The organism is Patulibacter sp., from assembly GCF_030655195.1.
Taxonomy (GTDB): domain Bacteria; phylum Actinomycetota; class Thermoleophilia; order Solirubrobacterales; family Solirubrobacteraceae; genus Patulibacter.
Genome location: NZ_JAURWA010000047.1, coordinates 1 through 44,094, shown reverse-complemented (window position 1 = coordinate 44,094; position 44,094 = coordinate 1). Strand labels below are relative to the sequence as shown.

Genomic DNA, 44,094 nt, shown 5'->3' with positions numbered 1-44,094 from the left:
CCGCCGTCGCCGCCGCGCACGGCGCGCCCGAGACCCACCTGCACGGCCGGAGCCCTCGCGGCCGGCCGACCGCCGACCACGTGCGCGCCGGCGTCGCGCTCGCCCTCGTCTCCGCCGCGCTGACGGCGGTCGTCTTCCTGCTCGTCCTGCTGCTCGTGACCGGCTGGGACGTCCGGCCGCTGAAGGCCGCCGTCGGCGTGTCGCTGCTCCCCGTCGCCGCGGTGGCCGGCTGGCGGATCCCCGGCGACCCGTGGCTGCGCGCCTCCGCCGGGTGCGCCTTCGTCGGCGCGGGGATCCTCGCGCTGGCGCAGCTGCCGACGGTCGGCTGGGGCTGGGTCGTCCTGCCGCAGCTCCTGGCCGGCATCGGCATGGGGATGGCCCTGCCCGCGCTGGCCGGCGAGCTCCTGCCCGAACGCACCCCCGGGCAGGCCGCGGGCCTCCTGTCGCTCCGGCACGTCGGCATCACCGTCGCGCTCCTGGCCCTCGCCCCGGTCATCGCCACCCAGCTGGACCGCACGATCGACGACACCCGCGAGCAGGTCGCCGCCCTGGTCCTCGACGCCCGCCTGCCGCCGCAGGAGAAGCTGACGTCCGTCGGGGCCGCGCTGGGCAAGGTGACCGAGGAGGATCCGCGCGGCTCGCTCCGCACGGCCCTGGTCAGCCAGGCACCGAAGTTCGCCGGGAGCGCCGACGACGCCGCGGTCTACGCCCGGCTGACCGTCCGCGCCGACGAGACCCTGATCACCGCGGTCAACGGCGCGTTCCGCACCGCGTTCCTCATCACGGGCGGCCTGGCGCTGCTGGCCGCGCTGCTCGTCCTGCCGCCCCTGGGCCGCCACCCGGCGCTGGCGATCGCGCTCGCCGCCGCGGCCCTCGCGCTCGCCGGCGGCCAGGTGCTCATGGCCCGCGGGGAGCGTCCCGCCCCGGTCGTCATCGCCGACCCGTGCCAGGACCGCAGCCTGCCCAACATCGGCGGGCTCGACGGCTTCGTGCAGGACGCCGCCCTCGGCCTGCTGGACCGCGCCGCCTGCCGCTTCGGCTCCTCGCGCGAGGAGCTGGCCCTCGCGTTCGGCGACGCGAAGCTCGCTGCCGCGTACCAGCGCGAGCACGGCGTGGACCCCCGGAAGGAGATCCCGGCGCTGCTCGGCGGCGCGGTCGGCGGCGGCGACGGCGAGCCCGGGACGCTGGAGAAGCTGATCCGCCGGCTGATCCCCGGGGGCTGAGCCGCGGCCGAGGGGCGCCGGCCGGCCGTCGGCGGCCGCCGACTCCGACGAGCCCGGTCCGCCGCCGTCCCGCGGCTCGGCGGGACCGGCTCAGAGCGGCACGGCCCCGATCGCCGCCGGCGGCTCCGGACCGCGCTCTCGGGCCCGCCCCCACCGGCGGCGCAGCGCCGCCGCCCCGACCGCGAGGACGACCGCGCACCCCGCGGCGACGAGGAAGATCGCCGAGAACCGCCCGTCGTCGGCGAGGGGCGCCGCGAGCGCGCTGGCCACCGCCGCGCCGGAGAAGATCGATCCCGAGAACAGCGACACCGTGAGCGCGCGGGCGCCGGGGTTCACCTGCGTCGCCCACAGCTGCATCGTCGAGTGCATCAGTCCGAACCCGGCGCCGAGGCAGACGGTCGCCGTCAGCGTGCTGACCACGGTCGTCGCGAGCCCGGCGGCGAGCAGCCCCGCCGCCGCCAGGGCCGCTCCCAGGCGGATCCGCGTCTGCGGCGAGAACACCCGGATCGCCCGGGTCACCAGCGGCGTGCAGAGCACGTTGGCCAGGCCGAACCCCGCGGCCGCCGACCCCGCGACGGCCGCGGAGACGCCGTCCTGCTGCAGCGCCGCGGCGACGAACGTCAGGGCGCCGAAGATCACGAGCCCCTCGACGAACCCGATCCCCAGCACGATCCCCGCCCAGGGCCGGCGGAGCGTCTCGCGGGCCTGCGCCCGCAACGGCAGCCGCCCGGGCTCCCGACGCGGCTCGGGCAGGGACGTCAGCACGACCGTCAGGGCGGCCGCGAGCACCGCGGACGTCGCGAAGGCGAGGCGCCAGCTCGCGAACTCGGCGAGCAGGCCGGCGAGCACGGTCGCGCAGGCGATGCCCGCCGAGGAGGACGCCATGAGGACCGCGAGCGCGTGCTGCTGCCGCGGGCCCCGCACCGCGTCGGCGACGTAGACGATGGAGGTCGGGATGAGGGCCGCGAAGCACAGCCCGGCGACCGCGCGGGACGCGACGAGCAGCGCGAAGTCCGACGTGCTCGCCGCGACCGCGCAGGCGACGGCGCCGCCGATGGCCGCACCCCGGAGCACCGTGACGCGGCCGACCCGGTCGGACAGGACGCCCCAGAACGGCTGGCTGACGCCGTAGGCGACGAAGTAGGCGGTCGCGATCAGCGCGACGTCGCCGAGCGACAGCCCGAGGTCGCCGGCGATCGGGACCAGGAGCGGCGGGATGCAGAAGCGGTCGAACGACGAGAGGCCCGACGCGAGACGCAGCCGGACCTCGGCGCCGCCCGTCCCGCTCACCCGGCGGTGGGCAGCTCGGCGACGGCCTCGATCTCCGCCACCCACGCCTCGTCGTAGATGCCGCAGATGACCACGGTGATCCCCGGACGCAGGTCGCCCATCGCCTCGGTGCGAGCGACCTTCAGGGCCTTCTGGTGCTGCCGGTCGGCGAGGAACACGCGCAGGTGCACGACGTCGTCGAAGCCCGCGCCGGCCGTCTTCAGGACGTTCTCGATGTTCGCGAAGACCTGGCGGATCTGGTCCGTGGGGTCCTCGGCGACCGGGCCGCCGTCGGGCCGCTTCGGGGTCTGGCCGCTGACGAACAGCAGCGGCCCGTCCGTCTGCACGCCGTGGGTGTACCCGACGGCCTCGGGGTGGTCGGTGGGGGTGTGGAGCTTCATGGGGTCCTCGATGCGGTCGGAGGGGGACGGCGGCGTCGGGACGCCGCCGTCAGTGGGCGATCTGCCACGGGCGCGACGGCCCGTGGTCGTGCCCGTGTCCGTGTCCGCCGGAGCCGTGCCCGGGGACCCCGACCACGCGGGCCGGGTCGTGCCGGCTGCGGTCGTCCACGGCGTCGGCCAGCCCGGTCGCCGAGCGCTGTCCGCCGATGGCCGGGCTGCGGTAGACGCGCACGGCGTCCGCCCCGCACGCGACGCAGGTCGCCGTCCCGGAGGACTCGGCGATCGAGCGTCGCTCCTCGAACGGCCCGCAGGTCGCACAGCGGAAGTCGTACAGCGGCATGCGTCGGCATACTAACGAACGATCGCTATTTGATCGAGAAAGCGTGTAAGACCATGAGCTCCACCGTCCGACGCAGCGATACGCTGTCCGCTGTGAGTCCCGCATCCTCCGCCGCGTCCGCGGCCTACGAAGCCATCGTGCTGACGGCGGGCGAGCCCTCGTCCGCCGACGGTCCCGGGCGCTGGCCCGACGTCCGAGAGGCGGCGCTCTCCCTGTTCTCCGCGCGGGGCTACCACGGCACGACGATGAAGGACGTGGCCAAGGTCCTCGGCGTCCGCGCGCCCAGCCTCTACAACCACGTCGAGTCCAAGCAGGAGATCCTGCAGCGGATCATGGTCAGCGGCATGCACCGGCTCCTGGCCTTCCAGGACGCGGCGCTGGCGTCGACGGACGACACGGCCGAGCAGCTGCGCCGGATGACCGGCGCCCACGTGCTGGTCCACATCCGCCACCGGCACTCCGCGATGGTGGGCGACCGCGAGCTCTCCAACCTCGAGGGCGAGGCGCTGGACCTCGTGCGCTCCGAGCGGGCGCGCTACGAGCAGCGCTACCGGGCGCTCATCCAGCGCGGCGTCGACGACGGCCTGTTCCACGTCGACCAGCCGAAGGTCGCGACGTTCGCGATCATCCAGATGGCCAGCTCGGTCTCCGTGTGGTTCAACGAGGACGGCCCCCTCAGCGACCACGAGGTCGCCGACGAGTACGGCGCGCTCGCGCTGCGCATCGTGGGCGCCGACCCGGCGCGCGTCGACATCTCCGCCTAGCGCGCCGGGGGGCCTCACCCGCCGGCCCCGGCGTCCAGCGCCCGCTCGGCGCGGAGCAGCATCGCGTCGATCATCGCCGCGCGCCCGGGCGTCTCGATCCCCGCGTCGACCTCGCGGCGGAGCACGCCCTCCAGGATGATCGCGACCTTCCAGCAGGCCAGCGACTCCCAGAACGCCAACTCGTCGAGCACGCGGCCCGACGCCGCGGCGTAGGCGTCCGCCATCGCCGCGCGGTCCGGGAAGCCGTCCACGAGGGCCGTCGGGTTGGGCTGCGGCCCGTCGTCGCCGGGCTGCGGCCAGTAGGCCAGGAGCGCCCCGACGTCCGCCATCGGGTCGCCGAGGGTGCAGAGCTCCCAGTCCAGGACCGTCGCGACCCGGCCGTCCTCCGCGGCGAACAGGACGTTGCGCAGGTGGTAGTCGCCATGGACCAGGACGGGCTCGACGAACGCCGGGATCCGTGCTTCGAGCCGGTCGGCCAGCGCCTCCACCCGTGGGAGCTCGCGGGTCCGCGTGGCCGCCCACTGCCGACGCCACCGGCGCAGCTGGCGCTCGCCGTACGAGGTCCGCGCCGCGAGCTCCCGCAGGCCGGCGACCTCGAGGTCCACCGCGTGCACGGCGGCGAGGGTCGCGGCGAGCGCCGTCGCGGCGGCGCCCCGCCAGGCCGGCGGCTGCGCCTCGGCGGCATCCGGCCCGTCGATGGCCACGCCGTCGACGTGCTCGAGCAGCAGCAGCGGGACGGGCGCGACCGCCTCGTCCGTGCAGAGCCCGAGCGGGGCCGGCGCGGGGAACCCCACCGCCGCGAGACCGGAGAGGATCCGGTGCTCGCGGACCACGTCGTGCGCCGACGCGAGCAGCTCACCCTCGGGCGGGCGGCGCAACACCCATCGGCGCCCGTCGGCGTCGGTGACGAGGAACAGCATGTTCGACCGTCCCCCGGCCATGCGGTCGTACCGCACCGGCGGGGCGACCCCCAGGCCGAGGCCGAGCAGCCACGCCGTGACCTCGCCGCCCGGCTCCCAGCTCATGCGGCGGGCCGACCGGTGCGGCGGAGCTCGAACTGCGCGACCGTGCGGCGGTGGACCTCGTCGGGACCGTCGGCGAGGCGCAACGTCCGCAGGTGCGCGTACATCGAGGCGAGCGGGAAGTCGTCCGAGACGCCCGCGCCACCGTGGATCTGGATCGCCCGGTCGACCACCCGACATGCCACGTCGGCGGCGGCGACCTTGATCGCCGCGATCTGCGCGCGGGCCTCGCGGCTGCCGACCGTGTCGATCAGCCACGCCGTGTGCAGCACGAGCAGCCGGGCCATGTCGATCTCGATCCGCGACTGCGCGATCCAGTCCTGCACGTTGGCGCGCTCCGCGAGCGCCGAGCCGAACACGTGGCGGTCCTTCGCCCGGGCGCAGAGCAGCTCGAGCGCGCGCTCGGCGGCCCCGATCGCCCGCATGCAGTGGTGCACGCGTCCGGGTCCCAGGCGGGCCTGACCGATGCGGAAGCCGTCGCCCTCCTCGGCGAGGATGTTGGACCGCGGCACCCGCACGTCGGTGAAGCGGATCTCGCCGTGTCCGCCCGGGTCGTGGTAGCCGAAGACGGGCAGTCCACGGACGAGCTCCACGCCGGGGGTGTCCATCGGGACGAGCACCATGCTCTGCCGCCGGTGCGGGTCGCCGTCGGGGTCGGTGCGCCCCATCACGATGAGGATCCGGCAGGTGCCGTGCATGGCGCCCGTCGTCCACCACTTGCGGCCGTTGAGGACGTACTCGTCGCCGTCCGTGTCGATGCGCAGCTGGATGTTCGTGGCGTCGGAGCTGGCGACGTCGGGCTCGGTCATCGCGAAGCCCGAGCGGATCTCGCCGCGCAGGAGCGGGACGAGCCACTGCTCCTGCTGCTCCGGGGTGCCGAAGTGCGCGAGGACCTCCATGTTGCCGGTGTCCGGCGCGTTGCAGTTGCAGGCCTCCGGCGCCAGGCGGCTGCGCCCCATGACCTCGGCCAGCGAGGCGTACTCGACGTTGCTGAGGCCGGGACCGCAGAGGTCGGGAGCGACGTCGAGCGGTGCGGGGAGGAACAGGTTGGTCAGGCCGCGGCGGCGGGCCTCCGCCTTCAGCTCCTCCATCACCGGGGGCTGACCACCCTCCAGCGCCTGGGCCCGGAAGGTCGCCTCCGCGGGGATCACGTGGTGCTCGACGAAGTCGGAGAGCTCCTCCCGGAGCGCGAGGACCCGGGGGGTCAGCGAGAAGTCCACGACGCCTCCCGGGGCTCGGCGACGTCGGCGCTCGTCATCGGGATGCCGAGGTCGTCCCGGTCCTCCGGGGGCGCCAGGGGCGGGAAGTCCGGGGCGCGGCGCTCCATGTAGCTCGCCACCCCCTCCTTGACGTCGGGGCGCTCGAACGACTCGAGCATGAGCTGGTCGGACTCGGCGACCGCCTGCGCGAAGTCCGTCTCGGCGTGCCGCAGGACCTGGCGCTTCATGATCGCCATCGACGCCGGCGAGCACTTCGTGGCCAGGTCCGTCGCGTAGGCGACCGCCGCGTCGAGGAGCTCGTCGGCCGGGACGACCCGGTCCACCAGGCCCATCGCGAGGGCCTCCTCACCCTTGACGACCCGGCCCGACAGCAGCAGGTCGAGCGCGCGGCTCGTCCCGATCAGGCGGGGCAGGATCCAGGAGAGCCCGTACTCCGCGATCAGGCCGCGCGGGGCGAACGACGTGGTCAGCTTCGCCTCGGGCGTCGTGAACCGCAGGTCGCAGAACAGCGCCTCGACGAGGCCCAGGCCGGCCGCGGGGCCGTTGATCGCGGCGATCAGCGGCGTGTCGATGGACCGCGGGAAGGACCGGGTGCGCGGGCGCTCCGAGCGCTCCGCCGCGCGGTCGATGCGCTGCAGGTTCGCCATGTCGGCACCGGCGCAGAAGCCGCGCCCGGCGCCGGTCAGGACGATCGCGCGGACGTCGCCGTCGCGCTCCGCCTCGTCGAGGAGGGCGAAGTACTCGTCCTCCAGGTCGTTGTTCCAGGCGTTGAGGCGCTCGGGGCGGTTCAGCGTGAGCACGAGCACCGGCCCACGGCGCTCGCTGAGCACCAGCGGCCCTTCGGATTCGTCGGTCATGGATCTCCTCGGTGGACGGACCCGAGGAGACTAGCTAACGTTAGCTAGTACGCACAAGCCCGATCTCGCACCCATCCCGGAGCCCCGCATGACCGTCCAGTTCGAGAACACCGCCCCCGTCGCCACGATCACGATCGACCGGCCCGAGAAGCTCAACGCGATGGACCGCGAGACCTACGCGGCACTGGACGCGGCATTCGCCGCGATCGACGAGGACGAGGGGATCGCCGCGGCGATCGTCACCGGTGCGGGCGGCCGGGCGTTCTCCGCGGGCGCCGACCTCAAGCGGATGCACGCCCCGGACGCCAAGCGCAAGGGCTGGGGACCATGGCGCACCGACGGCTGGTCGTTCGGGCGCACGCCGGCGACCCCGCTGATCGCCGCGATCGACGGCTACGCGCTGGCCGGCGGCCTGGAGCTCGCGCTGACCTGCGACATCCGCATCGCCACGCCGGAGTCCACGTTCGGTTGCCCCGAGGTCCGCTGGGCGCTGCTGCACGGCCTCGGCGCCGTCCGGCTGCCCGCCGTCGTCGGCCTGACCAACGCGATGTCGATGCTGCTGACGGGCGACTCGATCGACGCGGAGGAGGCCCTGCGGATCGGGCTGATCAGCAGGATCGTGCCGCAGGAGGGCCTGATGGACGAGGCCCGCCGCCTGGCCGCGAGCATCGCGGAGAACCACGCCGGCGCGGTCCAGATGACGAAGGAGCTGGCCAACCGGGCGGCCTACAGCGGCCAGGAGGACGTCCTCCGGCTCTACCGCTCGTACTTCGCGGTGCTCGAGTCCAACCCGGAGCAGCCCGAGGCGATCGGGCGGTTCGGGGCGAAGCAGGCCGCCGCGGACTGACCGCCCGGCCGGACGGCGTGGCTCGGCGGGCCTCCCGGGATCCGGGGTTGCGCCGCCGGGGCACAGCGGTCAGTATGAACGAGCATTAGTTCATACGCCGGTCTCGGCCGGCGTCGACCGAAGGACCCCCATGGGACAGCCCTCCCCGGCCATCCAAGGCGACACGTTCCTGCGCTCCCCGCGCGCCACCGCCGCCGACCTCGGCCCCGGTGACGTCGGCGTCATCGGCATCGGTCACGAGCTGACCAAGATCTCGCGGCCGGGGGTCGCCTACGGTCCGGCGGCGATCCGCGCGGCGACCCACCAGGTCGACTGGGGCGGCAGCGAGTACGCCGCCCCCGACCACGGCAACGGGTTCGTCGACATCACGACGGGCCGCTCGTTCGTCTACCACCGCGAGGGCGTCTACGACCTCGGCGACGTGCTGGTCGGCCCCGACCTGAACGTCAACCGCGAGCGGATCCGCGAGGCCGTCGGCGCGATCGCCAAGGCCGGCGCGATGCCGATGATCCTCGGAGGCGACCACTACCTGACCCACCCGGCCACCACCGGCGTCGTCGACGCGGACCCGGGCAAGCTCGCCTTCCTGTCGCTCGACATGCACATGGACCTGGGCAACAAGGTCCCCGAGTTCGGCACCCACAACGGCGGCACGTACCTGCGCCGGCTGATCGAGGACGGCTCCATCGACCCCGCCCGCGTCGTCATCTTCGGCACCGAGCCGACGGTCTTCCGCGAGGAGTGGGAGTTCGTGCAGAAGCACGGCATCCAGGTCATCCCCGCCAAGTACGTCGCGACGCATGGCGTCGAGGCGACCCTGAAGCCGGCGCTCGACAAGGCGCTCGACGGGGCCGACGGCCTCTACGCCACGCTCGACATCGACGTCGGTGCGCGCTCCCTCGTACCCGGCACGGGCAACCAGAACGGCGTGATCGGCCTGACCCCGCAGCAGATGGTCGAGGTCGCCGAGCACGTCGCGACCCGACCGCTGAAGGGCGTCGACATCGTCGAGCTCTCGCCGCCGCTGGACCAGTCCGGCGCGACCTCCGGCCTGTGCGCCGTGATGCTCCTGCGGATCCTGCGCCCCCGCCTCTACGGGCCGCACCCGACGCTGTTCTCCGGCACCGCCGCCCCGAACCCGGCCGATGGCTGACCTGCTGGAGGACCTGCGCGGCCGCGTCGTCCTCGTCACCGGTGCGGGCAGCGGGATCGGCCTGGCGATCGCCACCCGGTTCCTCGACGCCGGCGCGATCGTCGGCGCCAACCACCTGCCGGGCGACGAGACCGCCGTGGCCACCCTCGAGGGGCTCGACCACGACGGACGCCTGCACCTCGTGCCGGCCGACGTGAGCGACACCGCGGAGACGGAGGCCGCGATCGCCGCCTTCGTCGCCGCGGCGGGGACGGTCGACGTCCTGGTCTCGAACGCGGGGATCGGGCAGAACCGACCGTTCGTCGACCTGACGAACGAGGACTGGGACCGCATGCTCGGCGTGCACGTGCGCGGCGCGGTCAACACCGCCCGGGCGTGCCTGCCGGGCATGATCGCCCAGGGCCGCGGCCGGGTCCTGTTCACGGCGTCCGAACTGGTCGGCATCGGCATGGCCGGGCTGACGCACTACACCGCTGCCAAGGGCGCGCTCGTCGCGATGACCCGCTCGCTCGCCCGCGAGGTCGGCCCGAACGGCGTCACGGTCAACTGCGTCGCCCCCGGCCCGACCGAGACCCGGATGCTCATGGGCTCGGAGGCCGAGTACAACGACACGTACCGGAAGACGATCCCGATGCAGGAGTTCGGGACGCCGGCCAACGTCGCGTGGACCTGGCTGTTCCTCGCCAGCGACGCCGGCCGCTGGTACACGGGGCAGGTCGTGTCGCCCAACGGCGGCGTGACGATGTGAGCGGCGGGGCCGGCGGGCGACCGTCGGCCCCCGGCGGCGCAGCCCGGCCGCGGCACAGTTGCTGCTGATCCAGCAGCAACGCTGCTACATTGGCACCATGCCTGCAGTGACCGTCCGCGATCTGCCCGACGAGGTGCGCGACGAGCTCGCCGCGCGGGCGGCGAGGTCCGGCCAGTCGCTCCAGGAGTACCTCCGGGTGATGTTGGTCGCGAGCGTCGCCCGGCCGACCGTCGACGACGTCCTCTCCCGTGCTCGAGCGCGAGTCGACGCAACCGGGTCCCGGGTCGGCCCGCAGGCCATCCTGGACGCGCGCGACGCAGACCGCCGATGACGCCAGTGGTGGTCTGTGACGCCTCGGCGATCGTCGCGGCCCTCCTGGACGGCGGACCATCGGGGTCCTGGGCCGCTCGGCGTCTGCGCCAGAGTCGACTGGCCGCGCCGCACCTGATGCCGTTCGAGGCGGCCAACATCGTTCGCCGACAGGAGCTGGCCGGGACGATCGGACGGGCCGAGAGCGAGCAGGCCCACGCCGACCTGCTGGACCTCGACGTCGAGCTGTGGCCGCACGAGGCCGTCGCACGTGCAGCGTGGGGTCACCGGCACAACCTGTCGATCTACGACGCGTCCTACGTCGGCCTCGCGGACGCGCTCGGCGCCCCTCTCGTGACCCTCGACGCCCGGATCGCCCGGTCCCCCGGCATCCGGTGTGCCGTCGAGACGCCCCCGACCTGAGACCCGAGACGACGGCGCGCCCGTCGCGATGACCCGCTCGCCGGCCGCGAGGACGGTCGCGCCGGCTCCGTCGCGCTGAACGGACTGGCGGTCCTCGGGTGCGGAGTGATCTCGCCGCGGATCACACCACACGCGTGGGGTCGGTCTCAGGCGTGCTCCCGGGTCCCTGACGTCGTCCCGACGACGGGTCGGCGATCGCGGGGGTCCGCCCGGCGTCAGGCGACCGTCCTCCCAGCGGTAGGCGTGCGTCGTCAACGCCACCCGGTCGGGGCGTCGTCGTCGGCTCGGCGCCCGTCGTTCCGCTCCCGGTCCGACGCGGATGCCGGCCCGGTCGGGCGAGCGGGCGTTCGTCCCTGGTCTCCTGGTAGGCGCTCGGGTGCGCCCCTATGCTGGCCGGGTGTCGGCAGCAGTGTGGGCGTTGTGGGTGCGCGGTCGGGTTCGCACCCGGATCCAGATCGCCGACGGCGGAGACGATGCGGTCGCCGACCTCACCTTGAGGCGGAAGCGCCGACAGGGCGGCGGCCTCGCGATCGGCCGAGACGGGGTGCGGTGGGACGTCGAGACGACCTGGGACACCGTCGAGGTGCGCCGCGATGGTGTCGTCTGGTTCCGAGCCGACGGTCGCGACGCATCGTTCGGGGACCAGCGACTGACGTGGGACCGGAGCGGCGATTCGGCGCGGCGCGCGACGATCGGGCGCGACGACGGATCCGCCGTGGTGAGCATCCGTCCCGGCCAGGGCCGACGTGCACCGTTCGTGACGATCGACGTGGACCCGCGTGGCCAGGACGTCCTGCCGATCGTCCTCGGCGTGAGCTTCGTCCTTCTCGAGGCCGACGCGATCTACGGGGCGTACACCAGCGGGGCCGGTGGGGCCTCCGGGGGCCCGTGACGAGTTCGTCTCGGAACGGACCTCGCAGAGGTCTCCCGCGGCTCACGGGTCCGCGCTCCGTGGTCCCGACAGGTCGACCGCCCCCGCCCGGCACCTGACCTCGCAGACGACCAGGCCGACCGTCCGTCCTGCCCGCCGCGCGATGCCCGTCCGGGCGCCGGCGGGGCCGCGGCCTACGCCACTGGACCGCGGGGTGCCCACCCGGCGAGGAACCTCAGGGCCGCCTCCGCCTCGGTGTCGGCCGCTGCCGTGTAGGAGACGAGCATCAGGTCCGGGCGCTCGAGGAGGGCGAAGCGCTGGACGTCGAGGATCATCGGGCCTGCGACGGGGTGGACGTACTGCTTGCGGCGCTGGTTCGAGCCGCGGACGCGGTGGTCACCCCACCAGCGCCGGAAGTCGGTGTCCTTGACCGAGAGCTCGCCGACCAGCGCGGTGACGCGCGCGTCGTCGGGGTTCCTGCCGGCCTCCATCCGAAGCGCGGCTACGCAGTCCTGCGCGACGCGCGACCAGTCCCCGTACAGGGACCGGAACGCCGGGTCGAGGAACGCCAGGCGGACCATGTTGCGGTGCTCCGGCGGCAGCGCCCCGAAGTCGGTGATCAGGGCGGCGGCCATGCGGTTCCAGGCGAGCACGTCGCTGCACGGACCGAGGATCATCGCCGGGGTGTCGCCGAGGGCGTCGAGGACGCGCAGCGTCGGGGCCGGCACGGCCTGCGGGGCCGTCGTCCCGCGGCGGCGGGGCGGGGGACCGGCGACGGTCAGCAGGTAGTCGCGGCCCGCGTCGTCGAGGACGAGGGCATCCGCCAGCGCGTCGAGCACCTGCCGTGAGACGCCGGTCGAGCGGCCCTGCTCGAGCCGGACGACGTAGTCGACGCTGACGTTCGCCAGCTGCGCGACCTCCTCCCGACGGAGGCCCGGGACGCGGCGCGGGCGACCGTCGTCGGGCAGGCCGACGTCGCCCGGTTCGACCCGGGCGCGACTGGCGCGCAGGAACTCCGCGAGGGACGAGCGGGGCGGGGCCGGGGCGCCCGGTGCGCTCACGTCGTCGGTCTTCCGGACCGGGGCCGCGGACGGTCTGCCGGGGGCGTCGCCCGCGGGTCGGTGGTCACGGGGCATGCACCGAGTGTCGCGCACGCCGGGAGACCCCGGGTGGTACTGCGCGTCCTATGACGTGCCGTCTCTGGCCCGTCCCCGTCCGACGGCGCACCCTGGGGACATGACACGGACCTGGATCGTCACCGGAAGCGCCCGCGGTCTCGGACGCGACCTCACCGAGGCGGCGCTGGAGGCCGGGCACGCGGTGCTCGCGACCGCCCGCCGGCCCGAGCAGCTGGACGACCTCGTCGCCCGGTACGGCGACCGGGTGCGGCCGTTCGCGCTCGACGTCACCGACCCCGCGGGTGCGGAGGCGGCCGTGGCTGCCGCCGTCGAGGTCTTCGGCGGGCTCGACGTCGTGGTGAACAACGCCGGGTGGGCGGACCTCTCCGCGCTCGAGGACACGTCGATCGCGAGCTTCCGCGCACAGCTCGACACGAACCTGATGGGGGTCGTCCACCTGACGAAGGCCGCGGTCCCGATCTTCCGCGAGCAGCGCTCGGGACACGTGATCCAGATCTCCTCGGTCGGCGGGCGGGTGGCGTCACCGGGGCTCTCCGCCTACCAGGCCGCGAAGTGGGCGGTCGGCGGCTTCTCCGAGGTCGTCGCAGCCGAGGTCGCTCCGTTCGGCGTCCGGGTCACCGTCGTCGAGCCCGGCGGGATGCGGACGGAGTGGGCGAGCTCCTCGATGACCATCCCCGAGGTCTCGGCGCCGTACCGCGAGTCCGTCGGCGCACGGGCCGAACGGATGGGAGACGACATGTCGTGGGCGTCCGGCGACCCGCGCAAGGTCGCCGACGTCGTCGTCCGGATCGCGGCCGAGGAGAACCCGCCGCTCCGGCTGCTCCTCGGGTCCGACGCGTTCGCGATCGCGCGGGCCGCGGCGGACCTGCGGGCCGAGGAGGACCTCCGCCTGGAGCCGGTGACGCGCAGCACCGACGCGACGACCTGACGGCGCCGTTCGTCCGCGCTGCAGGCGAGGCTGAATCACGATCGTCGTCCGGATCGATCCCGCGGTGACGGCACCTCCATCGGGCAGCCGACGCGGCGGACGGCGTCGACTCCCGCCCCTCACCCCCGCCGCAACCGCACGAGCTCGAACGGCTGCGACAGCCGCTCCCCCGCGCCGCCGTCCATCTCCCGCACGTGCGGCAGCGCGCGGTGCACGTCCAGCGCCGCCTCGTCCTCCCAGCGCTGGATCGACCTGAGCACGAGCGGGTCGTCGAGGTCCTGGCTGGCGGCCGCGAGGAGGCAGCCGGGCTCCTCGCGGGTGCGGCGCTCGTGGTCCTCCAGGCGGGTGCGGACGCGGTCGAGGTGCTCGGGTCGCACGTGGTACTCGCCCACGATCCAGACGTCGGTCATGCGGGGTCTCCGGAGGTGTCGCGGTCGGCGGGGGCGCGGAACTGCGGGACCCCGCAGGCGGCGGGGCGCAGGGTGCCGGGCCGTCCGGGACCGCGGTGGTCCCGGGAGACCCGACGGGCGGGCTAGGAGAGGATCCGCTCGAGCAGGCGCTCCGCGTTGCCGCCCATGTACGCCTCGAGCGAGCGGGGGCGCAGACCCAGCTGCTCGACCTCGGTGAGCACGCGGTCGTAGTGCATCATCGGCCAGTCGGTGCCGAAGAGGATCTTCTCGTGGAGCACCGTGTCCATGAACTGGGTGATGTCGCCCCAGCCGCCCTTTGACGCCATGTACTTCGGGGCGATCGCGCCGAACTCGAGGAACACGTTGGAGTGCTTCCACGCGATCGCGGCCATCTCCGTCGCCCACGGCCAGCCGCCGTGGTGGCAGATGATGATGAGGTCCGGGAAGTGGCAGGCGACCTGGTCGATGAGGACCGGGCGCTCGTGCATCAGCGGGCCGTGCGACGAGAAGTTGACGCCCGTGTGCAGCCCCACCGGGATCCCCAGCTCGACGCACTTCGCGTAGACCGGGTAGCAGCGCGCGTCCGTCGGCGAGATGTCGAGGAACGCCGGCTCGAAGATGACGCCGCGCAGGCCGAGGTCGTTGTAGGCCCGGTCGATCTCGCGCACCGCCCCCATCGGGTCGCGTGGGTCCACCAGCGCGAAGCCGCAGGCGAACGCCTCCGGGTGCTCGCGCACGATCCGCGAGGTGCGGTCGTTCCAGTGCGTCGGCTCGCCGAACTCGCGCTCCGCCTGCAGGATGCTCGGCGCGACGCCCGCGGCCGCCATCTCGGCGACGAGCGACGAGGTGGTGGTGCTCGTCGAGTGCGTCGCCCCGTAGACCTCGCCGTAGCGCGCGTACTCGGGCGGCATCTCGGGGATCGGCTCGTCCTCCGTGTCACGCACCGGGACCTTGATGCGGATGTCGATGATCTTCATGCGGTGCTTTCGGTTCGGGCGCGGTGCTGCGGGGGACGGGGGTGCTGCGGGACGGTGGGGCCGGCGCTGCTCATCGCGCCTCGCGGTCGTAGGCGCCGGCGGGGACCTCGCCCCGGGGCAGCCGCTGCTTGGCGACGCGCATCGAGGGCGTGCGGGGCAGGTCCTCGGTCCAGACCACGAGGTAGCGGGGGACCTTGTGCTTGGCCAGCTGGGCGACGCAGTGCTCGACGATCGACTCCCGCAGGCCCGGCTCGTCGGCCTGGACGTAGACGTGGCCGAGGATCTCCTCGCCGCGCATCTGGTCGGCGACCGGCACGACGCCGGCGTCGATGACCCGCGGGTGCGTGCGCAGGACCTCCTCGACCTCGGTGGCCGAGACGTTCTCCCCGGCCCGCCGGACGATGTCCTTCTTGCGGCCGACGAAGTAGAACCAGCCGTCGTCGTCCTGGCGCACGCGGTCGCCCGTGCGGAAGAAGCCGTCGTCGCCCATCGCCTCGGCGGTGGCGTCGGGGCGGTTGAGGTAGCCGGCCATCATGCCGTCGCCGCGGGCCACGAGCTCGCCGACCTCGCCCGTCGGGACGGGCTTCCCGTCGTCGCCGACGACCCGCACGTCCATGTCGGCGCGGGGCTTGCCCATCGTGCCCGTGCCCACGACCCGGTCGGCCTCGGCGATCGGGACGCTGACCAGCCCGCCGGTCTCGGTCAGGCCGTAGGTGTCCGTCCACGGGATGCCCCAGCGGTCGGTCATCTCGCGGTGCAGGCCCGCGTCGATGGCCACCTGGACGGCGAAGCGGACCTTGTGGTCGCGGTCGCGCGGCGTCGGCGCGGCGCTCAGGAGCAGCGCCGGGATCGACCCGATCGTGAACAGCTGGGTCACGTCGTTGTCCCGCACGACGTCCCAGAAGCGGGAGACGCTGAAGCGCCGCATGACGACGAGCGGCACGCCGGCGTGCAGCGACGAGAGCAGCAGCCAGGACGGGTCGTTGTAGAAGAACTTCAGGCAGCAGAGGACCCGGTCGGTCGGCTCCAGCCCGCGCTCCGTCAGGTAGTTGCGCACCAGGCGCGACCAGTAGCGGTGGTCGACCATGCAGCCCTTGGGCGGACCCGTGCTGCCGGACGTGTAATAGACGTTGGTGACCGTCGTCGGGTCGACGTCGAGGTCCCGGAAGGACAGCGGCTCGGCGCCCTGCCAGGGGTCGAGCCCGCCCGGCTCGGCACCGTCGAGCACGAGGTGCTCCCGCAGCGCCGGGAGCGCGTCGCGGATGGCCTCGAGGGCTCCCGCCGACTCGGGGTCGGTGATCACGAGGACCGCGGCGGAGTCCGTCAGGACGTGCGTCAGGTCGTGCGGGCCGGCCTCGGGGTTCAGCGCCACGAAGACGCGCCCGGTCGCCGCCGCCGCGAACCAGGCGACGAGGAACTCCGTGCGGTTGCCCGTCATCGCGGCGACCATCTCGCCGGGCTCCGTGACGGTGGTCAGCCAGCCGGCGAAGCGCTCCGAGCGCTCCAGCAGGTCGCCGCGGGTGACGACGAGGCCGTCCTCGAAGAGGATCGCCGGCTCGTCGGGGTTCGTCGTCCCGGCGCGGTGCAGCAGCGCGGGGAGCGTCGGCACCTCGCGGGTCAGGGTCGGAGCGCTCATCGGGCCTGCGCCACCTGACCGCTGCCCACGACGGGGATGCCCCCGGCCGAGGGCATGATGTCGCCGTCGAAGATCGAGCTGGGGACGTAGACCGTGCAGCACGCGTTGGGCGTGTCGACGATGCCCGAGATCCGGCCCTCGATCGGGGCGGTGCCGAGGATCACGTAGGCCTGCTCGCGGGTGAAGCCGAAGCGGCTGAGGTACTCGATCGCGTTCAGGCACGCCCGGCGGTACGCGACGGTCGCGTCGAGGTAGAGCTGCTCGCCCGTGATCTCGTCGACCGAGATGCCCTGGAACGCCAGGTACTCGCCGAAGTGGGGCTCGGACGGGCTCGTCCGGAACATCGGGTTGACCATCCCGTACTTCGCGACGCCGCCCTTGATCAGCTCGACGTGCAGGTCGACGTAGCCGGCCATCTCGATCGCGCCGCAGAACGTGATCTCGCCGTCGCCCTGCGAGAAGTGCAGGTCGCCGACCGACAGGTTCGCGCCGTCGACGTAGACGGGCAGGTAGAGCTTGGCCCCGCGCGTCAGGTTCTTGATGTCGCAGTTGCCGCCGTGCTCGCGCGGGGGCACCGTGCGGGCGCCCTCCTTGGCGACGCGGTCGAAGTCCGCGCCCTTCAGGCTGCCCAGGGCCGCGAGCTCCGGGGTCGGCAGCTGCGCCAGTGCCGGGTTGCGCTGTGGGTCCGTGGCGACGAGCTTCGCCTCGCGGGCGTTCCACTCGGCCAGCAGCTCGTGCGACGGCGCGCACCCGATGAGGCCCGGGTGGATGAGGCCGGGGAAGCGGACGCCGGGGAGGTGCCGCGAGGTCGCGTACTGCCCCTCGAAGCCCCAGATCGCCTTGAGCGCGTCGGGGAAGTGGTCCGTGAGGAAGCCACCGCCGTTCTCGCGGGCGAAGACGCCCGTGAAGCCCCACTCGTCGCGGTCCAGGGGACCGACGTCGAGGAGGTCGACGACGAGGACGTCGCCGGGCTCCGCACCCTCGACCCGCACCGGGCCGGTCAGGACGTGGACGCGGTCCAGGCGGACGTCGCGGATGTCGTTGGCGGAGTCGTCGTCGGTGATCTGGCCGTCGGTCCAGTCCTTGCACTCCAGGCGGAACGACGCGCCGGGGCGCACCGACACCTGGGCGGGGATGTCCGGGTGCCAGCGGTTGTGGAGGGGGTTCGTCTGCTCCTCGGCGGACTTGTCGAGGTCGACGCTGATCAGGGTCTCGGGCATGGGGTGCTCAGGGTCGGGCGATGGTGCGCCGCGAGCCGAACTCGCGGTCGAGGACGCCGGCGAGGCCGGGGACGATGTCGTCGAGGAGCAGCTGACCGATCTCGGCGGTCGCGTTCTTCGGCGAGGTGAAGGAGCCGCTGGCGGCGACGGCGCCGACGGGCTGGGGCAGCACGTCGTAGCCCAGGGTCGGCAGCGACGAGACGACGTCGTGGTGCTCGTGGACGGCGGTCGGGTCCAGGGCGAGCATCACCGACGTCTCGATCAGGCCCGCGTGCTCGAAGTGGCCCGGCACGGGGCCGTCGACGTAGGCCTGCTTCGCGGTCTCGGGACGCACGAGCGAGCCGGGCGAGTCGAGGTTGACGATCTTCGCGTCCTCGGCCCGCGCGGCGGAGATCGCCTCGCGCACGGCGTCGTAGATGACCGCACCGTTCTCGGTGTGCCAGGTCATCACCAGCAGGTTGCGCACGCCGCGGTCCAGCAGGTTCGTCGTGATGCCGCGGACGACGTCGAAGTAGACGCCGAGCGGGATCTCGGCGCCCATCGGGAACACCGGGCCGCCGCCGCTGCGGGGCCGGGACGGCGCCCCGTAGCTGAGCGCGGGCATCGAGATCGCGCCCGCCTGCTCGGCGGCGCGGTCGGCGATGGCCTGCACGCAGACGGTGTCGGTGTCGAGCGGCAGGTGCGGGCCGTGCTGCTCGAGCGAGCCGAACGGCAGGATCACCGGGGTGCCGCGATCGAGCTCGCCGGCGAGGGCCGGCCAGGGGAGGTCGTGGAGCTGCATGAGCGTCCGTCCTTCGGGTCGGGGGATCAGATCTCGTCGGCGCGGCGCGCCCACGGGGTGACGCGGCGCTCGAGGAGCGACACGAGGAGGAACAGGCCCAGGCCGATGACGGTCACGATCACGACGCTCCCGAAGACGACCGGGATGTTGTAGTCGCTGTTCGCTCTCGTCATCAGGGCCCCGAGGCCCTTCTCCGCGCCGGTGTACTCGGCGATGACGGCGGCCACCGCGGCGTACGAGCTGGCGATCTTCAGGCCGCCGAAGACGTGCGGCATCATCGCCGGCACGCGGACCTTCCAGAACAGCGTCCAGGCGCTCGCGCCGAGGCTGCGTCCGAAGACGAGCACCTCTGCGCTCACCGCACCCAGGCCCTGGATCGTCGCCACCGTGACGGGGAAGAAGATGATCTGCACGACGATCACGACCTTCGGGGCGATGCCGAACCCGAGCCACAGGACGAGGATCGGCGCGAGGGCCAGCACCGGCAGCGACTGCGACCCGACGAGAAGCGGATAGAGCGCGGCCCGCAGTCCGCGGTTCAGCCCGACCATCACGCCGAACAGGAGTCCGAGGCTGACGCCGATGGCGGCGCCCAGGGCGATCTCCAGCAGCGTCACCCGGGCGTTCATCCAGTAGACCGCGCGGTCGTCGACCAGGCTCTTCGCCACCTCGAAGGGCGTCGGGAGGACGAGGTCGGAGACGATCCCGCCGACGCTGAGCAGCGCCCAGAGGCCGAGCAGCGCGAGGAGGACCAGCGCGGGCAGGCCGTACCGGGTCGCGGTGGCCTTCCGGCGCCGGCTGCGACGACGGAGGGCGGCGCGGCGCTCCGCCTCGGTCGGTGCCCCGTCGCGGGGCTCGCCGGGTGCGGCGGTGGGCGCGGGTGCGGTCTGCAGCCCGTCGGCGGTGATCATGCGGACACCCCCTGCTCGACCGGGTCGTGCAGGAGCGACATCACGTGCGCCCGGAGCTCGACGTAGCGGGGATCGCTCGCCAGCTGGTCCGCGCGGCGCGGCCGCGGGAGGTCGACCTTGATCTCCTCCCGGACGGTCGCCGGGCGGTGCGAGAGGACCACGAGGCGGTCGCCGAGCAGGATCGCCTCGTCGACGTCGTGGGTGATGAAGAGGACGGTGCGGTGGTCCTGGTCCCACTTGCGCAGCAGGAACTCCTGCATGCGCACGCGGGTCATGGCGTCGAGCGCCCCGAACGGCTCGTCGAGGAGCAGCAGCGGGCGGTCGGTCGCGTAGGTCCGCATGAGCGCCACGCGCTGGCGCATGCCGCCGGAGAGCTCCGCGGGGTGGCGGTCGGCGAAGCCCTCCAGCCCGAAGTCGGCGAGGCTGTCGCGCAGGTCGGCGCGCGCCTCCTTCTTGCTCATCCCGAGGAACTCGCGGCCGAGCGCCACGTTGTCGAGCACGGTCCGCCACTCGAGCAGCGCGTCGTGCTGGAACATGTAGGCGGTGTGGGGGTTCATCCCCGCGATCGGCTCGCCGTTGATCAGGACCTGGCCGGGCGTGCTCTCCGCCAGCCCGGACGCCAGGTTGAAGAGGGTCGACTTGCCGCACCCGGACGGGCCGAGGACGGTCACGAACTCCCCGGCCTCGAGGTGCAGATCGAGATCGCGGACGGCCTGGACGGCGTCCTCCCCCTCGCCGTAGGCGTGTCGGAGTCCTTCGAACGTGAGCGAGCGGAACGCGCCCTCGCCCGTCGTGGGTGCGGCGTTCGTCATCGGTCGAGCTCCGCGAGGGGGTCGCGCTTGTACAGGTCGCCCGCGCACGGCTTCGTCACCGGCGGGCTCGGCAGGAACGAGTCGTCGACGACCGTGTTCACCGGGTAGCTCTTGTCGAGCACGCCGGCGTCGACCACGAGGTCGATGAGGCGCTGGTACTGGGTCGGGTCGGCCCAGAGGAGGCCCTTCGTCGACGAGTAGGCCTCGCAGAACGTCGGGACGCTGGCCTTCCACTGGGCCAGGTTCGACTTGGCGTTCTGCTCCGGGAACTTCTTCCCGTAGATCGCCGCGGCCTCGTCGGGGTTGGCCATCGACCACGCGAGCGAGTCGCTGATGCCCTTGAGCATCTTCCGGACCGTGTCCGGGTGCTCCTTGATCATCTTGCCCGTCGTCATGATCTGGATGCCGGACTTCGGGCAGTAGTCCGTGTACTCGAAGACCTTGGTGTCGCGACCGGTCTGCGTCTTGATGATCGCCTGCTCGTACTGCGAGCCGATGACGCCCTGCAGCTTCCCGGAGATCAGCGGCGCCGCCAGGCTCGTGCCCGGGTCGACGATCTTGATGTCCTTCTCGGTCATGCCGTTGCCGGCGAGCGTGCGCTTGAGGCACTCCTTGTTCCAGGTGGAGTCGGTGATGCCCACCGTGCCGCCCTTGAGGTCCCGGAAGCTGTTGGCCTTGCCGGCGAGCGTGAGGATGCCGAGCGGCAGGTTCTCGAGGGTGCCGATGATCTTCACGTCGGTGCCCTGGGCCTTGGCGATGACCGGGCCCGTGCTGAGCTGCAGCGCGAAGTCGACGCGGCCGGCGCCGAGCGCCTTGACGGGCGTCGACGGGTCGTCGGGGAAGACGACCTCGGGGTCGATGCCGGCGGCCTTGAACGTCCCGCGCTCCTGGCCGGAGATCATGTAGACGTGCGAGGCGTTGGCCGGGTACTCGAGCATGATCTTGGCCTTGACGGGCTCGCCGCCCTTGGCCGAGGAGCCGGACGAGGCCGACCCGCCGGCGTCGTCGCCGGAGGAGCCGCCGCAGGCCGTCAGGGCGACGGTGGCCACGGTGGCTAGGGCGAGCAGGCTGTGACGCGGGCGGATTCTGGAACTCATCGTTGCTCCTCGAGAAGGACGGCGGTCGTGGGTGATTCGCGGACTAACGTACATTCATTCGTACCTTCGCAGCAAAAACTTCTACCGGTTCGTTCAACCGTCCCAACCTGCTTCGACACCTGTCCAAAGCGGCGGGCCCCGCGGGGCCGACGACCGTCGCGGACGGGGTCCGGCGAGGCGGACGACCGTCGACGACGGGGCCCCGCGGGGCCGACGACCTCTGCCCCCGGGGGGGGCCGCGGGTCAGGAGAAGGCCGACAGCCCCGTGAGCGCGCGGCCGAGGACGAGGGCGTGGACCTCGTGCGTGCCCTCGTACGTCAGGACCGTCTCGAGGTTCGCCGCGTGGCGCATGACCGGGTACTCGAGGGTGATCCCGTTGCCGCCGAGGACCGTCCGCGCCGTCCGCGCGACCTCGAGCGCCGAGGAGACGTTCGCGAACTTGCCCAGGCTGACGTGCTCGGGCGTGAGCGTCCCGGCCTCCTTCATCCGGCCCAGGCGCAGGGCGAGCAGCTGCGCCGCCGCCACGCGCGAGGCCATGTCCGCCAGCTTGCCCTGCGTCAGCTGGAACGCGCCGATGGGTCGCCCGAACTGCTCGCGCGTGCGGGCGTAGTCGACCGCCGCCTCCAGGCAGGCCCGCGCGGCGCCGGCCGCGCCGAAGACGATCCCCATCCGCGCCTCGCCGAGCACCGCGAGCGGACCACCCAGACCACGGGCGCCGGGCAGCATCGCCGACTCCGGCAGTCGCACGTCGTCGAGCAGCAGCTCGCTCGTGATCGACGCGCGGAGCGAGAGCTTGCCGTGGATGTCCTGCGTCGAGAAGCCGGGCGTGTCCGTCGGGACGACGAAGCCCCGGATGCCCTCCTCCGCACGCGCCCAGACCACGGCGACGTCGGCGATCGACCCGTTGGTGATCCACATCTTCTGGCCGTGCAGGATCCAGTCGGTCCCGTCGCGCCGGGCCGTCGTGCGCATCGACCCCGGGTCGGAGCCGGAGTCGGGCTCGGTCAGACCGAAGCAGCCGATCGCCTCGCCCGTCGCCATCCGCGGCAGCCACTCCTGCTTCTGCTCCTCGGAGCCGAAGCGGTGGATCGGCCACATCGCCAGCGAGCCCTGGACGCTGACCATGCCGCGCAGCGCCGTGTCCCCCGCCTCGAGCTCCTGGCAGACGAGGCCGTACTGGACCGGCGTCGCGCCGGCGCAGCCGTAGCCGTCCAGATGCATGCCGAGCAGACCCAGGTCGCCCAGCTGACGCATCACCTCGACCGGCAGCCCGCCGGCCTCGAACCAGCCGGCGACCTGGGGCAGCAGACGCTCCCGCACGACGCTGCGGACGGTGTCGCGGATCGCCCGCTCCTCGTCGCCGAGCTCCGCGTCGAGGCCCAACAGGTCCGTGGCCGACAGGGTGGGGGTGTTCTTCGTGCTCATGGGTCCCTCCGGGGTGGGTTCAGGTCAGCAGGCGCGAGAGCACCCGGGCGACGCAGACGGGGCGGTCGCCACCCTCGCGCTCGACGGTGACGAGGTTCGTCAGCTGGACGCCGCCGGCGACGTCGAGCAGCTCCTCGAGGTCGACGGTCGCGCGGAGGCGCGAGCCGACGGGCACCGGGGCCGGGAAGCGGACCCGGTCGCTGCCGTAGTTGACGGCCGACCGCACGCCCTCGACGCGGTAGATCCCGCGCACGAGGACCGGGATCAGCGACGCGGTGAGCCAGCCGTGGGCGACCGTGGTGCCGAACGGGCCGTCGGCGGCCCGGACCGGATCGACGTGGATCCACTGGTCGTCGCCGGTGACCCGGGCGAAGCCGTCGATCCGCTCCTGGTCGACGAGCAACCAGTCGCCGACGCCCAGCCGGGTGCCGACGAGGGCGCGCAGCCCCTCCGCACCGTCGACGACGCGGGTCATGCGAGGTGCCCGCCGACGCGGCGGCGGCCCGACAGGAGCCCCTTGGCGATGCCGCGGCGCTGGATCTCGTCGGTGCCCTCGAAGATCCGCCACAGGCGGGCCTCGCGGTACCACCGCTCGATGGGCATCTCCTTCGTGTAGCCCATGCCGCCGTGGATCTGCATGACGCGGTCGACGATGCGGCCGGCGGCGGTGGCGCCGCCGAGCTTGGCGATCGACGCGGCGTGCCGGGCGTCCAGGCCCTGGTCGACGCTCCAGGCGGCGACGAGGACCGGCCAGCGGGCCGCCTCGAGGTCGAGCTCGCAGTCCGCGAGCATCGACTGGATCATCTGGTGGTCGCCGATCGGCACGCCGAAGGTCTCGCGCTGCCCCGCGTAGGCGATCGCCATGGAGAGCAGGCGCTCCGCGGCGCCGATCGCGCGCGACGGGATGACGTAGCGGCCGCGGCCGATCCACTCCATCGCCAGCGCGAAGCCCTCGCCGACCTCGCCCAGGACGTTGCGGTGCGGCACGCGCACGCCGTCGAAGGCCATCGACGCCGGGGTCGACGGCCCCATCGTGTGGATCGGCGACGAGGTCCAGCCCATCGTCCGGTCCACGAGGAACGCGGTGAAGCCGCCCCGGTGGCCCTTCTCGGCGTCCGTGACGGCGATGACGATCGAGAAGTCCGCCTCGATGCCCTTCGTGATGAAGGTCTTCTCGCCGTCGAGGATCCAGTCCTCGCCGTCGCGACGGGCGCGCATGCGGATCGCGGTGGCGTCCGACCCGGCGCCGGGCTCGGTGATCGCGAAGCAGGAGACCCGGTCGCCCTTCAGGGTCGGCTCGAGGAACTCGTCCTGCTGCTCGGCCGTGGCGCGGAAGAGGATGTTGTCCGCCTCGCCGCCGAAGACGAACGGCACGAGCGACCGGCCGATCTCGGTCCACAGGAGGCTCTGCGTGACCGCGGGGAGCGCGGCGCCGCCGAACTCCTCGGGCGTGCCGATGCCCCAGAAGCCGAACTCCTCGGCCTTCGCCTGCAGGGCGCGGAGGTCCTCGGCCGGCAGGCCCTTCTCCCCGCGCTGCTCGCGCGCCAGCACGTCGTTCTCCAGCGGCATCACCTCACGGGCGATGAACTCGCGGGCGGTGTCGCGGATCGCGCGCTGGTCGTCCGACAGCGAGAAGTCGAGGCTCATCGGAGGCCGCCGTCGATCGCGACGGTCTGGCCGGTGACGTGCCGGGCGTCGTCGCTGGCGAGGAACGTGACGACGGACGCCACGTCCTCGGGCTGGCCGACGCGGCGCAGCGGCGTGCGCTCCGCCGTGGTGCGCTCGAGGTCGTCGGGGTCCAGGCCCTGGCGCCGCGCGGTGGCGCGCGTCATGTCGGTCGCGATGTAGCCCGGGGCCACGGCGTTGACGCGGATCCCGAACGGCCCGAGCTCGAGCGCCATCGTCGCGGTCAGGCCGATGATCCCGGCCTTCGCGGCCGCGTAGTTCGCCTGCCCGCGGTTGCCCCGGGCCGAGCGGCTCGAGAGGCTCACGACCGCGCCCGACCCGGCCTTCACCATGTGCTTCTGCACCGCCTGGGTGCAGAGGAAGACGCTCTTGAGGTTCACGTCGATGACGGCGTCCCAGTCGTCCTCGCCCATGCGGAAGAGGAGGTCGTCCCGGGTGATGCCCGCGTTGTTGACCAGGACGTCGATCCGGCCGTGGCGGTCGACGACCTCGGCCACCGCGCGGTCGACGTCGGCCTTCTGCGAGACGTCGGCGGCGACGGCCGAGGCGGTCCCGCCGGCGGCCCTGACCTCGTCGGCGACGCGCTGCGCCGCGGCGAGGTCCCGGTCGAGGGCCACGACGGTGGCCCCCTCCGTCGCCAGGCGTGTCGCGGTGGCGGCGCCGATGCCGCCCGCGGCACCGGTGACGAGCGCCACGCGCTCGGTGAATCGTTGCGTCATCGACTCCTCCGGGGGTCCTGGGCGCCCGTGATCGGCCGCCGCCGGACGAGACTAACAAACATTCACTAGTTCGCTCGGCGTATCGGTTGACCCTGGCGGCGGGCGGCCCTGCGGACGGCTAGGGCGACCCGAACTGCACGCCGCCGTTGGGCTGGAGCAGCTGGCCGACGTAGGCCCCGCCGGCCGGGCCGGCGAGGAACGCGGCGAGACCCGCGATCTCCTCGGGCTGCCCCATGCGACGCACCGCGGTCCGCTCGGCGTAGCCGGCGCGCAGCTCGTCCAGGGAGATCCCGGCGTCGAGCGCATCGACCTCGATCTGCGGCGAGTCGATGGCCCCGGGGGCGATGGCGTTGACCGCGACGCCGTCGGCGGCGACCTCGCGCGCGACCGACCGGGTCAGGCCGATCAGTCCCGCCTTGCTCGCGGCGTAGCCCACCGCGCGCGGCGCGCCGGTGACGCCCCAGACCGACGAGATGATCACCACGCGCCCGTGCCGGCGCCGCCGCATCCCGGGCAGGACCGCCTGCAGCCCGACGATCGTCCCCGTCAGGTTCACGTCCACCTGGGGCCAGAACGCCCCGTCGTCCTGCGCGAGGAACTCCCCCATGGTCTCGACCGCGGCGTTGCAGACCAGGACGTCGACGCCGCCGCGGCGCTCCTCCAGGTCGGCCACGACCGCGGCGAAGGCCGCGGCGTCGGTGACGTCCGCCACCGCCGCCGAGCCACCGGTGGAGGCGACGACCTCGTCGAGCGCGGGCGACGCGATCCGATCGTTGACGGCCACGTGCGCGCCCTCCGCGGCCAGGCGCAGGGCGATGGCCCGCCCGATCCCCTGGGCGGCGCCGGTGACCAGCGCGGTGCGTCCCTCCAGCCGGCCGGTCATGCGACCGCTCCCGCCGGGGTCAGGACCTGGCCGGCAAAGTAGTGCTCCTCGTCGGCGAGGTGCACGACGGTGGCCCCGACGTCGGCGGGCGCGGCGTCGCCGGTCGCCGACCACGGCCCCGCCTTGGGGGCCACGGCGTTGGCGACGATGCCCTCGGGACCGAGCTCGCGGGCGAGCGCCCGGACCGCCCCGAGCACGGCGGAGGCCGCCGCGGACCGGCCGGGCTCGTCCTCGCCGGCGATCGCCTCGGCGGGGACCACGGCCACGATCGACCCGGCGCCGTGCTCCAGCATGGAGGGCAGGACCGCGCGCCAGCAGCTCACCGTCCCGCGCAGGTGGGCGTCGAGCGCCCGTCCCCACGTCGCGGCGTCGAGGTCCGCGATGGCCGCGGCGCCCGTGCGGTGGTCGACCGCGGTGACCAGCAGGTCGATGCGCCCCGTGCGCTCGAGCACCCCCGCGACCGCCGCCCGCACCGCCGCCTCGTCGGTGACGTCGACGGCCTGGACGTCGCCGGCGTCGTCGGCGGCGAGGTCGAGGCCCACGACGTGCCAGCCGGCCCCACGGAGGGCCTCGGCGATCCCGGCGCCCGTGGCGCCGGCCGCGCCCGTCACGACCGCCGTCCGCTCGGGCCGGTCGGGCGGTGCATCACGGAGGTCGGCGCTCATGGGGTAATACTAACTACTGTTCACTAGTATGACCAGCAGGGAGGGCGGGCGAATCGCCCTCCGGCCGTTCCCACGTCGTCCCCGGAGGACCGCAGCCCATGACCGATCGTGCCGCCATCATCACCGGAGCCAGCAGCGGGATCGGCCTGGAGATCGCCCGGGTCCTCGGGCAGGAGGGCCATCGCCTGACGATCGCCGCCCGGCGCCCCGACAAGCTCGAGGCCGCCGCGGAGCAGCTGCGGGCCGAGGGCTTCGAGGTCCTCGCCGTCGCCGGCGCGCTCCAGGACGAGGACGCCGTCGCGCGCGTCGTCTCCGAGCACCGCGAGCGCTACGGCCGCCTCGACGTCCTCGTCAACAACGCCGGCGTCGGCTCTGGCGCGGCGGTCGCCGACATCGACACGAAGCGCCTGGACCTGCAACTGGGCCTGAACCTCCGCTCCACGATCCTCTTCTACCGCGAGGCCGTCGGCCTGCTGCGCGAGGCGGGCCGGCAGCACCGGAGCGCGCTGGTGGTCAACACCGCGTCGATCACCGCGAAGCTCGGCAAGCCGGGGCTCTCGGTCTACGCCGCGACGAAGGCCGGCATCGTCAACTGGACCGCGTCGATGCACCAGGAGCTCTCCGCCGAGGGGATCAAGTCCACCGCGCTCTGCCCCGGCTACGTCGACACCCCGATGACCGACCACGCCAAGGGCCGCGTCGCCGCCGAGGCGATGATGACCCCGTCGGACATCGCCGAGTCCGTCCGCTTCCTCCTCCGGGTCTCGCCCGCGTGCTGCGTCCCCGAGATCCCGTTCGTCCGCCCGGGCGACCCCACCGCCTGAGCGACCGTCCCCGCGGGCATCGTCCGCGGCGCCCCGAACCCCGCCCCACGAAGGGAGCACCACCGTGCCCGAAGTCGTCATCGTCGATGCCATCCGGACCCCGATCGGCCGCGCCGTCAAGGGGTCGCTCCGCGACGTCCGCGCCGAGGACCTCGCGGCCACCCCGATCCGCGCCCTGATGGAGCGCAACCCCGGCGTGGACTGGTCGGAGACCGTCGACGTCCTGATGGGCTGCTCCAACGCGAGCGGCGAGCAGAGCCGCAACATCGCCCGCACCGCGTCGCTGCTGGCGGGCCTGCCGTTCGAGGTCCCGGGCGTCACGACGAACCGCTTCTGCGCGTCGTCGCTGCACACGATCCGCACCGCGTTCCACGCGATCTCGGCCGGCGAGGGCGACCAGTACCTCGCCGCCGGGGTCGAGGCCGTCTCGCGCTACCCCGACGCGGGCGACTGGGCGCTGCACCCGCGGCTGGACGGCTCGGAGGGCTCGATCTGCGACGTCTACGTCCCGATGGGCCTGACCGCCGAGAACGTCGCCAAGCAGTGGGACGTGTCGCGCGAGGAGCAGGACGCGTGGGCGGTCACGAGCCAGAACCGGGCCGTGACGGCCCGGGACTCCGGCCACTTCGACCGGGAGATCGTCCCCGTCGAGCTCTCCGACGGCACCGTCGTGCGCCAGGACGACGGCCCGCGCCCGGGCACCACGATGGAGCGCCTGGCCGGGCTGAAGCCCGTCTTCGACCCCGAGCACGGGACCGTCACCGCGGGCAACGCCTGTCCCCTGAACGACGGTGCCGCCGCGACCCTGATCATGAGCGGCGAGAAGGCCGAGCGGCTGGGACTGACGCCGCGGGCCCGGATCCTCGCGACGGCCGTGGCCGGCGTGCGGCCCGAGGTCATGGGCGTCGGCCCGATCCCGGCGATCCAGAAGCTGCTCGCCGCGACCGGCCGGTCGATCGAGGAGATCGACATCGTCGAGATCAACGAGGCGTTCGCCGCCCAGATCGTGCCCTGCATGCGCGAGCTGCACATCACCGAGGAGCAGCTGAACCCCTTCGGCGGCGCGATCGCCCTGGGACACCCGTTCGGGATGACCGGCGCGCGGATCATGACGACGCTGATCAACGGCCTGGAGGCCACCGGCGGCCGTTACGGCATCGAGTCGATGTGCGTCGCCGGCGGCATGGGGATGGCCGCGCTGATCGAGCGGGTCTGAGGATGGCGGGTCGCCCACCACCGCCCGGGGCGATCGCGACGGGCACCGACCGGGCGGTCCTCGGAGGACCGGTGGTCCCCGCGCCCTCCGCGGTCCACGACGCACGGGTCTCCGGCGGGGTCGGCATGGTGCTCTCCGCCACCCTGCTGATCCAGCTCTCGACCGCCCTGGCGACGACGACCTTCGACGTCTTCGGCACCTTCGGCACGGGCGCGCTCAGGATCGCCACCGCCGCGGCGATCCTCCTGGCGGTCGTCCGACCGCGCCTCCGGGGGCGGACCGCCCGCGACTGGACCGCGATCGGGCTGATGGGGACGGCGCTCACCGCCATGAGCCTCGGCCTCTACAGCGCGATCGAGCGCATCCCGCTGGGGTCGGCGATGGCGATCATGTTCGCCGGCCCCCTGTCCGTCGCGGTGCTGGCGTCCCGCCGGAGACTGGACCTGCTCTGGGTCGTGCTGGCGGCCATCGGAATCGTCCTGGTCACCCACGCGGTGCCGTCCGGATCGGTCGCCGGCGTCGGCTTCGCCCTCGCCGCGGCCGGGGCCTGGGCGGTGTACCTGCGGTGTTCCGCGAACGTCGGCGGTCGCTTCGACGGGTTCGACGGCCTGGCCCTCGCCATCGGGTTCGGCGCGGTGGTGACCGCGCCGGTGGCCCTGGGCGCCGCGTTCTCCCCGGGCGCCCGGCCCACCGACTTCGCGGTCGTCGGTCTGCTCGCGGTCGTCGGTTTCGCGCTGCCGTTCGCGCTCGAGTTCGCCGCACTGCGCCGCGTCGGTGTCCGCGTGGTCGGCGTGCTGCTGAGCCTCGATCCGGCCGTCGCGGCCCTCGTGGGCCTCGTCGTCCTGGGCCAGCGGCTCGACGCCTGGCAGGTCGTCGGCGTGGGGCTCGTGACCGCGGCCAGTTACGGGGCCGTCCGGGGCGCGCGGGGGACCGCGCCCCGCCCCGGTCCCCCGTCCTAGCTCGGCGTCACCAGCCCCCGCAGGTGCGGGACGCCCTTCTCCGCGCTCTGGGCAGCGAAGCCCGTGCGGCCGCCGTCGGCGGTGACGCTGCCGAACTCGACCGTCGAGGGCAGGAAGACCGGCTTCTGGAACCGGACGTCGACCGCGAACGTGTCGGGCAGCAGGTCCTCGATCGCCGACAGGGCCCGCGCCTTCGTCCACATGCCGTGGGCGATGTGGCGCGGGAAGCCGAAGGCCTTGGCCGTCAGCGGGTGCAGGTGGATCGGGTTGATGTCCCCGCCGACCTTCGCGAAGCGCCGACCGAGGTCCTCGGGCAGCTCCCACCGCGTCGTGGAGATCGCCGACAGGTCGACCTCGACCGCGTCGATCGGGTCGGGCGCGTCCGACGCCGCGTCGGAGGAGCCCTTGCCGCGCTTGAAGAAGGTCGAGGTGCAGGACCAGACGAGCTCGTCACCGGCGTGCAGCTCCGTGCCGACGTCGAACGTGCGGCCCTTGGGGTGCGGCTGCAGCGGCTCGGGCTTGACGCGGACGCGGAGCGTCTCGGTCGGCGCGATCGGCCGGTGCTGCACGATGCGGTTGCGCAGGTGCACGAGGCCGACGGCCGGGAACGGGAAGTCGCCCCCGGTCATCAGCGCCATGTGCAGCGGGAACGCGAGCGCGAAGCCGTACGTCACCGGGACGACCTCGGCGTTGAGGAACCCCGTGATCTCGCGGTACGCGGCCAGGTTCTTCCGGTCGATGCGGACCTCGGGGACGACGAGCTCGACGTCCGGGATCTCCTTCGTGCTGCCCGCGACGAACGGCAGGCGCGAGGCCAGCGGGATCATCGGCAGCGCGGCGCGGCCGTAGAGCGGCGCCGCGTGCGGGACGGACTTGAGGGTGCGGGTCTTCGTCATGGAGATCCTCAGGAGGTGTCGGAAGGACGGTCCCCGGACGCGCGGGCGCGCCCGGGGGCGGTGTTCAGGCGCCGATGAGGCTCTGGCCGCAGACGCGGACGACGTTGCCCTGGACGGCGCCGGAGCCGGCGGAGGCGTACCAGGCGATCGTCTCGGCGACGTCGACCGGCAGGCCGCCCTGGCCCAACGAGCTCAGGCGACGACCGGCCTCGCGGATGCCCAGCGGGATCGCCGCGGTCATCTGCGTCTCGATGAAGCCCGGGGCGACGGCGTTGATCGTGCCGCCGGCCTTGGCGATGTCGTCGGCGAACGCGTCGACCAGACCGATGACGCCGGCCTTGGAGGTGGCGTAGTTCGTCTGGCCGTTGTTGCCCGCGATGCCGGCGATCGACGCGACGCCGATGACGCGGCCGCCGGTGTTCAGCACCTTGCCCTGCAGCAGGGCGTAGGTGATGCGGTCCGGCGCGATCAGGTTGACCGCGATGACCTGGTCCCAGACCTCGGGCTTCATGTTCGCCAGGCGCTTGTCGCGCGTGATGCCGGCGTTGTGGACGACGATGTCGACGCCGCCGTGCTCCTTCTTGAGCTGCTCGGCGAGCTGCTTCGGCGCGTCCTCGGCGGTGACGTCGAGGGTGATCGCGGAGCCGCCGATGCGGTCCGTGACGGTCTTCAGGTCGTCGGCGAGCGGCTCGATGTCCAGGCCGACGACGTGTGCGCCGTCGCGGGCGAGCGTCTCGGCGATGGCCTCGCCGATGCCGCGGGAGGCGCCGGTGACGAGCGCGACCTTGCCGGCCAGCGGCTTCTCCCAGTCCACCTTCGCCGCGGACGCCTTGCTGGAGCCCACGCCGATGCGGACGACCTGACCCGAGACGAACGCGGACTTCGGCGAGAGGAAGAACCGCAGCGTCGACTCGATCTGGTCCTCGGCGCCCTCGGCGACGTAGACGAGGTTCGACGTGGCGCCCTTGCCGAGCTCCTTGCCGGCGGAGCGCGTGAAGCCCTCCAGGGCGCGCTGCGAGACGCGGGCGCCGGCGGTCAGCGACTCCGGCGGGGTGCCGAGGACGATCAGGCGGCCCGACGGGCGCAGCTTGCGGGCGACGGGCTTGAAGAACGCGTGCAGCGCCTGCAGCTCGTCGGGGTGCGCGATGCCCGTGGCGTCGAAGACGAGTGCCTGGAAGCGCTGGTCGCCGGCGGTGTCGGCCGCGTAGATCTTCGGGGCCAGGTCGGCCTCGCCGGCGGCGTCGCGCAGCGGACCCTCGGCGGTCCAGACCTGCGCGTCGGCGCTCTTCAGCGTCGCGGCGATGGCGCCCGCGAGGCGGCCGCCGGCGGCCTGTCCGACGAGCACGGCGCCGTCGACGGCCTTCTGGCCGGGGACGTAGCGCTTCAGGACGGGCGGCTGGGGCAGGCCGAGCTTCGGCGCGACCTGCTTGCCGAGGAAGGAGTTGGCGAACTTCAGGTACGTGTCGGACATGCGGTGGACCTCGAGGGCGACGGGTGCGGGTGAGGGCGTGCTGGGGGTCCGCCGCCGCGCGCGGCGGCGGACCCGTGGTGCTGCTGGGTGCTAGGCGGCCTCGACGATGGCGGTGACGCCGATGCCGCCGGCGGCGCAGATCGAGATCAGGCCGCGGCCGGAGCCGCGCTGGTGCAGCTCCTTGGCGAGGCTGGCGACGATGCGCCCGCCGGTGGCGGCGAACGGGTGCGCCGCGGCGAGCGAGCCGCCGTTGACGTTGAGCTTGGCGCGGTCGATCGCGCCGAGCGGGGTGTCGCGGCCGAGCTTCGTGCGGTTGAACGTCGGGTCCTCCCACGCCTTGAGCGTGGAGAGCACCTGCGAGGCGAACGCCTCGTGGATCTCGAACAGGTCGATGTCGTCGAACGACAGGCCGTTGCGCTCGAGCAGCTTCGGCACGGCGTAGGCGGGGGCCATCAGCAGGCCCTCCTCGCCCTCGACGTACGAGACGCCCTCGGTCTGCGCGTCGACGAGGTAGGCGAGGATCGGCAGGCCCTGCTCCTTCGCCCACTCCTCCGACGCCAGCAGCACGGTCGACGCGCCGTCGGACAGCGGCGTCGAGTTCGCGGCGGTCATCGTGCCCTCCGGGCCGCCGAAGACGGGGCGCAGCTTGGCGAGCTTCTCGAGCGAGCTGTCGGGGCGCAGGTTGTTGTCGCGCTCGAGCCCGCCGAACGGGGTCATCAGGTCGTCGAAGAAGCCGCGCTCGTAGGCGGCGGCCAGGCGCTGGTGCGACGCGACGGTCAGCTCGTCCTGGGCCTCGCGGGTGATCCCCCACTCCTTGCCGGTGATGGCCTGGTGGTCGCCCATCGACAGGCCGGTGCGGGCCTCGCGGTTGGCGGGGATGTCGAGGCCGATGTCGCCCGGGCGGATCTTCAGGAGCGCCTTGACGCGGTCGCCGCCGGTGCGGGCCTGGTTGACCGCGACGAGCTTCTTGCGCAGCTTGTCGCCGACGGCCAGCGGGGCGTCCGACGTCGTGTCGACGCCGCCGGCGATGCCGGCGTCGATCTGCCCGAGGGCGATCTTGTTGGCGATGTAGATCGACGCCTGGAGGCCGGTGCCGCAGGCCTGGGTGATGTCGACGGCCGGCGTGGCGCGGTCCAGGCGCGAGCCGAGGACGACCTCGCGGGTCATGCTGAAGTCGCGCGCGTGCTTCAGCACGGCACCGGCGGCGACCTCGCCGAGCTTCTTGCCCTCGAGGCCGTAGCGCTCCACGAGACCCTCGAGCGCGGCCGACAGCATCTCGCTGTTGGACGCCGTGGCGTAGGCGCCGTTGGAACGGGCGAACGGGATGCGGTTGCCGCCGACGATGGCGACGCGGCGGGCGGTCTTGGGCTCGGTCATGCGGGACTCCGGGGCGATTTCGTACCGTCGGTAGGACGGGGGTTCCAACAGGGTAGCGAGACGCCGTCGACGACCTGTCACAGAGGCGTTGCGGGGCCCCGCCGCGCGATCACGAGCGACGCTGCGGGTGGGCGCCCCGGCCCGCCCGGCTCAGCGCCCCGCCGCCCGCGCCACCGAGCGCAGCAGGCGCTCCTGGCGCGGGTAGACCTGCGCGAGCTGGCGGGCGTCGACCTCGGAGTGCGCGAAGAACGCGGTGCCCGGCCGCAGGACGACGAGCTGCGTGCCGCGCGGCCGGGCGTCGCGGAACGCGCGGCCCTGGGCCAGGGGGACGTCGCGGTCGTTGCTCGCGTACTGCAGGAGCACCCGGGCCCGGAGGTCGCGGGGCCGCTCCGCCGGGCTGAAGCGCCGCTGCTCGCCGCCGAAGTAGCCGTCGATCTGGCCCTCGGCCGCCGGGACCTGCTGCGCCCACGCGGGGAGGTCGGTCGGCCCGGCGTTCGAGACGACGCAGGCGAGGTTGGGCCGCGCGATCGCGAGCATCAGCCCGACGTGCCCGCCGGTGGACGCGCCGATCGCGCAGATCGGCGTCCGCGCGCCGTACCGCCTGCGCATCGCGTCGTAGGCGGCGGTCGCGCTGTCGATCGCCCCGCGTCCGGCCTTCATCCGCACGGCGTAGGTCGCGAAGCCCCCGGAGCGGTAGCCCTCGGTGCCCTGGTTGGCGGCCTTCAGGGTGTCGTCCGTCGTCGCCGCCCAGCCGCCGCCGTGGAGGATCAGGACGACCGCCCTCGGCCGTGACGCGGGGACGGTCCCGGTGGGCGGGCCGAGGATGCCGGAGGCGCGGGCCGCCGAGCGCGCCAGGGCCGCGGCCGACCCGTCGGTGGATCCGGCGGCCGTCCCGGCCGCGGTCGTCGTGCCGTCGGTGGACGTCGCCGCCCGGGCCGAGGAGTCGTCGTCGCCGCAGGCGACGAGCGGGACGCAGACGGCGGCGCACGCGATCAGCGCGGCGAGCGGGGAGCGCGGCACCCGGACGATGCTCGCAGACCGCCCCGTCCCGGCACGCCGGGGCGGCCGCGGGCGGCGGAACGGGGAGGACCGCCGCCGGGTCGCGGGCCGGGCCCGCCCCTACGCCGGCAGCGTCTGCCGCTCGCCGTCGCGCTCCACCAGCGCCGCGTAGTGCCCGCCCGCGGCGAGCAGCTCGTCGTGCGTGCCCTGCTCGACGATGCGGCCGCGGTCCAGGACCACGATCCGGTCGGCGTCGCGGACGGTCGAGAGGCGGTGGGCGATCGCGATCGTCGTGCGGTTCTCCGACAGGGTCTCCAGGGCCTCCTGGACCGCGTGCTCGGTGCGGGTGTCCAGGGCGGAGGTCGCCTCGTCGAGGATCAGCACCGGCGGGTTGCGCAGCATCGCCCGGGCGATCGCCAGGCGCTGCTTCTCGCCGCCGGAGAACCGGTAGCCCCGCTCGCCGACGACCGTGTCGTAGCCGTCGGGCAGGCGCTCGATCAGCTCGTGGATCTGGGCGGCTCGGGCGGCGTCCTCCAGCTCGGCGTCGGTGGCGTCGGGCTTGGCGAAGCGCAGGTTCTCGGCGATCGAGGAGTGCAGGAGGTAGGTCTCCTGGGCCACGACGCCGACCAGGCCGGAGCGGTCCTCCAGCGAGAGGTCGCGGACGTCGACCCCGTCGATCGTGACGCGCCCCTCCCCCACGTCGTACATGCGGGCGACGAGGTAGCCGAGCGTCGTCTTGCCCGAGCCGGTCTCGCCGACGATCGCCAGCGTGCCGCCGGCGGGGACGGTCAGGTCGACGTCGTCGAGGGTCTTGCCGGAGCGCTCGTCGTAGGAGAAGGAGACGTGCTCGAAGGCGACCTCGCCGCGGGCCGTCGCGGGGTCCAGCCGGACGGGGTCCTTCGGGTCCTCGACGTCGATCGGCGTGTCGAGGTACTCGAAGACGCGGGTGAAGAGCGCCAGCGAGGTCTGGATCTCGACGCCCAGGCGCAGCAGCGTGACCATCGGCATCAGCAGGCGGGTCTGCAGCGTCGTGAAGGCGACGAGGGTGCCGATCGTGACGAACTGCCCGCCGTTGGCCGCCGTGAAGCCGGCGATCCAGTAGACGAGCGCCGGCATCGTCGCGAAGGCGATCTGCACGGTCGACATGCGCCAGCGACCGGCCATCGCCGAGCGGACCTCGAGGTCGGCGACGGTGTCCGAGGAGCCGGCGAAGCGCTTCACGAGGTCGCCGGAGCGGCCCATCGTGCGGGTCAGGACGATGCCCGAGATCGACAGCGACTCCTCGACGATGGCCGACATGTCGGCCATCCGCTTCTGTCGCTGGGTGACGATCTTCCGGCGCATCTTGCCGACGGTGCGGCTGAGCCAGACGAAGAACGGCACGACGAGCAGCGTCGCCAGCGCCAGGCGCCAGTCGAGGAAGATCATCGCCGTCAGCGTCGCCGCGACGGTGGTGAACGACGAGACGAAGCTCGTCACGGTCGAGGTGACGACGCCCTGCATGCCGCCGATGTCGTTGGCGATGCGCGACTGCACCTCGCCGGAGCGCGTCCGCGTGAAGAACGCGAGCGACATCTTCTGCAGGTGGTCGTAGACCGACGTGCGCAGGTCGTGCATGACCCGCTGGCCGATGGTGTTCGAGAGGAACGTCTGACCGACGTCGAGGACGGCGCCGACCATGGCCGCGCCGATCATCCCCAGGACGAGGATCGTCAGGAGGCTCGTGTCGCGGTCGGGCAGCGCGTGGTCGACGACGTCGCGCAGCAGGAACGGCTGCGCCAGGCCGACGATCGCGGAGAGGGCGATCAGGGCCGCGACGAGGCCGACCCGCCCGCGGTACGGACGGAAGAGTCGGACGATGCGCTTGAGGTCCAGGGCGTCGCCGCCGCGGCGGCGTCCCTCCTCGGGGTCGGCCGGGGCTCCGGCGGACGGCTTGCCGTCCCGGGAGCCGCCGTCGCCGCCTGCGGGACCGCCGCCGGTGGGCGGTCCGCCCTGCGGCGGCCCGCCACCTGACGGCGGGCCGGACGGGGCGATCTCGGCGTCGACCGGGGGGCGGGACGGGGTGGCGCCCGCGGTCGGGGCGGACTCGATCTCGACGACGGAGGGGACGCCGGAGCGCCGCCCGTCGGGGCCGGGGTCGTGCTGTGGGGGTGTGGGGTCGGGGGTGCTGGTCATCGCGAGCGTCTCCTCTGTCGCGACGTCGGCCGCGGGCGGGCACCTCGTCGGAGGGTGCGGCGGCGGTCGGTGTCTTCGTGAGTGGTGCTCAGCAATCTAGCAGATGCTGAGCAAGACTCATAATGTGTTCGATGTAGTAGGTTGTCCTCATGGCCGACCTCGCCACCGACGACGGTGCGTCCCGCGCCCCCGTCGCGGACGCACCGGAGCCGCCGCCGCTCGGCGACCTCCTGACGAGGGTGGCCCGCGCGATCCACTTCCAGTCCCGGGCGCTCATGGCCCCCCTGGGCCTGACGCCCGCGTCGGCACGGGCGCTGCGCACGCTCGCGCACCCCGACCGGCCGGTCCGCATGTCCGACCTGGCCGAGCGCATGCACGTGGTGCCGCGCACCGTGACGACGCTCGTCGACACGCTGGAGGAGGCGGGCCTGGCCGAGCGCCGACCCGATCCGGACGACCGCCGGTCCACCCTCGTCGCGCTGACCGGCGAGGGCCGCGAGCGCCTGGCGCAGATCCACGAGGCCCGGCAGACCGCCGCGGGCCAGCTCCTCTCCGCGCTCGACGACGACGAGCAGCTGCAGATGCGGCGGCTGCTGGCCAAGCTCGACCTGGACGGCGCGCGGCCGCGCTGCTGACCGCCGCCGTCCGGGTCGGAGGTGCCGACCGGTCGCGGACCTCCGGGCCCACCGCCCCTACGGCCGCAGCAGCGACTTGATCGCCGTGCGCTCGTCCATCGCCGTGTAGGCGTCGGCGACGTCGGCCAGGGCAAACTCGCGGTCGAAGACCCGGCCCGGGTCGATCGTGCCGTCGAGGACGTCGGTCAGGAGCTCGGGGATGTACGCCCGCGCCGGGGCGACGCCGCCGGCCACGCCGACGTTCTTGCCGAACATGCGCTGGAGCGGCAGGCCGTCCTCGCCGTGGGGGACGCCGACGTAGCCGACCATCCCGCCGGGGCGCGTGGCGGCCAGCGCCTGGGCCATCGACTCCTCGGTGCCGACGCACTCGAGCACCGCGTCGGCACCGATGCCGCCGAGCAGCTCGACGAGCTCCTTCGCGCCGTCCCTGCCGCGCGTCTCGACGACGTCGGTGGCCCCGAACTCCCGCGCGAGCGCCTGCCGGTCGGCGTGGCGGGAGAAGGCGACGATCCGCTCCGCGCCCAGGCGACGGGCGGCGAGGACGCCGGAGAGCCCGACCGCCCCGTCGCCGACGACGGCCACGGTGGACCCGGCGACGACGCGGGCCGAGACCGCCGCATGGTGCCCGGTGGCCATCACGTCCGACAGCGTCAGGAGGCTCGGGACGAGGCGGTCGTCGGGCGTCTCGTCCAGGCCGACGAGCGTGCCGTCGGCCTGCGGGATCGTCACGTACTCCGCCTGGCAGCCGTCGACGGGACGGCCCGACCGGGCCTTGCCCGCACCGAAGACGCCGCCGTTGACGCACGACGTGTGGATCTTGTTCCTGCAGTGCACGCAGTCGCCGTCGCTGTAGACGAACGGGGCGATCACGAACTGACCGGGCCGCACGCCGCGGACCGCGGAGCCGACCTCCTCGACGATGCCGACGAGCTCGTGCCCGATGCGCGTGGGTTCCGTCGTCTCCTTGACCCCGCGGTACGGCCACAGGTCCGAGCCGCAGACGCAGGCCGCGACCACCTTGACGATCGCGTCGGTGGGCTCGAGCAGCTCGGCGTCGGGGACCTGCTCGAGCCGGATGTCGCGGGGACCGTGGAGCAGCGTGGCGTGCATCGGGACGTCCTTCGTGGCGGCGCGACGACCCGGGCGGCCGACGCTCGTTGCCTTCGAAACTACCCGCCCCGGGTGGTGCCGCACACCCCGGAGGCCCCCCGGAGGACCTCGGCGTCCGCGCGCCCCGTCGTGCGAGCATGGCCGACGTGCCCGACCGCCTCCCCCGGCCCGACCGGTCGCGCCTCCGACCCCGCAGGCGCCGCGCCGACGACGTCGCGACCACCCCGCCCCCCGGGCTCGGGGACCCCGTCGCCGCCGCCGGCGGGGACTGGTTCGACGACGCCGACCGGTCGTCCGAGGGCCCGTCCCGGTCCCGCCGGTTCGGCCGCGAGAGCCGGGCGTCCCGCCCCGGCCGCCCGTCACCCGCGGGTCCTGCGACCGACGACGGTGGCTCCGGCCGTCGCCGCCCGCCCCGTGCACCGCGCGCCGCCGGCCGCCGCGAGCCCCCGTGGCTCGTCATCGCCGGGATCCTGCTCGTCCTGCTGGCGGTCATCGTCCTCGTCTCGTCGTGCGGCGGCGACGACCCGGGGTCCGAGGACCGCGCGGTCGTCCCCGCCGACCCGGGCTCCACCACGCCGGTCGGCCGCACGGCGCTCTCGCTGCTGCGCCCCGACGCCGAGGCCCGTCAGGACGACCTCACCCGTCGCGCGGAGGCGGGGTTCGCCAACCCGCTGTACCGCCAGGTCCCCGGCGGCGCCGTCGCGTCCGCCGCGCGGGTCACGAAGTACCGCGCCCTGATCGAGGAGGTCGCGAAGGACGGCGACGAGGACCCCGACGTCCTCGAGGGCATGGTCTACCTGGAGAGCGCCGGGCGGCCCGAGGTCCTGGCCGGCGGCGACATCGCCGGCGCCGCGGGCCTGACGCAGATCGTCGCCGGGACGGGCACCCAGCTGCTCGACATGAAGATCGACCTCGGGCGCTCGCGCACGCTGACGGGCCGGATCGCCCGCGAGGTCCGCCGCGGCCGGGACGCGGAGGCCGATCGCCTGCGCGCCGCCCGCGCGCGCATCGACGAGCGCTTCGACCCCAAGAAGGCCCTCGAGGCGACGGTCCGGTACCTGAAGTTCGCCCGCGGGCAGCTCGACGACCGCGAGGACCTGGCCGTCGCCAGCTACCACATGGGCGTCGGCAACCTCCAGGACCTGATGAAGGCCGTGGGGCAGGGCACGACGTCCTACGCCCGCATGTACTTCTCGATCGACCCGCGCCGCACGCCGGAGGCCACGGCCCTGGCGGTGAAGCTCGCGGACGACTCGACGTCGTACCTGTGGCGGGTCGGTGCGGCCGAGCGGATCATGCGGCTCTACCGCGACGACCGGGCCGCGCTGACGCGCGAGAACGAGCTGCAGAACCGCAAGGCCTCCAGCGAGGACGTCCTGCACCCGGTCGAGTCGACGAAGGTCTTCGCGGACCCGTCGGACCTGGCCGACGCCGAGCGCTCCGGCGAGGTCGAGGGCCTCCCCCGCACCGCCCTGCGCGCCAACGGCATCCGGATCGACCGGGCGATGGGCGAGCTCGCGCCGCGGCTCGACCAGCCCAGGAGCCGGTACCGCGCGCTGCGGCCGGGTGCCCTCGCGGGACTGCTGACCATCGGTGCGACGGTCCAGGCCCTGAACGGCGACGCGACGCCCGCGACCCGCCTGACGGTCACCAGCACGGTGCGCGACCGCGACTACCAGGCGATGCTCGGTGCGGAGAACGTCCAGGCCACCCGCGCGTTGTCCCAGCACACGACGGGCTGGGCGATGGACATCTCGCGCTCCTACCCCAAGGGCGACACCGCCGAGCTGTTCCAGTGGACCCTGACCCGCCTGCAGGCCCTGAACCTCATCGCCTGGGTCCGCGAGCCGACGGCGATCCACCTGACGTTCGACTCGCGCGCGGCGACGGAGCTGGCGCCGGTGCTGCGGCAGGCGGGCGTCGGGAGGTAGCGGGGCGTCCGCGCCGCTCGCCGGACGGGCGCTCGACCGGCGCCGCTCAGCGCTCGTCCGCGGCGTCGTCCACGGGACCGGGGTCGGGACGCCGGCGGGCGCCGTCGTCCGCGTCGTGGCGGCCGTCCAGGGCGCGGCGGAGCTCGCCGTCGACGGCCCGGGGCGTGCGGGACCGCTGCAGGGCGAGGGCGACGAGCAGGCGTCGCCTGGCGTCGTGCTGCGGGTCGGTCACGGAGGGGCGGTGCGCCGCCGCGATCGGGGGCTCGCGGCGACACACGGGGACGGGACGGCACGGGGCCTGCGACCGAGCACACACGCTGGGCGCCCCGTCACGGTAGCCCGGCACGGGCGGGGCAATCCCGGCTTTCTCACCCCGGATCGCGGGCTCCGGCGGGCGCACCCTCCCCCGCGGACCCGTGGCCTCCGTACCATCACGCGTCGTGAGCCCCGCGCCAGGACGCCGTACGTCAGCCCCCATCGCCGCGCTCCTGGTGCTCGTGGCGATGCTGCTCGTGCCCGCGAGCCCGAGCTCCGCGGCGCCGTACACCGTCTGGTCGTGCCAGGGACCGAACGGCGAGGCGCTCGGCGGCGGAGCGTGGACCGCGTCGACCACCGGCAGCGGCGCGACCGCCTCGATCGACTGCACGACCGGCATGCGCGCCGGACTGCCCGCCGGCCGCGCGTCCTCGCGCGCCGCCGGGACGCTGAACCTGACCGCCCCCGCCGGGACGAAGATCACGTCGTTCGAGCTCGCGCGCACGCTCCGCGCCTCGGTCGGCGGCCTGTTCTCGACGGGCTACGTCGCCAACGTCAGCTCGATCGACCCGGCCGGTCCGCTCGGCGCCGGCTGCTCCGGCGGCGGGCTGACCCTGCCGTCGACCTGCTCGATCGGCGATCCGCCGCTGACGGCCTCCGGCGTGGCGGTCCAGGGCATCGCCCTGACGGCCGGCTGCGCGCAGGACAGCTGCCCGTCGGCCACCCCGACCGCTGAGGCCACCCTCGCCCGCTCGCGCGTCGTCGTGGAGGACCCGCAGGCCCCGGCGGTCGCCGGCATCTCCGGCGACCTCAAGGACTCGGGGCACGTCGCGCGGTCCGTGACGGTCGGCGCGACCGACGTCGGCGGCGGCATCGCGTCGATCTCGGCCAACGTCGACGGCGGGGCCGCGGTGGTCGCGCCCACCGGCGGGACGTGCGTCGCCCCGTTCTCCGCGACCCAGCCGTGCCCGACGGCGCGCGAGGCCACCTTCGGCATCGACACCGCCCCGCTGCGCCGGGGCGACCACGTCGCGACGGGCACGATCGTCGACGCCGCGGGGACCACCACCGCCTGGGGCCCGGTGCCGTTCGTGGTGCCCGCGGACGGCACGACCGACGCGGGCCCGTTGCCCTCGGGCTCGATCCCGGTCCCCGTCTCGCCCGGCACCACGCCCGACGGCGCGCCGGTGCCGAGCGCGCGCCTGACGTTCCAGGGCACGACGAACAAGGCCGGGCGCCGCGTCCCGACGGGCTACCTGCGGACCCAGGGCGGCGCGCCCCTCGCGGGCACCGTCGTGCGGATGACCCGGACGCAGACGGGCGTCGAGAACCCGCGGACCGTCACCCTGAAGCCCGTGCGCACCAGCCGGACCGGCCGCTTCGTCGGCGCGCCGCTGCCCGAGGGCGCATGGACCGTCGCCGGGGCGGCCGACGTCTCCAGCGGCACCGTCTCCGCCAGCATCCGGCTGCGCACCGGCCTGCGGATCTCCGCCCGCCCGTCGCCGACGCGGCTGCGGACCGGCGCACTGATGGTGCTCTCCGGCCGCCTGACCGGGGCGGGACCCGCGAAGGCCGGGGTCCGCGTCCGGATCCAGACGATCATCCGCGGGAAGTACACGACGGTCGCCGCCGTCCGCACCCGGTCCAACGGTCGCTGGCAGTGGCGCCACCGCTTCACGAAGGTCTCGCGGCCGACGCTCTTCGCGTTCCGTGCGCTCGTCCCCGGCGAGGGCGAGACCTGGCCGTGGTCCCCCGCGAGCCGTCGTGCCGCCACCGTCCGGGTGGACCCGCGATGAGCCCGGCGATCCCCCGCAACGAGCGCCCCCGTCCGGGTCGCCCGCGCAAGGACGAGCGCCCCGCCGACGACGACGCGTCGCAGGTCGCAGGCCGTGGCCCGGCCGTCGACGGCGAGCAGCCGACGGGCGCCGCGCCGACGACGGGCGTGGCGGCGGGGGACGCCGCCACGACGAAGGACGGCACCACGACGAAGGACGCCGCGACGGCGAAGGACGGCGCGACGGCGAAGGACGGCGCGAAGGTCAAGGCCGCCACGACGAAGGACGGCGCGGCGGCGAGGGCCCGCACGTCCGCGGACGACGACCGCCCCACCGGGACGCAGGTCCTGGCCCGGGGCGCGGGCCTGGCGAAGGCGGCCGCACGGGCCGCACGGGAGGCCCGCGCCGCGCGGGCGGAGGCCGCCCGCCTGACGAAGGAGCGCGATCAGGTCGAGGCCGCCCGGGTGGCGAAGGACCGCGCCGAGGTCGAGGCCACGAGGGCCGCGGAGCAGCGCAGGCAGGCGGAGACCGCACGGGCCGCGAAGGAGCGCGCCGACGCGGAGGCCGCACGCGTGGCGAAGGAGCGCACCGAGGCTGAGCGAGCCGCGAACGAGCGCGCCGAGGCCGAGGCCGCACGCGTGGCGGACGAGCGGGCCGAGGCCGAGCGGGCCGCGAAGGAGCGCGCCGACGCGGAGGCCGCACGCGCCGCGAAGGACCGCACCGAGGCCGCACGCGTGGCGAAGGACCGCACCGAAGCCGCACGCGTGGCGAAGGAGCGCACCGAAGCGGCAAGCGCCACGGAGGAGCCCGCCGACGTTCCCGTCGCCGAGAAACCAGAGGAGCGCCCGACCGCCGTCGCCCCGGTCGCCGGGAGCCCGGGTCCGCAGCCGGCGTCCGGCGTTCCGGGCCTCCCGACGCCGCGCCGTGGGCGCCCCGGTCTCAAGCGGTTCCTGCAGCGCCCCGACGCGACGGGCCCGAGGACGCCCGCGTCCGGCTCGCCCGCTCCGGCCGACCGGCGTCGGCCGGCGACCCCGGCCGAGGCGCCCACACGGGTCGTCCCTCCCGCCGACGCCCCGACGCAGGTCCACCACCCGGCCGCCCGCGGCGACCGGGCCCCGGACCCCGCGGCCCCGGAGACGGGCCGGGCCGGGAGCACCGCGGACGCTGCGAGGACGAAGGACGGTCCCGCAGCCGCAGGAGCGGTCGCCGCAGCCGCCGCGACCGGACGCACCGGTCCCACGCTCCCCGGTCCGGGACCGACGGCGAAGACCTCCTCCGCGTCCCGCGCCGGAACGACGAAGCCCGCTTCGTCCCCGACCGACCCCGGGTCGCCCTCCCGCGTCCCGGCGTCCGGGGCGGCCGCGACCCCGTCGGCGAAGCCCGCGAGCACCTCGCCCGCCGAGAAGCCCGCACGGGTCGCGGCCGCCGGGGCCGTCCCGCCGGGCGTCGTCCTCCCCGGGGCGTCGAAGGGGTCCGCCGGCCGCAGGCCGAAGGCGCTCGTCGGGGCGGCGGTCGTCGCGCTCGTGCTCCTCGTCGCCGGGCTGGCCGGAGCGTTCTCCGGCGACGACGGACCGAGCACCCGGACGACGCCCGCGGTGGCGGCGGGCGAGACCACCGCCGCGGACGGGCAGGGTGCCTCCAGCGTCGCCGAGCGCGCCGAGGCCGCCCGTGCCGAGGCCGAGGCCACCGCCCGGCGCGACCGCGCGCTCGCCGCGGCCCGGGAGCGCGCAGCAGC

At 74.2% G+C, this 44,094-nt stretch carries 42 protein-coding genes and 2 pseudogenes; 16 read left to right on the top strand and 28 right to left on the bottom strand.

Annotation, left to right across the window (positions count from 1 at the left end; all coding sequences use genetic code 11):
• Positions 1–1,223: pseudogene (locus Q7T67_RS05375) on the top strand (hypothetical protein); the annotation flags it as partial.
• Positions 1,224–1,313: 90 nt separating this feature from the next.
• Here Q7T67_RS05375 and Q7T67_RS05370 read toward each other — a convergent pair.
• Genes Q7T67_RS05370 through Q7T67_RS05360 form a run of 3 tightly spaced genes read right to left on the bottom strand, consistent with a single transcriptional unit; the run spans position 1,314 to position 3,233 of the window.
• Entirely contained in the window at positions 1,314–2,513 is a 1,200-nt protein-coding gene (locus Q7T67_RS05370) for an MFS transporter (protein WP_304786758.1), read from the bottom strand.
• Positions 2,510–2,893, bottom strand: a complete 384-nt coding sequence (locus Q7T67_RS05365; protein WP_304786757.1) for a RidA family protein — start codon at positions 2,891–2,893, stop codon at positions 2,510–2,512. The genes Q7T67_RS05370 and Q7T67_RS05365 overlap by 4 nt, the downstream gene beginning before the upstream one ends.
• A 49-nt stretch (positions 2,894–2,942) precedes the next feature.
• Positions 2,943–3,233 carry a zinc ribbon domain-containing protein gene (locus Q7T67_RS05360; RefSeq protein WP_304786756.1) on the bottom strand — a complete coding sequence of 97 codons (291 nt, stop codon included), beginning with the start codon at positions 3,231–3,233 and terminating at the stop codon, positions 2,943–2,945.
• A 92-nt stretch (positions 3,234–3,325) separates the two neighbouring features.
• Between Q7T67_RS05360 and Q7T67_RS05355 the strand changes: the two genes are divergently transcribed.
• Positions 3,326–3,997 carry a TetR/AcrR family transcriptional regulator gene (locus Q7T67_RS05355; RefSeq protein ID WP_304786754.1) on the top strand — a complete coding sequence of 224 codons (672 nt, stop codon included), beginning with the start codon at positions 3,326–3,328 and terminating at the stop codon, positions 3,995–3,997.
• 14 nt (positions 3,998–4,011) lie between these two features.
• On the opposite strand, the gene Q7T67_RS05350 is transcribed toward Q7T67_RS05355, so the two are convergent.
• Genes Q7T67_RS05350 through Q7T67_RS05340 form a run of 3 tightly spaced genes read right to left on the bottom strand, consistent with a single transcriptional unit; the run spans position 4,012 to position 7,096 of the window.
• Complete coding sequence (locus Q7T67_RS05350; RefSeq protein ID WP_304786752.1) at positions 4,012–5,022, bottom strand: phosphotransferase family protein; 1,011 nt, start codon at positions 5,020–5,022, stop codon at positions 4,012–4,014.
• A complete protein-coding gene (locus Q7T67_RS05345; protein WP_304786750.1) occupies positions 5,019–6,239 on the bottom strand; it encodes an acyl-CoA dehydrogenase family protein in 1,221 nt (406 codons plus the stop codon). Before Q7T67_RS05345 ends, Q7T67_RS05350 begins: the two co-directional genes overlap by 4 nt.
• Positions 6,224–7,096: an enoyl-CoA hydratase-related protein gene (locus Q7T67_RS05340; RefSeq protein ID WP_304786748.1), complete on the bottom strand. Its 873-nt coding sequence runs from the start codon at positions 7,094–7,096 to the stop codon at positions 6,224–6,226. Before Q7T67_RS05340 ends, Q7T67_RS05345 begins: the two co-directional genes overlap by 16 nt.
• Positions 7,097–7,184: 88 nt before the next feature.
• Between Q7T67_RS05340 and Q7T67_RS05335 the strand changes: the two genes are divergently transcribed.
• The 6 genes from Q7T67_RS05335 (at position 7,185) to Q7T67_RS05310 (ending at position 11,468) form a co-directional block, all read left to right on the top strand.
• On the top strand, positions 7,185–7,943 hold the full coding sequence (locus tag Q7T67_RS05335) for an enoyl-CoA hydratase/isomerase family protein (protein WP_304786745.1): 759 nt from the start codon (positions 7,185–7,187) through the stop codon (positions 7,941–7,943).
• A 130-nt stretch (positions 7,944–8,073) separates the two neighbouring features.
• On the top strand, positions 8,074–9,096 hold the full coding sequence (locus Q7T67_RS05330; RefSeq protein ID WP_304786744.1) for an arginase family protein: 1,023 nt from the start codon (positions 8,074–8,076) through the stop codon (positions 9,094–9,096).
• Positions 9,089–9,844, top strand: coding sequence for an SDR family NAD(P)-dependent oxidoreductase (locus Q7T67_RS05325; RefSeq protein WP_304786743.1), 756 nt, complete (start codon positions 9,089–9,091; stop codon positions 9,842–9,844). Before Q7T67_RS05330 ends, Q7T67_RS05325 begins: the two co-directional genes overlap by 8 nt.
• A 97-nt stretch (positions 9,845–9,941) precedes the next feature.
• The gene (locus tag Q7T67_RS05320; RefSeq protein ID WP_304786741.1) at positions 9,942–10,175 is read left to right on the top strand and encodes a hypothetical protein; all 234 of its coding nucleotides are present in this window, start codon (positions 9,942–9,944) and stop codon (positions 10,173–10,175) included.
• Positions 10,172–10,576 (top strand): type II toxin-antitoxin system VapC family toxin, encoded by a 405-nt coding sequence (locus Q7T67_RS05315; RefSeq protein ID WP_304786739.1) that lies wholly within the window; start codon positions 10,172–10,174, stop codon positions 10,574–10,576. Before Q7T67_RS05320 ends, Q7T67_RS05315 begins: the two co-directional genes overlap by 4 nt.
• A 718-nt stretch (positions 10,577–11,294) precedes the next feature.
• Positions 11,295–11,468: a hypothetical protein gene (locus tag Q7T67_RS05310; RefSeq protein WP_304786737.1), complete on the top strand. Its 174-nt coding sequence runs from the start codon at positions 11,295–11,297 to the stop codon at positions 11,466–11,468.
• Between the two features lie 173 nt (positions 11,469–11,641).
• On the opposite strand, the gene Q7T67_RS05305 is transcribed toward Q7T67_RS05310, so the two are convergent.
• Positions 11,642–12,508, bottom strand: coding sequence for a helix-turn-helix domain-containing protein (locus tag Q7T67_RS05305; protein WP_304786735.1), 867 nt, complete (start codon positions 12,506–12,508; stop codon positions 11,642–11,644).
• 175 nt (positions 12,509–12,683) lie between these two features.
• Here Q7T67_RS05305 and Q7T67_RS05300 point away from each other — a divergent pair, with 175 nt between their 5' ends.
• Positions 12,684–13,514 (top strand): SDR family NAD(P)-dependent oxidoreductase, encoded by an 831-nt coding sequence (locus Q7T67_RS05300; RefSeq protein ID WP_304786734.1) that lies wholly within the window; start codon positions 12,684–12,686, stop codon positions 13,512–13,514.
• Positions 13,515–13,633: 119 nt separating this feature from the next.
• On the opposite strand, the gene Q7T67_RS05295 is transcribed toward Q7T67_RS05300, so the two are convergent.
• From Q7T67_RS05295 to Q7T67_RS05230, 14 genes are all read right to left on the bottom strand, one after another.
• The gene (locus tag Q7T67_RS05295) at positions 13,634–13,924 is read right to left on the bottom strand and encodes a putative quinol monooxygenase (protein ID WP_304786733.1); all 291 of its coding nucleotides are present in this window, start codon (positions 13,922–13,924) and stop codon (positions 13,634–13,636) included.
• A 122-nt stretch (positions 13,925–14,046) separates the two neighbouring features.
• The gene (locus tag Q7T67_RS05290; protein WP_304786732.1) at positions 14,047–14,901 is read right to left on the bottom strand and encodes an amidohydrolase family protein; all 855 of its coding nucleotides are present in this window, start codon (positions 14,899–14,901) and stop codon (positions 14,047–14,049) included.
• Positions 14,902–14,971: 70 nt separating this feature from the next.
• On the bottom strand, positions 14,972–16,537 hold the full coding sequence (locus tag Q7T67_RS05285; protein ID WP_304786730.1) for a class I adenylate-forming enzyme family protein: 1,566 nt from the start codon (positions 16,535–16,537) through the stop codon (positions 14,972–14,974).
• The gene (fmdA, locus tag Q7T67_RS05280) at positions 16,534–17,757 is read right to left on the bottom strand and encodes a formamidase (protein WP_304786729.1); all 1,224 of its coding nucleotides are present in this window, start codon (positions 17,755–17,757) and stop codon (positions 16,534–16,536) included. Before fmdA ends, Q7T67_RS05285 begins: the two co-directional genes overlap by 4 nt.
• 7 nt (positions 17,758–17,764) lie before the next feature.
• The gene (locus Q7T67_RS05275; RefSeq protein ID WP_304786727.1) at positions 17,765–18,538 is read right to left on the bottom strand and encodes a creatininase family protein; all 774 of its coding nucleotides are present in this window, start codon (positions 18,536–18,538) and stop codon (positions 17,765–17,767) included.
• 26 nt (positions 18,539–18,564) lie between these two features.
• The gene (locus Q7T67_RS05270; protein ID WP_304786726.1) at positions 18,565–19,449 is read right to left on the bottom strand and encodes an ABC transporter permease; all 885 of its coding nucleotides are present in this window, start codon (positions 19,447–19,449) and stop codon (positions 18,565–18,567) included.
• Positions 19,446–20,261 carry an ABC transporter ATP-binding protein gene (locus tag Q7T67_RS05265; RefSeq protein ID WP_304786725.1) on the bottom strand — a complete coding sequence of 272 codons (816 nt, stop codon included), beginning with the start codon at positions 20,259–20,261 and terminating at the stop codon, positions 19,446–19,448. Before Q7T67_RS05265 ends, Q7T67_RS05270 begins: the two co-directional genes overlap by 4 nt.
• Entirely contained in the window at positions 20,258–21,358 is a 1,101-nt protein-coding gene (locus Q7T67_RS05260; RefSeq protein ID WP_304786724.1) for an ABC transporter substrate-binding protein, read from the bottom strand. The genes Q7T67_RS05265 and Q7T67_RS05260 overlap by 4 nt, the downstream gene beginning before the upstream one ends.
• A gap of 243 nt (positions 21,359–21,601) precedes the next feature.
• Positions 21,602–22,783 carry an acyl-CoA dehydrogenase family protein gene (locus Q7T67_RS05255; RefSeq protein WP_304786723.1) on the bottom strand — a complete coding sequence of 394 codons (1,182 nt, stop codon included), beginning with the start codon at positions 22,781–22,783 and terminating at the stop codon, positions 21,602–21,604.
• A gap of 19 nt (positions 22,784–22,802) precedes the next feature.
• Positions 22,803–23,258, bottom strand: coding sequence for a MaoC family dehydratase (locus Q7T67_RS05250; RefSeq protein WP_304786722.1), 456 nt, complete (start codon positions 23,256–23,258; stop codon positions 22,803–22,805).
• Positions 23,255–24,430 (bottom strand): acyl-CoA dehydrogenase family protein, encoded by a 1,176-nt coding sequence (locus Q7T67_RS05245; RefSeq protein WP_304786721.1) that lies wholly within the window; start codon positions 24,428–24,430, stop codon positions 23,255–23,257. Before Q7T67_RS05245 ends, Q7T67_RS05250 begins: the two co-directional genes overlap by 4 nt.
• Complete coding sequence (gene fabG, locus Q7T67_RS05240; protein ID WP_304786720.1) at positions 24,427–25,188, bottom strand: 3-oxoacyl-ACP reductase FabG; 762 nt, start codon at positions 25,186–25,188, stop codon at positions 24,427–24,429. The genes Q7T67_RS05245 and fabG overlap by 4 nt, the downstream gene beginning before the upstream one ends.
• Positions 25,189–25,306: 118 nt before the next feature.
• Complete coding sequence (locus tag Q7T67_RS05235) at positions 25,307–26,071, bottom strand: SDR family NAD(P)-dependent oxidoreductase (RefSeq protein ID WP_304786719.1); 765 nt, start codon at positions 26,069–26,071, stop codon at positions 25,307–25,309.
• Entirely contained in the window at positions 26,068–26,736 is a 669-nt protein-coding gene (locus tag Q7T67_RS05230; protein WP_304786718.1) for an SDR family oxidoreductase, read from the bottom strand. The genes Q7T67_RS05235 and Q7T67_RS05230 overlap by 4 nt, the downstream gene beginning before the upstream one ends.
• A gap of 98 nt (positions 26,737–26,834) precedes the next feature.
• Here Q7T67_RS05230 and Q7T67_RS05225 point away from each other — a divergent pair, with 98 nt between their 5' ends.
• The 3 genes from Q7T67_RS05225 (at position 26,835) to Q7T67_RS05215 (ending at position 29,735) form a co-directional block, all read left to right on the top strand.
• Positions 26,835–27,560 (top strand): SDR family oxidoreductase, encoded by a 726-nt coding sequence (locus tag Q7T67_RS05225; RefSeq protein ID WP_304786717.1) that lies wholly within the window; start codon positions 26,835–26,837, stop codon positions 27,558–27,560.
• Between the two features lie 64 nt (positions 27,561–27,624).
• Positions 27,625–28,776: an acetyl-CoA C-acyltransferase gene (locus Q7T67_RS05220; RefSeq protein ID WP_304786715.1), complete on the top strand. Its 1,152-nt coding sequence runs from the start codon at positions 27,625–27,627 to the stop codon at positions 28,774–28,776.
• A gap of 2 nt (positions 28,777–28,778) precedes the next feature.
• Positions 28,779–29,735: a DMT family transporter gene (locus tag Q7T67_RS05215; protein WP_304786713.1), complete on the top strand. Its 957-nt coding sequence runs from the start codon at positions 28,779–28,781 to the stop codon at positions 29,733–29,735.
• Here Q7T67_RS05215 and Q7T67_RS05210 read toward each other — a convergent pair.
• From Q7T67_RS05210 to Q7T67_RS05190, 5 genes are all read right to left on the bottom strand, one after another.
• Entirely contained in the window at positions 29,732–30,631 is a 900-nt protein-coding gene (locus tag Q7T67_RS05210) for a MaoC family dehydratase (RefSeq protein ID WP_304786712.1), read from the bottom strand. The two genes, Q7T67_RS05215 and Q7T67_RS05210, sit on opposite strands and share 4 nt — an antisense overlap.
• Positions 30,632–30,695: 64 nt before the next feature.
• Positions 30,696–32,102: a 3-oxoacyl-ACP reductase gene (locus Q7T67_RS05205; protein WP_304786710.1), complete on the bottom strand. Its 1,407-nt coding sequence runs from the start codon at positions 32,100–32,102 to the stop codon at positions 30,696–30,698.
• Between the two features lie 90 nt (positions 32,103–32,192).
• Positions 32,193–33,479: an acetyl-CoA C-acetyltransferase gene (locus Q7T67_RS05200; RefSeq protein WP_304786708.1), complete on the bottom strand. Its 1,287-nt coding sequence runs from the start codon at positions 33,477–33,479 to the stop codon at positions 32,193–32,195.
• A 150-nt stretch (positions 33,480–33,629) separates the two neighbouring features.
• Complete coding sequence (locus tag Q7T67_RS05195; RefSeq protein ID WP_304786705.1) at positions 33,630–34,499, bottom strand: S9 family peptidase; 870 nt, start codon at positions 34,497–34,499, stop codon at positions 33,630–33,632.
• A gap of 99 nt (positions 34,500–34,598) precedes the next feature.
• Complete coding sequence (locus Q7T67_RS05190) at positions 34,599–36,653, bottom strand: ABC transporter ATP-binding protein (RefSeq protein WP_304786703.1); 2,055 nt, start codon at positions 36,651–36,653, stop codon at positions 34,599–34,601.
• A 149-nt stretch (positions 36,654–36,802) separates the two neighbouring features.
• Here Q7T67_RS05190 and Q7T67_RS05185 point away from each other — a divergent pair, with 149 nt between their 5' ends.
• Positions 36,803–37,288 (top strand): MarR family winged helix-turn-helix transcriptional regulator, encoded by a 486-nt coding sequence (locus Q7T67_RS05185; RefSeq protein ID WP_304786701.1) that lies wholly within the window; start codon positions 36,803–36,805, stop codon positions 37,286–37,288.
• 57 nt (positions 37,289–37,345) lie between these two features.
• On the opposite strand, the gene Q7T67_RS05180 is transcribed toward Q7T67_RS05185, so the two are convergent.
• A complete protein-coding gene (locus tag Q7T67_RS05180) occupies positions 37,346–38,398 on the bottom strand; it encodes a zinc-dependent alcohol dehydrogenase family protein (RefSeq protein ID WP_304786699.1) in 1,053 nt (350 codons plus the stop codon).
• A gap of 146 nt (positions 38,399–38,544) precedes the next feature.
• Between Q7T67_RS05180 and Q7T67_RS05175 the strand changes: the two genes are divergently transcribed.
• Entirely contained in the window at positions 38,545–40,329 is a 1,785-nt protein-coding gene (locus Q7T67_RS05175) for a transglycosylase SLT domain-containing protein (RefSeq protein WP_304786698.1), read from the top strand.
• Between the two features lie 46 nt (positions 40,330–40,375).
• Here Q7T67_RS05175 and Q7T67_RS05170 read toward each other — a convergent pair whose 3' ends face one another.
• On the bottom strand, positions 40,376–40,561 hold the full coding sequence (locus tag Q7T67_RS05170; protein ID WP_304786697.1) for a hypothetical protein: 186 nt from the start codon (positions 40,559–40,561) through the stop codon (positions 40,376–40,378).
• Between the two features lie 208 nt (positions 40,562–40,769).
• On the opposite strand from Q7T67_RS05170, the gene Q7T67_RS05165 reads away from it, so the two are divergent.
• Both Q7T67_RS05165 and Q7T67_RS05160 read left to right on the top strand, forming a co-directional pair.
• Positions 40,770–42,380: a hypothetical protein gene (locus Q7T67_RS05165; RefSeq protein ID WP_304786695.1), complete on the top strand. Its 1,611-nt coding sequence runs from the start codon at positions 40,770–40,772 to the stop codon at positions 42,378–42,380.
• Positions 42,377–44,094, top strand: a pseudogene (locus Q7T67_RS05160) (hypothetical protein); the annotation flags it as partial. The gene Q7T67_RS05165 and the pseudogene Q7T67_RS05160, both read left to right, overlap by 4 nt.

Bases quoted from the DNA above. Each gene is read 5' to 3' on its own strand.
- Q7T67_RS05295 (WP_304786733.1), bottom strand. From the start codon at position 13,924: ATGACCGACGTCTGGATCGTGGGCGAGTACCACGTGCGACCCGAGCAC.
- Q7T67_RS05270 (WP_304786726.1), bottom strand. From the start codon at position 19,449: ATGATCACCGCCGACGGGCTGCAGACCGCACCCGCGCCCACCGCCGCA.
- Q7T67_RS05300 (WP_304786734.1), top strand. From the start codon at position 12,684: ATGACACGGACCTGGATCGTCACCGGAAGCGCCCGCGGTCTCGGACGC.
- Q7T67_RS05245 (WP_304786721.1), bottom strand. From the start codon at position 24,430: ATGAGCCTCGACTTCTCGCTGTCGGACGACCAGCGCGCGATCCGCGAC.
- Q7T67_RS05335 (WP_304786745.1), top strand. From the start codon at position 7,185: ATGACCGTCCAGTTCGAGAACACCGCCCCCGTCGCCACGATCACGATC.
- Q7T67_RS05285 (WP_304786730.1), bottom strand. From the start codon at position 16,537: ATGAGCGCTCCGACCCTGACCCGCGAGGTGCCGACGCTCCCCGCGCTG.
- Q7T67_RS05190 (WP_304786703.1), bottom strand. From the start codon at position 36,653: ATGACCAGCACCCCCGACCCCACACCCCCACAGCACGACCCCGGCCCC.
- Q7T67_RS05320 (WP_304786741.1), top strand. From the start codon at position 9,942: ATGCCTGCAGTGACCGTCCGCGATCTGCCCGACGAGGTGCGCGACGAG.
- Q7T67_RS05350 (WP_304786752.1), bottom strand. From the start codon at position 5,022: ATGAGCTGGGAGCCGGGCGGCGAGGTCACGGCGTGGCTGCTCGGCCTC.
- Q7T67_RS05185 (WP_304786701.1), top strand. From the start codon at position 36,803: ATGGCCGACCTCGCCACCGACGACGGTGCGTCCCGCGCCCCCGTCGCG.
- Q7T67_RS05330 (WP_304786744.1), top strand. From the start codon at position 8,074: ATGGGACAGCCCTCCCCGGCCATCCAAGGCGACACGTTCCTGCGCTCC.
- Q7T67_RS05210 (WP_304786712.1), bottom strand. From the start codon at position 30,631: ATGACGAAGACCCGCACCCTCAAGTCCGTCCCGCACGCGGCGCCGCTC.
- Q7T67_RS05180 (WP_304786699.1), bottom strand. From the start codon at position 38,398: ATGCACGCCACGCTGCTCCACGGTCCCCGCGACATCCGGCTCGAGCAG.
- Q7T67_RS05215 (WP_304786713.1), top strand. From the start codon at position 28,779: ATGGCGGGTCGCCCACCACCGCCCGGGGCGATCGCGACGGGCACCGAC.
- Q7T67_RS05290 (WP_304786732.1), bottom strand. From the start codon at position 14,901: ATGAAGATCATCGACATCCGCATCAAGGTCCCGGTGCGTGACACGGAG.
- Q7T67_RS05260 (WP_304786724.1), bottom strand. From the start codon at position 21,358: ATGAGTTCCAGAATCCGCCCGCGTCACAGCCTGCTCGCCCTAGCCACC.
- Q7T67_RS05325 (WP_304786743.1), top strand. From the start codon at position 9,089: ATGGCTGACCTGCTGGAGGACCTGCGCGGCCGCGTCGTCCTCGTCACC.
- Q7T67_RS05275 (WP_304786727.1), bottom strand. From the start codon at position 18,538: ATGCAGCTCCACGACCTCCCCTGGCCGGCCCTCGCCGGCGAGCTCGAT.
- Q7T67_RS05250 (WP_304786722.1), bottom strand. From the start codon at position 23,258: ATGACCCGCGTCGTCGACGGTGCGGAGGGGCTGCGCGCCCTCGTCGGC.
- Q7T67_RS05265 (WP_304786725.1), bottom strand. From the start codon at position 20,261: ATGACGAACGCCGCACCCACGACGGGCGAGGGCGCGTTCCGCTCGCTC.
- Q7T67_RS05365 (WP_304786757.1), bottom strand. From the start codon at position 2,893: ATGAAGCTCCACACCCCCACCGACCACCCCGAGGCCGTCGGGTACACC.
- Q7T67_RS05340 (WP_304786748.1), bottom strand. From the start codon at position 7,096: ATGACCGACGAATCCGAAGGGCCGCTGGTGCTCAGCGAGCGCCGTGGG.
- Q7T67_RS05200 (WP_304786708.1), bottom strand. From the start codon at position 33,479: ATGACCGAGCCCAAGACCGCCCGCCGCGTCGCCATCGTCGGCGGCAAC.
- Q7T67_RS05235 (WP_304786719.1), bottom strand. From the start codon at position 26,071: ATGACCGGCCGGCTGGAGGGACGCACCGCGCTGGTCACCGGCGCCGCC.
- Q7T67_RS05205 (WP_304786710.1), bottom strand. From the start codon at position 32,102: ATGTCCGACACGTACCTGAAGTTCGCCAACTCCTTCCTCGGCAAGCAG.
- Q7T67_RS05225 (WP_304786717.1), top strand. From the start codon at position 26,835: ATGACCGATCGTGCCGCCATCATCACCGGAGCCAGCAGCGGGATCGGC.
- fabG (WP_304786720.1), bottom strand. From the start codon at position 25,188: ATGACGCAACGATTCACCGAGCGCGTGGCGCTCGTCACCGGTGCCGCG.
- Q7T67_RS05255 (WP_304786723.1), bottom strand. From the start codon at position 22,783: ATGAGCACGAAGAACACCCCCACCCTGTCGGCCACGGACCTGTTGGGC.
- Q7T67_RS05315 (WP_304786739.1), top strand. From the start codon at position 10,172: ATGACGCCAGTGGTGGTCTGTGACGCCTCGGCGATCGTCGCGGCCCTC.
- Q7T67_RS05230 (WP_304786718.1), bottom strand. From the start codon at position 26,736: ATGAGCGCCGACCTCCGTGATGCACCGCCCGACCGGCCCGAGCGGACG.
- Q7T67_RS05360 (WP_304786756.1), bottom strand. From the start codon at position 3,233: ATGCCGCTGTACGACTTCCGCTGTGCGACCTGCGGGCCGTTCGAGGAG.
- fmdA (WP_304786729.1), bottom strand. From the start codon at position 17,757: ATGCCCGAGACCCTGATCAGCGTCGACCTCGACAAGTCCGCCGAGGAG.